The organism is Acinetobacter sp. YH12120 (genome assembly GCF_013418795.1).
Lineage (GTDB): Bacteria > Pseudomonadota > Gammaproteobacteria > Pseudomonadales > Moraxellaceae > Acinetobacter > Acinetobacter towneri.
This window is the reverse complement of sequence record NZ_VPBI01000002.1, coordinates 1-57671: the sequence shown is the minus strand read 5'-3', so window position 1 is coordinate 57671 and position 57671 is coordinate 1. Positions and strand designations below refer to the sequence as shown.

Below are 57671 nucleotides of genomic sequence, written 5' to 3'. Positions count from 1 at the left end.
AGCAACAAGCGGAACAAGAAGGCTTAGACAAAGTGTTTGTAGAAGCAGGCTTTGAATGGCGTGAACCAGGTTGTTCAATGTGCTTGGCAATGAACGCAGACAAATTGCAACCGGGTGAACACTGTGCATCGACTTCAAACCGTAACTTTGAAGGTCGTCAAGGTAACGGTGGTCGTACCCATTTGGTGAGTCCAGCAATGGCAGCTGCGGCAGCAATCGCAGGTCATTTTGTAGACGTACGTTCATTCTAAGTTATGCCTTCATCCCAGCCTTCTCTCAGAGAGATGGCGTTCCCTCTCGCTATAGCAGAGGGCAAGGGAGAGGTTACGGATTCAGTGAGAATTAAACATGAAAAAATATACCGTTGAACAAGGTATCGTTGCACCATTAGACCGTGCCAATGTCGATACAGACTTAATCATTCCAAAACAGTTTTTGAAATCTATCAAACGTACAGGTTTTGGCGATAACTTATTTGATGAATTGCGTTATTTAGATGAAGGTTATCCGGGTCAGGACAACTCAAAACGTCCGATTAATACTGAGTTTGTATTGAATCAGCCGCGTTATCAGGGTGCTTCAATCTTAATTTCACGTGCCAACTTTGGTTGTGGTTCAAGCCGTGAGCACGCACCTTGGGCATTGAATGAATATGGTTTCCGTACCGTTATTGCACCAAGCTTTGCCGATATTTTCTTCAATAACTGCTTTAAAAACGGCATGTTGCCTGTGATCTTGTCTGAAGAGCAGGTCGAGCAATTATTTAAAGAGTGTGCGGCGACTGAAGGCTATCAATTAACCATCGACTTGGACGCACAAGAAGTACGTACACCAAGCGGTACGGCATTTAAATTTGAAGTAGATCCATTCCGTAAACACTGTTTATTGAATGGTTTGGATGATATTGGCTTAACATTACAAGCAGCCGATGACATTCGTGCTTATGAAGAGAATACTAAGCAGTCGCGTCCATGGGTTTTTGCCGAAATTCAGGCATAAATTCGCTGAAATTTGTCATAGCATCGCTGCCTAACTCTTGCTAACATCGGCACATAATAATTTTTATATTTTGTATCTAACAGGTGAGGTTGGGCGCGAACAATGACTAAAATTTTCGGTCGGCTTGCTGTCATTGGATTATGTATCACCATGCTAAGCGCATGCCAAACGTGGAATACAGCACGCATTAAACAGGTGAAAGAAACTGAACAAAGCAAATCCAATGCACTGATTTACTGTGCGGGTACAGATGATTGTGAGTTTGAGCGTTTAAATACGGTCACAATTGTCGATGCAGAAAAACATCGTGTTACACGTGCTGCCATTCAGGAGGGTTTAGTGCGTTTACAGGAATCATCCTTAAATAAATCCAATGCCTTGTATTTATCTGTACCGCCTAAACAACATGAATTGGTGATTCGCTTTTATCCCATTTCTAAAGATCGTGCAGAAAAACTGCATGTAATTCATAAGTTTAATGCCAAGCAAAAATATACCTTTAGAATGTATCGTGATCGAAGTCGTACTAAAGGCAGCTTATTAAATGTGTCTGCGCCAGATCCTTTATGTGTAGATTTGGTGCAAAACAACAAAACCATTCGACGTTTTTGCAAACCCTACAATGTCTTAAATGGCTTGGGTGAGTTTGTAGAACAAAAAATTTAATCCCACAGTCTTTGACTGTCATGAACAATGGAAACTCTCATGTCAAAACATATTTTGATTTTAGCTGGTGACGGCATTGGTCCAGAAATTGTGAAAGCTGCTGAACAAGTGCTGACACGTGTCAATGAAAAATTCAATTTGGGTTTGACTTGGGAACAAGGTTTATTGGGTGGTTCTGCAATTGATGCACATGGCGAACCGTACCCAGCAATGACATCTGAGCAAGCGAAAAAAGCCGATGCAATTTTATTGGGTGCAGTTGGTGGTCCAAAATGGGACAACATTGAGCGTTCAATCCGTCCAGAGCGTGGCTTATTAAAATTGCGTTCAGAACTCAATTTATTTGCTAACTTACGTCCTGCAATTTTGTATCCACAATTGGCAGATGCTTCAAGCTTAAAACCTGAAATCGTATCAGGCTTAGATATCTTAATCGTGCGTGAATTGACAGGTGGTATCTATTTCGGTCAGCCACGTGGTATCCGTGAATTAGAAAATGGTGAAAAACAAGGTTTTAATACCGACGTATATGCTGAGTCAGAAATCAAACGCATTGCAAAAGTAGCGTTTGAAATGGCGAAATTGCGTGGCGGTAAAGTATGTTCGGTGGATAAAGCCAACGTACTGGAAGTGACTGAATTGTGGAAGCAAACCGTGACTCAGTTACATGCAGAACAGTACCCAGAAATCAACTTGTCGCACATGTATGTCGATAACGCAGCGATGCAATTGGTACGCGCGCCAAAACAATTTGACGTATTGGTGACAGGTAACTTGTTTGGTGACATCTTGTCTGATGAAGCGGCGATGTTGACAGGTTCTATTGGTATGTTGCCATCTGCATCTTTAGACGAAAATGGCAAAGGTATGTATGAGCCTTGCCATGGTTCAGCGCCAGATATCGCAGGTCAAAACTTGGCAAACCCATTGGCAACCATTCTTTCTGTGGCAATGATGTTACGTTACACCTTCCGCGAAGAAGCGGCAGCAAAAGCCATTGAAGATGCAGTAGGCAATGTATTAGATCAAGGTTTACGTACTGCCGATATTATGTCTGAAGGCATGAATAAAGTTGGTACTGTTGAAATGGGTCAAGCAGTCGTTACGGCACTCAACTAAAAATTTAAGCGATTTAACCTATCGCTTACAGCTCAAAATCAAATCATTAAACGCAGTCTTCGGGCTGCGTTTTTTTATTGGTTTTGTACTTTCAGAGTGTTTTAGCTAGGAGACTTAACAGCGTTGTCCCGAAACATACACTGCGGTAGCAATACCCTGCTGTAGGCGAAAATACAAATCACAAGTCAGTGCAACATCGTAACTTTCATGACTCGGGATACCGATATTTAACGGAACAGCACCAATACCTGTAGTGGGATGCTGCGCCATAGGGATCGGAACACGTACAGGACGAATAATGATACGGTAATGTAGCAATTGAGGGGTAGCTTGAGCTGTACCAAGCTGTTGATAGCCAATTTGGCTTAATTGCAAATGGGTCAGGATATATTGGCTAGATTGACCAATAAATTGCTGTAAATACGCATCGCGGTTTAAAGTGGAATGCGGTGGATTACTACTACACGCCACTAAACTGAGCGCAAAAAGACCTGTTATACAAGCAACGCAGGATCGAAATAACATGCTTTTTCTCCCTTGCTCAAAACTTTATTGTAGAAGGCAATGCAAGAAAAGAATGTGGTGATTCGATAAGCGGCGGGGACGAATTAAAGGCTAAACAGAATTTTTTTAAGTGAACGTAAAAAAGCCACTCCGAAAGTGGCTTTAGCTTACTCTAAAACTTAGCGTGCGCGATAAGTGATGCGACCCTTGGTTAAGTCGTAAGGTGTCATTTCAACTTTCACACTGTCGCCTGTTAAAATACGAATATAGTGTTTACGCATTTTACCAGAAATGTGAGCAATCACTTCATGACCGTTTTCTAAACGTACACGAAACATAGTATTAGGAAGCGTTTCGGTGACAACGCCTTCGAACTCGATGAGTTCCTCTTTATTGGCCATAGCCTACCTGAGTATCAAATTGGAAAGGCGCAAATTATAGGCAATTTTTCTGAAAAAAACAAGATGCTTTACCCTATACACAGCGCATCTGTTAGTAAAATAAGCGAATCATCGGTTTATACTTTTTCTGTAAAAATGGGCTTGGGTAGGTTGTCAGTTCGGTCAATCGCAGTTAATCTAATTTCAATCTTTTTAAGTATAAATGAAGTACATACAAGGAAGGTTTTTGCGTGGGTCAGCTAACTGATGCATCGGTTGTATTGCGTTTAGGCTACCAAGCGATTCGTCGTGCGGGGTTGCCAACCGAAGATATTTTAACAAAAGCAGGTGTGGCCTTAAATCAGGTCGAAGCCAATGAACGTACGCCTTTAAATGCACAATATGCGTTTTGGGTTGCGGCTGAGGAAGTCAGTAAAGACCCTGATATTGGTTTACATCTGGGGGAACATTTGCCACTTTATCGCGGGCAGGTGATTGAACATTTGTTTATTTCTTCAGAAAACTTTGGTGAAGGCCTAAAACGTGCTTTGGCTTATCAACGCCTGATTAGTGATGCTTTTGATGCCAAATTGGTGGTGGAAGATGGACGCTGCTATTTAACCAATGGCGTGCAGCCGTGGTCAGAAAATATCGTCAATCGTCATTTTTCTGAATGCGCCATGTCGGGTGTTTTACGCTTCTTTAAATTCATTACCGAAGGTCGTTTTCAGCCTATTTATATTGACTTTAACTTTAGTGATGGTGCTGCAGATGATGAATATTTCCGTGTCTTTGAATGTCCTGTGAGTTTGGGGCAGAAAGAAACGCGTTTGTATTTTGATCCGAGTATTTTGGATTATCCACTGTGGCAGGCAGAACCTGAGTTATTGCAATTACACGAACAGTTGGCATTGGAAAAACTGCAGGAACTGGCGCGTTATGATTTGGTTGGTGAAGTGCGCCGTGCCATTGGTTCGACCTTAGAAAGTGGAGAAACGACACTAGAAACAGTGGCGGCACAATTGAATATCACGCCACGTCGTTTGCGTACCCAATTGAGTGAAGCCAATACCAGTTTTCAGCAAATTCTGTCCGATTATCGATGTCGTTTGGCTAAACGATTATTATCGAATACCAATGAAAGCGTGGAGCGGATTGTGTACTTAACGGGTTTTTCAGAGCCAAGTACTTTTTATCGTGCTTTTAAACGCTGGACCAATGAAACTCCAGTGGAATATAGAAAACGTAAACAGCGTTAAGTTTGAAAATTTAAAACCTTTCCTAAACAGAATCCTCCCTAAATCCCCCTTTTTCAAAGGGGGGGACTTTCGTTTTTAACGCCTCGAAATGGAGCTCCTCTCTTTGGAAAAGGGAGGTCGGGAGGGATTAAATTATTCCGGCATGTTTAACCAATGTGGCCCTAAAGGAACTTTCGGTAAATCATACTGTTCAGGATAATGTGCCTGAATAAAATACAAGCCATCTGGCGGGGCAGTAATTCCTGCTGCTTTACGGTCTTGAGCTGCAAAAATTTGGTCAATATGTGCAATGTCATACAAACCTTGCCCGATCTCCAATAGACAACCCATGATATTGCGAACCATGTGATGCAAAAAACCATCGGCTTGAATATCTAACACTAAATAATTGCCGTGACGAATTAAGCGGCAATGGCTGACATGACGGACAGGCTGATTGGACTGACACGCTGCGGCACGAAAGCTTTCAAAATTATGTGTCCCTTCAAATTTCTGCGCAGCCGCAATCATTTTATCGACATCTAAGGGATAATAAGCGTGAGTGACTTGTTTGTGCAGCAAGGCAGGGCGTTGTGGATTGTTATACACGACATAGCGATAACGCCGTGCCTGAGCCTTAAAACGAGCATGGAAGTCCATATCCATCGTTTTAATCCATTGAATTGCAATGTCTTTGGGTAGTTGGCTGTTGGCACCCATCAACCAACCGCGTTCAGGGCGAATGGCATGCGTATCAAAATGTGCCACCATATTGGTTGCATGCACGCCTGCATCGGTACGTCCTGCACCATGTAAAATAATGGGTTCATCGGCAATTTTGCTCAGAACTTTTTCAATGGTTTCCTGCACACTAGGTACGCCTGCTTGCTGGGTTTGCCAACCCCGATACCGAATGCCACAAAACTCAATTCCGATTGCAAAACGCTGCATAATCACCTCAAATCACACTGAAGACTGCCAATGCGCATACCACTGTGCAAGGCTGTCGTATTGTAAATACATTTTTAAGGCTTTGGCATAAAGATCTGCGTGACTTTGGCAATCACTGATTAAAATTTTACTGTCCTGTAACCACTGGCTGATCGCATAGCGTTGTTGCATGTCACCAAAAGTGACTTGGGTGGTGAGAATCACGGCACATTGTTGAGCTTGTAAGGCCTGAATTAACTCAATCACTTCGGCATTGACGGCCATATTGCCTGTACCATAACTCTGTAAAATGAGGCAGTGTGGTGGCTGTTGCTGTAAGGCTTTTAAATTATCGACCAAAGCGGAAATGGCAATTGGCTGTAACATCCAGTTCAGGCAGTTAAAGTGCTGGGCTTTTTCAATATGTTGAGTGCTAATGTTGAATGCTGGCTCATTCTGCGATTTGTTCTCCGTGTAAACCAAAGCAGACTGACCTGTAAATGCATTTAACTCGGTGGTGTGTTGTTTCAGTGCCGTTGCGGCATGAATCAGTTGCTGATGGAAGGCCAGATATACTCCCTGAGTCACTTGATGAATCTGTTGTAAAGCAAAATTTAGGTTGTCCAAGGCATCACTAAATTCACGGGTATCTGTGCCTTGTGCATTGAGTAAGGGATATTGGCTACCCGTGAGAATGACATGGGTACTTTGCGCTAAAAAACGTGCCAAGACTGCGCTGGCATAGCTGAGGGTGTCGGTGCCATGTAAAATAACGAAATGTTGAAAATCATCGTGTTGTAATTTTTGAATATATTGAATGAGCTGTAACCAGTCTGCGGCTGTGCAGGCACTACTGTCTTTAATGACAGGGGCAACAAAGCATTCAATCTCTAAATTTAGGGGTAAGACCTGTGCCAAGCGTGGCAGAAATTGCTCCGCAGGCATTGGGCTTAGTGGTTCACCGACACAGCCAAAAGTGCCGCCCATATAGATTAACGCAATTTTTTTCATCATAAAAAAAGCAGCCAAGAATGACTGCTTTATCTTAATCTGATTTGAATTAAGAAGCGATTTGATTCAGTAACTGATCGGCACGTTGGCGTTGTTCAGCAGAATAATTTGCGCCTTGTTCGCTAAGTAAAGCTTTCGCAGCATCATAAGCGCCCAATTCCACATATTGGCTCGCCAAGTCTAAATTCAACTGAATTTCATCTACTTGAGATAAGTCTGGGAATGATTTCACCAATGGATCATTTAGATCAACATCTGTGCTGACAACGGTTGCAGCAGGTTCAAGTGCAATACTTGGTGCAGCAATGACTTCAGGTTCAATTGCAGGCTGAAGGTTGGTTTCCTCAGCAGGCGCACTGTCAAATGTGAAATTAAAATCAGGCGTTGCAGGTTCAGCTTTTGCTTCAACCGCAGATGCGCTTTCTGGTGTAGAAAAATTGAAGTCTAGACTTGGGGCTTTGACTGAAGAAGCTTCATTGACTGTTGATTCTGGGGCTGTTGTTTCAGCTGGACTTGGTGTTAAATCAAACGTGAAGTCGAGCGGTTTAACTTCCTCTGCAGGGCTTACACTTGGTTCAGCTGTAATTGCAGGCGCTTCAGTTTTTGCTTCTGCTGCTGTGGAATCGAGTGAGAAATTAAAATCCAGTGCAGCAGGTTCTGCTTTGACTTCAGGTTCGGCTGCTTTTTCTACAACAGGTGTAGCTGCAGGGCTGAAATTTAACGATGAGGTGTCAAATTCTAAAGCTGCTTCAGGTTCTGCAGTTTTATTTGAGGTCAGTTCGTGCTGTAACTGGTCAAAAGAAGCCGTTTGATTTGGCGTACTCACAGGTGCAGTAAAATCTAAGCTGCTTGGAGCTGCTGTCAGCGCTTCATTTGCTGATTTTTCAGCAATATCTTCATGTGCATGACTGGCTTTTTTCGCTTCAGCTTGTGACAGAATATCGTCAAGCTCTAAAGAACGTAAATGATTCAGCAATTGATCAATTGCAAATTCATCTTTTTGTTGTAAATGAATATCAAGCAATAACAAATACAAACCATGCAATGAGTTATCACGTTTTAATGCTTGGTTAATTTGTGCTTCTGCAGCAAAGAAATTACGTTCTTTGATCAGGTTTTCAATGTTGGTTTGGATTTTTACAGGAACAGGGGTAGAGTGTTGTGGTGTTGGAACAACCTCTTCAACCACCACCGATTTCTGGGCAACTTTTTTGGTAGTTGTGGTTTTCTTGGCACTGGTTTTGGCTGGCGCTGCTGTTTTCTTGTTGCTTGGTTCGGCTTCTTTACTTGCTTCACGCTTTTTCAAGAAAATTGCGATCACCAGTAATAAAATAAACGGAATCACATAAATCAGCATGTTTATACCCCTTGAGGATGTGGTCCCTGTTTGACCTTATCCCAAAAAAATCATTGTGTGTAACATTTAGTGTTTTGGCTTATTTGCGGCTTGTTGTTTTTGCAATTGTTGTTGCAGTTCAGCAAGGCGCGCGTTGAGTAATTGAATTCTGTGATCCTTCTGACGTAATGCCAATTCTAATTCTGTTACGTTTCTCTGTAATTTAACGGTTTTCTCACGGGATGTCATAACTTTTAATGACAAGTCACCCGAAGTTTGTGTGGATTGTGTGTTCTTCTTGGCAGAACCGTGGGTGGAGTCCTGTTGATTCTCTGCCACGAGGCTCATTTCTGCTTGATTTAAACGATATTTGGCTTTGCCTGATTGTGGTGTACTGGCCGTTTCTGGTTTTGGAATTGCGGCTTTTTTCTCTGTTTTAGAGTTAGCTTGTGCATGTAAATTTAAGGTCGCACCACGACGTAAACGATTGGCATCGCCTTGAATAAAAGCATGCTCATTATTGGCTTTAATTTGTTGCATCACTTCGGCAACAGGGCGATTGTTTTCGCCCGCAATGCGTGAGGCAATGGCCCATAATGATTCATTCGATTGCACTACATGTTGAGTATTGACCGTAGGTTTCGCTGTTACAGGGCTTGGTTTAGCTTGTGTAGCCGCTATTTGTGCAGGCTTTTTCGTTGCAGCAGCAGGCTGAGTTTGTGCTAGTTGCTTCGTACGTTGCTGTTCAGCAAATTTTTGTACCAATGGATCAGCCGATTGTTGTGCAGTGACTGACGTAGTCGCTGTAGATGCTGTCGGTGTTGGGTTGTTATTTGTTTTTGCTGGCGCTGCTTTTGGAGCAGCAACAGTCGTATTTTCACTCGCTGCGCTACGGCTTGGCGCAGTTTGAATCACTGTTACTGCTTGATGGTTTAACGCAGGCGGTGTATTGCGTTTAATGGTTAGCGGTGCTTCAAAAGCCTGTTGTTCAATTGCTTTGGGTGTTTCAACCTGATAGGCCGTACTTACAGGTAAATTTAAAGCAATATCTTGCTCATTGACAATCATAACAGGCATTAAAGCTTGTTCATTGCTACGTTGCATAGCGGCCAATGGCGCAGGTGCACTGCGTTTTAATGGGGTGCGAATATGTTGCAGGCGGGTTGCATTGCCTTCTTTAATTTTGACCACAATATTCAACTCAGACTCGGTTAACGGTCGAGATGAGGTAATGGTGATAACCCCTGTACCATTGCTGTTACGACGTGTAAAAAAGTTAAGATGACCAGGCGGACGGTGACTCGCACCAATCGACATCAGATCTTCTGCCGTAGCTAAACTGACATCAATCGCTTCATTCACATTCGATTGACGAAAGTTGATTTCGGCATAGAGCAATTCCCCAGTTGTTGACTGAATTTGAATCGGGTCAACATTCATTGCATACATTTGCTGTGAAGCCAAAATAGATAAAATGGCGATCTTTAATTTGTTATATACAGTCATCTTAATTGTTAGCTCGGTCATTTATCGCAAGGCGAAAAGGATAGAGTAGCGAGTTGTATGTCGATTGTAAAATATTAACACGTTGATTACATAAAAAAGCCAGTCAAATTTGACTGGCTTGTTGAGTTTGATCACAGAATCCAAAATGATTCAGTGCTCAAGACGAGGCTTAAGCATTTTTGTAATCAATTAAGATGCGTAACATGCGACGTAATGGCTCTGCTGCACCCCAAAGTAATTGGTCACCTACAGTGAATGCACCAAGGTACTCTTTACCCATGTTCATTTTGCGTAAACGACCAACAGGTACTGTTAAAGTCCCTGTAACTGCAACTGGGGTAAGATCGGTCATTGATGCTTCGCGTGTATTTGGTACCACTTTTGCCCATTGGCTTGATTGACGAATCATATCTTCAATTTCGTTCAATGGAACGTCTTTTTTCAGCTTCAATGTGATTGCCTGAGAGTGACAACGCATTGCACCAATACGTACACAGTGACCATCAATAGGAACAATCTGCTGATTGCCTAAAATTTTGTTGGTTTCAACCTGACCTTTCCATTCTTCTTTTGACTGACCGCTTTCAAGCTGTTTGTCGATATATGGAATGAGAGAACCCGCTAAAGGCACACCAAAGTTTGCCGATGGGAAACCTTCGCCGCGTTGTAATTCGGCAATTTTAGAGTCGATGTCTAAAATTGGTGAACGTGGGTCATCCAACAAGTCTTTGGTGTTGTTATACAAGTAGCCCATGCCTGTGATCAGCTCACGCATGTTTTGCGCACCTGCACCAGAAGCTGCTTGATAGGTCATTGAAGTTGCCCATTCCACCAAATTGTTTTGGAATAATGAACCCAAGCCCATCAACATGAGTGAAACAGTACAGTTACCGCCCACAAATGTTTTGGTGCCATTCACCAAGCCATCTTTAATGACATTCATGTTGACTGGATCAAGTACGATAATCGCTTCATCATCCATACGCAGGGTAGATGCAGCATCAATCCAGTAACCATTCCAACCTTCAGCTTTAAGCTTCGGGAAAACGGCAGAAGTGTAATCACCACCTTGACAGGTAATAATGACATCCATTTGCTTCAGACTTTCAATATCTGTTGCATCCATAAGTGCTGGAGCAGTCTTACCACCAAATGCTGGTGCTTCACCACCAGCATTACTGGTAGAGAAATAGAATGGTTCAAAATGAGCAAAATCATTTTCTTCAACCATACGTTGCATAAGGACGGAACCCACCATCCCGCGCCAACCGACCAGACCTACTTTCATGCCACTTTGCCTCGGTGCGTTAAAAAACAATAAAGGAATATAAGTCTATCAAAAGGGGGCGCAACTGCAAGCATTACATGAACAAAACATGAGTATTATTGAGTGAAATCTCTTGTTTGTGTTACATACAAAATTGATAACTTTGGTTTTCATGTAAAAACGACAAAAAATACAAAAGAGTAAAGCAAGATGATTTGGGTAAAAGGGCTTGCAATATTAGTCATTTGGTTAAGTTTTTGGTCACTGATTCCACGTGATGAATGGTGGATTCGGGGCGCAGATTTTCCACGTTTACAGATCTTGGTTTTAGGCATCATTGCCTTTGTTTTGCTACTGATTTGGGAGCAGACGTGGGATGTGTCTAGCCAAGTGATTTTAATTGGACTGATTGCGGCTTTGGCTTATCAGCTCAAAATGGTCTTGCCCTACACCTTGCTGTGGAAAAAACAGGTCAAACAAGTTCGTCCAGAACAGCTAAATCCTGAAAAACAAATTTCATTAATCGTGTCCAATGTTCTGACACCAAATCAGAAATATCATCTGTTGATTGAACATATTCAAGCCTTAAAACCAGACTTGGTATTGACTTTAGAAACTGATTTGGCATGGCAACAAGCCTTGTCTGTGATTGAAGCCGACTATCCTTATCGGGTCGCTGTGCCTTTAGATAATTTATATGGCATGCATTTGTATAGCCGTTTGCCATTAAAAGACAGTGAGATCAAATTTATTCTGAGTGATGAAATTCCATCTATTCATACCAGTGTGATTTTGCCTTCGGGGCAGCCTGTACAGTTGTATTGTTTGCATCCTAAACCACCAAGTCCTACCGAGGCCGAAGATTCAACTTTGCGTGATGCGGAGTTACTCATCGTGGGCGATCAAATTAAAGATTTAGATGAAAGCTGTATCGTAATGGGTGATTTAAACGATGTGGCGTGGTCGCGGACTACGCGCTTGTTTCAAAGAATCAGTGGCTTGCTCGACCCGCGCGTAGGGCGGCACTATATCAATACCTTTCATGCCGATTATCCTTTACTGCGTTGGTCATTAGACCATGTATTTCATAGTACAGATTTTGCATTGGTAGATATGCAGCGTTTAGCACATATTGGTTCAGATCATTTTCCTGTGTATGTGGTATTGCAAACTGGGCGGGTGTTTGATCGAATTCAGGAAGAACTGCCGCAAACCGATGCCGATGAGCAGGAAGCACAACAGGCGATTCAGGATGGGATTGAAAAAGCAGAGCAAGAAGAAAAACTGGTGACCGATGAAATTGCACAACCATATAAAGCGCAGAATAAATCAGTTTAGAAATTAAACGAAAAGTGTACGAAATGGCTTACACGGATTTAGGCGCATGACGCATGGTTTATTCTGACTGATCTGGTTAAGATTAATTCATCAGCACAAGGACTCGGGAACGGAATATCCCATTAAGGAAGACGACGCTGAGGGATAAACATCAAGGATATGATGTAGGTAAGGAACGCCACACAACAAAATAACAATAAGTTTTGAAAGCACAACCTCATGAGCCCGAGTTTTACAGGATGTAGAACTCGGGCGATGATTTTTTAGGGCTTATTTTTTCATTCTCATTGTTTTTAAACAAATTAAATTTCAATCAGCTCGATTCAGTTTTAAGGCTTTAGGTGTGTTTTGACTGCAAAACTTGCTGATATAAATCTAAGGTTTGATGACACATATCTGCCAAGCTGAACAATTCAACAGGGGTGACACTTTGCGGTATTTCCAGATGCAATTGCACTGCATTGAATAAAGCCACTTGGTCATCTGCTGCGATGAGCCCTTGCGGATACAGTTGTGACAAAATTTCAGCCACACCACCACGGTTCCAGCCAATCACAGGTGTTCCTACAGATAAAGCCTCAAGTGCAGTGCGTCCAAAGGTTTCCGCCTGATTGGAAAGTGAAAGTACAATATCGCTAAACGCAAGCCACTCGCGAATGTCAGAACGGTGTCCAACAAAGGTTATCGCTTCGGTCAGATGTTTATCCCGAATATTGCGTTCCAGTTCCTGTAAATAAGCTGCTTTTTTAACATCTGCACCGCCTACAACAACAGCATGAATCTGTGGATACTGGGTTTTTAATTTCGCAATTAGATCAATCAATGTTTCATGACCTTTTAAGCGGGTGATACGTCCCGGCAAACAAATTAAAAACTTATGTTCAAGTTCTGGGAAATCTTGATAGGTTTGTTGCATCCATTGTGCCGAAGGTTGATACCCGTGCGGAAATGCAGCAGGGTCAATTCCACGATAAATACGGACAATATCTTCAGGTGGACAGTTTTGATAATGATCACGAATGTATTTGACTACACTGTCAGAAACTGCGATCACTTTTTCCGCTTGGGTCATAATTTGGCTGTAACGGTTAACTGAATAAAAACCATGTACAGTTGAAATTAAGTGTGGACGTTTTTCGGCTGGAATACCTTTTAGGGAAAAATGAGTTAGCCATGCAGGTACGCGGGAACGTACATGCACAATATCAGGTTGATGTTGCATAATCAGTTGGCGTAAAGGACGGATTTGCCACAAGCTTGATAATGATTTTTTGTGGATGGCTAACTTTAAATGAGTGGAACCTTCAGCTTCGAGTTGGTTAACCATCCGTCCGCCATTCGACACCACCAATGACGTATGTCCTTGAGCGACCAAGGCTCGGGCGATTTCGAGCGTACCGCGTTCTACACCGCCACTGTTTAATTCGGGTAATAACTGCATGACTTTCATGAATCTTTCCTTCTGCCGTACAGATTAGTAAATACTGTCATAACCTTCGGGGCGGCTCTTAAACCGACGATGAAACCACATATATTGGGTAGGAGCGATCCGTAATTGCTGCTCAATAATGAAATTGGTGCGCGTTGCATCTGCAACTTCATCTGCGCTTGGGAAATCCAGCAGTTCAGGTTCAATCAAGACTTTATATTGAGGGTTGGAAAGCTCACCTGTACGGTAAAAATATAACGGAATTGCTGCGGCTTTGGTCATTTTAAGTAAACGACGATGCGCTGTAACTGTCGCAGCAGGCACGCCAAAAAATGGCGCCATAACACCTTGTTTTAAACCAAAGTCCTGATCTGGGCTATACCAAATGGCACGACCATTTTTTAAGTGACGGATTAAACCACGCATGTCATCGTGGTCAATTTGATGACCGTAAATGGTGGCGCGACAACGGTAAATCAGCATGTCCAGTAATGGATTGTTTTGTGGACGATAGACCACATCGGGGTCAAAATATTGCGCACAGACATAGCCGCCTGCATCTAGCAGAGTAGAATGTGTACCTAACAATAAAACCCCGCGACCATCTGCTTGGGCTTGCTGAATATGTTCTAAACCTTCAACCTGAGTACGTCCTTTAAACCACTGTGGACAGTACCACGCATTTAAGGTTTCAAATACGCCCAGCATTTGATCAACAAAGACTTGGCGAGCATTTTCTTGTACTTCAGCCTCGCTCCATTCAGGAAAACACACTTCCAAATTGCGTAACGTAGTTACGCGACGTGACTTCATGCTGTTAAAGGCAAGATTGCCTAAAAGCTGCGCCAAACGATACTGAATCGCCCACGGCAAAATGGCTAAAATCATCAGGAAGACAATGCCAATCCAGATGCCCCAATATTTTGGCAACAGGAAAGACCATTGAAATTCGCCTGGTTGATATTCAGTGTGTTGACTCATAATGACCGTGTAAAGTGTTGTATCGTTGCAGTTTAGCACGAACCGATTTTAAAATTTAAAAGCATCCGTCCAATGGGAAAGATGCTTAAAACGGTTTTGCGAAGTCTTTCAGGACAAGCGTAGACGAAGTGTCAATAGACCCTAGTTACCATTCGCCAAGTTTTCCAGTTCGTCCCAACGCTCCAGTTTTTCCAGCAGTTCTTCATCAATTTCAGCCAAACGCTGTGAGGCTTTGGTGGCTGCATTGGCATCTGTTACAAACCAAGAACCATCCGCCAGTTTTTCAGCCAATTCGGTTTGTTCCTGTTCCAGTGCTTCAATTTCACCTGGCAACTGCTCTAAAGCACGTTGATCTTTGTAGCTCAATTTTACTTTTTTAGCCGTTGGTGCTGCTGCAGCCGCTTCGGCTTTGGCAACGGCTTTTTTAACATCACTTTTTTGATCAACCACAGTTTGGTCTGGGCGTTGCTGCAAATAGTCCTGATAGCCGCCAATATATTCATCAATATTGCCTTTGCCATCAAATACCCAAGTTGAAGTCACCACGTTGTCCATAAAGGCACGGTCGTGTGAAATCAGCAATAAGGTGCCTTTATAGTCGCTGAGCATTTCCTCAAGCAATTCTAAAGTGACCATATCCAAGTCGTTGGTCGGCTCATCCATCACTATCAGGTTAGATGGTTTGAGTAATAATTTTGCCAGTAAAATACGGTTGCGTTCACCGCCAGACAAGGCTTTAACAGGCGTGCGCGCACGTTCTGGTGAGAATAAAAAGTCTTGTAAATAACTATAGATATGACGACGTTGTCCGTTCACATCAACAAAATCTGAACCTTCAGACACGTTATCTTTGACCGACTTTTCCAAATCCAAGACGTTACGCAATTGGTCAAAATAGGCAATTTCCAGTTGTGTTCCTGTTTTGACAGAGCCGCCATGCTCAATTTCACCTAAAATGGCTTTAATCAGAGTGGTTTTACCGACACCGTTATCACCAACTAAACCAATACGGTCGCCACGTAATACCAATGTTGAAAAGTCTTTGATAATTGGAGCTTGATTGCCAAAGGCCACTTGTAAATGTTCAATATCAAAGACCAGTTTACCTGAGCGATTGGCTTCCTGCGCTGCCATATTGACTTTGCCTTGTTGGAAGCGACGTGCTTTGGATTCTTCACGTAAAGCTTTTAAAGCACGCACACGTCCTTCGTTGCGGGTACGACGTGCTTTAATGCCCTGACGAATCCATGCTTCTTCTTCGGCCAGTTTTTTATCAAACAGCGCATTTTGTTTTTCTTCAGCTTCAAGTTGCTGTGCTTTTAAATCTAAATAACGTGAATAGTTGCCTTCGTAGCTGCGTAATACACCACGATCTAACTCAACAATGCGGGTGGCGATACTATCGACAAAAGCACGGTCATGCGAAATAAACAGCAGGGTTAAATTATTTTGATCGAGTAGGAATTTTTCTAACCATTCAATACTTTCCACATCTAAGTGGTTGGTTGGTTCATCTAGCAACAATACGTCAGGTTGGGTGAGTAGGGCACGTGCCAACAACACACGACGTTTACGTCCACCCGATAAATCGGCCAAGTCGGCATTTGGATCAAGTCCCATTTTACTTAAAATGGCATTGACCTTATTTTCTAGCGCCCAGCCATCAAGCTGATCTAGCTTGTGTTGCAAGTTCCCCATACGGTCACAGGCATCCATATCGCCCAATACACAGGCATCACTGGCTTCGTGATAGGCTTTTAATACTGCAGCAGCTTCGCCTGCACCATCAGCAACAATATCGGCGACTTTGCCTGAATCCATGGGCACATCTTGCGCCAACATGGCAATGGTGATGCCATTTTGAATAGACACTTCACCTGCATCGGGCAGTAAACTTCCTTCAATCAGTTTAAGTAGAGTAGACTTACCTTCTCCATTACGGCCAATCAAACACACTCGTTCGCCACGTTCTAGGTTAAAATTCGCGCCGTCGAGCAAGGCAGGTCCACCAAATGCGAGTTGGACATCCCTTAAAGTAATATAGGCCATAGTGTTTCCTAAAAAATCTCAAATGAGGATTTGAAATGACTAAACAAAGTATAGATGATCAGGCGTCATTTTCCGCACCCATTGAAGATTTGCAAGTGCGAATTGCATTTTTGGACGATTTAGTTGAGCAATTGAATGAACAAGTGGTTCATCAAAGTCTGGAAATTGCTGATTTAAAGAAACAAATGCAGTTGTTATATCAGCGGGTAGAGTCGGCAGATTTGTCGGATGGGATTGCACCATTTGACCCGATGACCAATCGCCCACCACACTATTAATCAATCGTACTTAATCAACGGTATTGGTTTCCGTGCTGATTTTAATTTGACCTTTGCTGTACTTCCCGCTGTAATGCTCGGCTGCTGTGCCTGAATCTTTTAAACCCTATTGTGTCCGCTAAAGTTTATGTCCTCTAAAGTTGTATTACTTGACCTTGAAAACAACCTGCCTACCGCGACTTTGTTGCGAGAAATTATTGAGCATCATCCGAGTGTGTATCTGTTTAATTGTGCAGGAAAATTTGAATATAACTTGCAGGATTTAACTGAACTCGCTGGCTGGATCAGTACGGGTCAACTTATGATTTTAGACAGCCCGCGCGCAGAGTTTAAAGAGTTTGAATATGCAGTGGTAGTTGGGCAACTGATGGCACTGCTAGAGCCAGAAACACAAGTTGAAGTGATTTCTGCGGCTGACAGTATTCAGATTTTAATGGAAATGTTGCAAGCATCTGAAATTGCCTGTCACCTGATTCATATTCAGCCTGAAATGCAGTCTGGGAAAAGCAAAAATCGTTTACCAAGCCCAATGGCAATTCGCAACAAACCTGAATTGCTGTTGGTAAAAAAGTATTGTGATGCGTTGGCAAAAATGTCAGGCAAGCCAACTAACGTAGAGGCTTTAAAAAACTCGATTGCCAATATTTTGCAACTTGAGGCAGACAAAGTGCAGCATGTGGTTGGTATGTTGATGAACCTGAAAATTGTAAAGCGGGTGGATGAGCAAATTAGCTTTCGTAAAAAAGTACTGAAGCAGTGGGTTCAACTTGACTTGGATGCTGTGGAAGAATCTACGCAAGAGGCGACAGTCACTTCTACAATCGTGGCGCAAACTGAAGCCGTAGAGCCACATCCTCAGCACAGTTTGTTTAAAAACTTTAGCCAAATTGACCCTGTGCAATGGGAAGTTGCCAAAAAGTTACGTGAGCTAAAAGGTGAAAAACCGAAAGATATTTATGAATTGCGTGATTTACTAGAGCGGTTGTTTCCAAAGTCTGATATTCGTTTATTGCTCAAAGAACTGATTGAAAAAGGCTATATTTATTGGAATGGACATGAAGTGCTATATAGTCATGAGATGTTTTTAAGCTAAGTTTTAGAATTTTTCGATTAATGGCATGAGTCGATTTAAAACCCATCTGCAAGATAGTTTTTTATCGATACGACTGATTTAAGTCATCATTTATCAACCATTTAAAGTTTTGAAAATGATGCCTTTTCACGTAAGACGATTTTAAGCTGTTTGTAGGCAGATAGACTAAAACACTTGAAATAAATAAATCACAGCTTATTTTAATCTTGCGTTTTATATTGTGCTTATGCAACTCTAATATAAGAATAGAAAGGTTGTACTATGGAAAATACTGGAATTTGGGTTGCCGTTGCCATCATTATATTTGTGATGGGCTCTATTTTTGGTCTGCGTGTCAGCCCAAGAGAAAAAGCTTTAGGATTGATGCGTGAAAAAGCCCGAAAAATGGGACTACACCCTCGTTTGGTGGTTGCACCTGATTGGACAAAAATCCCCAAAGCTACGGAATCACGTGCCAGTATGGTGGCGTATTACAGCGTACTCATTGCCGATGCACGTTTACCGTTAATGCGTGCTTTAGTGACAGATCAAAAGCTAGAGCTGTTGCATGGCGATGAGAAATTCCAAGGCTTACCCATTGCATTAAAGGGCATTTATGCTATTGATATGCAGGCAAACTGTGTAGGAATCTATTGGGATGAAGAAGCCGATCTTCGCGCAACTCAATTAGATGAGATGAAAGCCTTTTTACATAGCTTGGCTGAACGTTAATTTTTAAACCATTAAATAGGAAATACGGTTACTTATGGCGAACGCTCCTCGGTCCACATCCAAAAGCACTGCAGCCAAATCTGAAGCTGGTCACAAACGTGCTTTAGTGATTGTGGAGTCGCCTGCAAAAGCGAAAACAATCAATAAATATCTTGGTTCGGACTACATTGTGAAGTCTTCGGTCGGTCACGTGCGTGATTTGCCAACCAGTGGTGGCGCAAAAACCACAGAAAAGAAAACCACCACCCGAACCAAACTGACCGAGGCTCAGAAAGCTGAAAAAGCTCAACAAGCATTAGTCAACCGTATGGGGGTTGATCCTGAACATGACTGGAAAGCACACTATGAAGTGCTGCCAGGCAAAGAAAATGTAGTCGCTGAATTAAAAAAACTGGCATCGCAGGTCGATGAAGTCTATCTCGCAACGGACTTGGACCGTGAAGGGGAAGCGATTGCGTGGCACTTAAAAGAAGTCATTGGTGGAGATGACTCACGTTATCAACGTGTCGTGTTTAACGAAATTACCAAAAATGCGATTCAAGAAGCCTTTAAGCATCCTGCGCGTTTAGATACCAACAAAGTCAATGCCCAACAGGCACGTCGTTTCTTAGATCGCGTGGTGGGTTTTATGATTTCGCCACTGCTCTGGGAAAAAATTGCCCGTGGTTTATCGGCAGGACGGGTGCAGTCAGTTGCAGTTAAACTAGTAGTAGAACGTGAACGTGAAATTCGTGCCTTTGTACCTGAAGAATACTGGCAGGTCTTTGCAGATACTAAATCTGAAAAAGATGACATTCGCCTAGAAGCGGTTAAGCAAGCGGGTAAAACCCTCAAGTTACGCAACAAAGCTGAAACCGATGCTTTACTGAACTTGATTAAAGATGCGCAATACACCGTATCTGCACGTGAAGATAAGCCGACCAAAGTCAACCCAAGTGCGCCGTATATCACGTCAACGCTGCAACAGGCTGCGAGTACCCGTCTTGGTTTTTCAGTCAAGAAAACCATGATGCTAGCACAGCGTTTGTATGAGGCAGGTTTTATCACCTATATGCGTACAGACTCGACCTTCCTGAGTGATGACGCGGTCAATATGGTGCGTACGCATATTGAAGCGGAGTTTGGTCAAAAATATCTGCCTGCTAAACCAAATCGTTATGGCAATAAAGCAGGTGCACAAGAAGCGCACGAAGCGATTCGTCCATCTAATGTTGCGCTTAAAGGCGACAATTTAGTGGGTGTAGAACGCGATGCACAGCGTTTATATGATCTGATTTGGCGTCAGTTCGTCGCTTGCCAAATGACACCAGCCGAATATTTATCATCGACCATTTTAGTGGATGCCAATGGTGTCGAGTTAAAAGCCAAAGGTCGTACGCTGGTTTTTGATGGTTTTACTAAAGTGCGTGGGCAAAACAAATCGGATGATGATGTGTTACTGCCTGCAGTTAAAGTCGGTGAAATTCTTAAATTAGAGAAGCTTGATCCATCACAACACTTTACCAAACCACCTGCGCGTTTTACCGAAGCCTCTTTGGTGAAAGAGCTTGAGAAAAAAGGTATTGGACGTCCATCGACCTATGCTGCGATTATTTCAACTATTCAAGACCGTGGTTATGTCAAACTGGAAAACCGTCGTCTTTATGCCGAAAAAATGGGTGAGATTGTTACAGACCGCCTGGATGAAAGTTTTAATAATCTGATGAACTACGACTTTACAGCAGACTTGGAAGGTCAGCTAGATAAGGTTGCAGATGGTGAACGTGACTGGAAAGACTTACTCAACAGTTTTTATGGTGACTTCAAACAGCGTTTGACCAATGCACAGGGCGAACAAGGCATGCGCCGTAACTTGCCTGTAGAGGTCGATGCAGTACATTGTAAAGAATGCTCACGACCAATGCAGATTCGTACAGGTACGACAGGCGTATTCTTAGGCTGCTCAGGCTATAACTTGCCGCCAAAAGAGCGTTGTAAGGGAACGCTGAACCTGACACCTGTAGAATCACTTGCCGCCTTATCCGATGATGATGCCGCTGAAACCGCAGATTTGATGTCTAAAAAGCGCTGTCCAATTTGTGAAACAGCCATGGACAGTTATGTAATTGATGGCGGTCGTAAACTGCACATTTGTGGGAATAACCCAGACTGTTCAGGTTTTGAGCTTGAAGAAGGCGAGTTCAAAATTAAAGGCTATGATGGTCCAACCATTCCTTGTGACAAGTGTGATGGCGAAATGCAGCTGAAAACAGGTCGTTTTGGCCCTTATTTTGCCTGCACCAGTTGTGAAAACACGCGTAAAGTGCTCAAGAATGGTCAACCTGCGCCACCGCGCGTTGATCCAATTAAAATGGAGCATTTACGCTCGACCAAACACGATGACTTTTTTGTACTACGTGATGGTGCAGCAGGTTTATTCTTGGCAGCTAGCAAGTTCCCGAAAGTGCGTGAAACCCGTGCCCCGAAAGTGGCTGAGTTGCGTACGGTGGCAGAACAGCTTGATCCAAAATATCAGTTTATTTTGCAAGCACCTGATGCAGACCCAGAAGGTAATCCAACCTTGGTGAAATTCAGCCGTAAGAATCAAGCGCAATATATTGGTTCGGAAACGCCTGAAGGCAAACAAACCAAATGGTCATTGGTTTACCAAGATGGTAAGTGGGTTGAGGCTTAACACGATCTGTTATGGAGTTGAAGCCAAAAAAATTCGCCATTTTAATCGATGCAGATAACTCATCGGTCAACTCGATTGAGTCTGTATTGGAAGAAGTGGCGAAGTATGGCATCGCCAGTGTAAAGCGCGTGTATGGTGACTGGAGCAGCGAAAGTCTAAAAAATTGGCGTGATGTACTTTTACCGCACGCCATTACGCCTGTACAGCAATTTGCTTATACCAAAAGCAAAGATGCCACCGATATGATTTTAATTATCGATGCCATGGATTTGTTGTATAGCGGTGCTTTAGATGGTTTTTGTATTGTATCTAGCGACAGTGATTTCACGCCTTTAGCCTCTCGCATTCGTGAAAGTGGTTTAATCGTTTATGGTTTTGGGCGTAGTAATACGCCTGAAGCTTTTCGTAAAGCCTGCGATAAATTTATTTATGTAGAAAACTTGGTGTCCGAAGCTGAAAAAGCTGCGGTAGCAGAAGAATCTGATCAGAAAGGGAAAAATAATAAAGTTACCGATGTTGCACTCAGCATAGATAAATACACCTTGAACCTGATTTATAAAGCGGTCAAAGAAAATGCCGATGATAGTGGTTGGGCTTATTTAGGGGCAATTGGTACGTATATCAGCTCGGTCAAGCCCGACTTTGACACCCGAAACTATGGTTACGATAAACTCTCTGGTTTAATTAAAGCCTTGGGTTTATTTGAAACCAAATTACAGGGCAGTCAGATGTATTTGAGAAAGCGTAGTTTTAGTACGTTTGTCAAACTTGTCCAAAAAACCATTCAGCAACTTGCAGATCAGGCAGGTTGGGCAAAAATTTCCGAGATTATTCAACATATCGAACAAAATGATCCCTACTTTAATATTCAAAATCAGGGATTTGAAAATACACAGTCAGCTATACTTTCAATACACAGTGGTTGGTTGGAATTTTCCAGTGATCACAATCGTGTTAAAGTCGGCAAGCTGATGTCTTAATGTTGTCCTAATTCATGTGGAAAAAAATCCGAATTTTATGCTTATTGCTGGTTTTGCTGGTCGTTGCAGTCAATGCTTGGCGTGATCAGAGCCAAGACTGGAATAAGCCCATCATCGTATTGTTACACCCAATCAATGCCGATGGACGATCAAACACCCAAAACTATATCAATACATTAAATATCAATAATTTAAATTCTGCTCAAGACTATCTAAAACAAGCTTCTTTGCAGTATCGTGGGCAACCCATTGCGCTTTATTTCAAACAGGGGCGAGAATTAAAGGAGTTGCCACCAAAAGTGCCTGAGCAGGCATCACTACTTAATACTGTACTTTGGAGTTTAAAGTTCCGTTTTTACGCTTGGCAGCAACGACAAAGCAGTGATGGTACGGCAACCGTGACGCTGTACCTGAATTATTATGATCCGAGTCAAACTCAAATTTTGAAACATTCCACCGCTTTACAAAAAGGTAAAATTGGCTCGGTGAATTTATTTGCTTCTGCTGCACACAGTGAGCGCAATACCATGGTGATGGTGCATGAATTACTGCATACCTTTGGTGCCACAGATAAATATGATTTGAGCACAGGTCAACCGATTTATCCGATTGGTTATGCAGACCCAAATCAGCAACCATTGTACCCACAACGACAGGCTGAACTGATGGCGGGTTATGTGCCACTTTCGCAAAGCAAAAGTAAAATGCCTGAATCTCTACAACAGACACGTATTAACGAAATTACTGCCATAGAGTTGGGTTGGAAATAATGTGGATAAGCATGCACTTATCCATATCTCTACAATAAAACCTGTGTAAAAGTATGTGCTTGAGCATGACTTGAGTATGAATTGAGCCATTTATATTCATGGGTTTATTCCTAAACCGATCTGTTAAACTATTCATCCACCCAGTACGATGAGTCACTATGAGTTTAGCCAGCCTAATTGATGAATTGAATCCCCAGCAAAAACAAGCAGCCACGACAGCACATCAACATAGTCTGGTCTTGGCTGGCGCAGGCTGTGGCAAAACCAAAACCATTGTGGCGCGTGCAGCGTACTTAATTGATCAAGGTATTCCAGCCAATCAAATTCAAATTTTGACTTTTACTCGTCGTGCGGCGAGTGAAATTGTCGCGCGGGTGGAGTTGGCACTGGGTGAGCAAGCCAAAGGCTTACGTGCTTCGACCTTTCATACTTTTTGTATGTACCTGTTACGACGTATTCCTAAAGCTTTTGGCTTAGAGCAGTTTTCTATTATTGATCGTGATGATCAATTGATGATGTTTCGCCTCATTCGCGGAAAAGATGATAAGAAAAATCCAAGTCAGTTGCCTAAGCCTCAAGAATTATGTGATTTGTATTCTTTTGCGCGGAATACTCGTCAAAAACTAAGTGTGGCTTTAGAAAAACAGCAGCCTGAATATTTGGCCTTAAAAGATCCAATTGCTGAAATTATGCAGGAATATGAAAGCCGTAAACGCGCACGAGGCTTTCTCGATTATGACGATATTTTGGCTGTGGTGGCATCGGCATTGGCGCAGTCGGAAGGTCTGGTCGATTATGTCGCGTCAATTTGTCAGCATCTTCTGGTTGATGAAATGCAGGACACCAATCCTTTGCAATGGGCTTTGCTTGAGCCTTTAAAAGATCTGGTCAGTTTGTTTTGTGTGGGCGATGATGCACAATCGATTTATGGTTTCCGTGGTGCAGATTTTGAAAATATTCATCATTTCACAGAGCGCGTACCCAATGCTCAAATTTTCAAATTAGAGCAAAATTACCGTTCTACGCAGGAAATTTTAGACCTGTCCAATTGGTTGTTAGATCAAAGTGAGATTCGCTATAACAAACGGTTGCAGGCGCATCGTGGTGATGGCATCAAACCCAAAATGCATATTTTCCCGAATGAATTTGATGAAGCCAAATGGATTGCGATTGATATTAAAGAGCGACATTTCTTGCAAGGCGCGCCGTGGTCAGATCACATGGTCTTGGTGCGTTCGAGTTTTGCAGCGCGACATATTGAAGCCGCCTGTATTGCGGCAAGTGTGCCGTATCGTTTTATTGGCGGCATGAAGCTCTTGGAAACTGCGCATGTGAAAGACTTACTTAGTTTATTGCGCGTTATTGCCAATCCTTTAGATGATATTGCATGGATGCGTTTTCTCACTTTATGGAATGGCGTGGGTGATGTCGGTGCGAGTAAGTTGGCGCAGCAATTGTTACTTGAACCCACAATGGATAAGGTGATTGAAAAGCTGGAAAAATTTGGACGCTTGCCAGAAAAAACTTTATTGATCATGAAGCAAATGGATGTCTTACGCCATGAAGTTGCAGCTTGCGTCGGTTTAGGCATTGAAGCGATTCAGGAACAATTGGCTGATAACTATAAAAAAGACTGGAATCGTCGTCAGGGTGATTTTCAGTTGGTGCAACAACTGGCGGGTAAGCATGCGCAGTTAAGTGAGTTTTTAGAAGAATATGTGCTCGATCCTGTGTCTATTTCTGAAATTGAACGCCAGTCCGATACCGATGTGGTCACTTTAATCACCATCCATTCTGCCAAAGGTACGGAGCAAAAAGTCTGTTATGTGGCGAATGTGACTGCAGGGCAGTACCCGCATGCACGGGCGCAGGGCAGTTTTGATGATATTGAAGAAGAACGTCGAGTGCTGTACGTGGCTTTGACCCGTGCCCAAAATGAACTGATTTTAACCAAGCAAAATTTTAATTTATGGGCGCGTGATACGGTAGATGAACAAGGGCGCAAACTGGACAGTTATTTTTTGAATGATCTGACACGGCAGTTGTGTACGATGGAAACTCATCACCGTACCCGTCAGCAAACTGTGAAAAGTGCCTTGGTGGAACGCCAAGCGATTAATTTAGATTTTGGCATTGATCTCGATTAAACTATGCCACAAGGTTTCCTGCAAAAAGTAGAGTAGGCGAGTGCTTTTTGATGTTTTTTGCCTATTTTAAGGTTGTAAGATGAAAATTTTAGTTCGTAGTTTAGAGCGTACAGTGACTGAAGAAGAATTGTTAAAGCTTTTTCAGGAATATGGCACTGTAGAATCTTGTAATTTGGTGTTGGATGCTGCAACAGGAAAATCTAAAGGTTTTGCATTTGTAGAAATGCCACATGCACGTGAGGCAGTAAAAGCCATTAAAGCGCTGAATACTTTGCGTCTGCATGGTCATGGAATACGTGTCAAAGCAGCAGAAGATAAACCTGCATCAAAATAGTTCAAAGGGAGCAAAAAATGCTCCTTTTTTATGCGTGATTTTTAGTAAAAATACGAGATTGGCACTGCATTGGTGCGCGATTTTATCGCAGTAAAAATAGTGTATTTTTTATTGGGTGTTGCAGGAAAATCGGTTTAATCTAAGCTTCTTAGAACGCTAAATTGAGGAAATGCTCATGTCCCGTGTTGCTCGTTTTCATGCAGATCGTACCAATCAGAAATTATATTTCGCCCGTCTTTCATGTCAGCAGGCCGAGCAAACCGAGCATGTTCAGCAAGCGCAGGCACATCGTGAAGCTGCGGTGTTTCATTTAAATGGCGCGGTGCTGGCTTTTTTGCAGGAATTGGTGCGGTATTATCGTTTAAATGACAGTAATCCAACCCTTAAATCAATTGAAGAATTGATGGCAGCCAAAGGGCAGATTTCCCCTGAAGTGGCAATTTTGGAGCAACTGAGCAAATCGGGTTTTATTGCAGAGTTAAAGCGCGCTTATCGTTTATGTCAGTACACGCCCGAGCCAAGTGCACCAGAACCTGAACAGGAAACGTCATCCAATTTGATTATTAAAGTCACGCAATCTCCGCAAGCATGGCTACCAGATACGAAAATTTTGCGCGAATGGCATCGTGACTTAACCCAGTTGATTGATGGTTTTCGTAATGAAATGGTGGAATTTTAAGCCGACCAAACGCCCTTGAAAAAAATCTGATCAGCCCGATATAAATATTCTGAACGATGCAAAGTGCAAGCGCCTTTGCCGCCATGTCGAGCATGGAGGATATATGTCTATAGAGCAATTGAAAGAATTATTTGGTAATCAGGAAGCAATTTTAGAGCTGGTTCAGCTTGAAGGTGGCGAGTTGGCATTGCGTAATGCAGGCTCAGAGAAAGAGCCATTGGTCAAAATCCAGTTCAATGACGAAGTCAAAGCCATATTGGGCGATCAGACGGCTGTTGTGGCACAGCACATGATTCAGGCGGCATTATTTGGCTTGTTGGAAAAGCAGGTCAATGAATGGCATGCCGAAATTGTGGATGAACAGCCGCAATTTATGAGTTAATCCCAAAAGGTCTTTCGGTGATGAGCTATCTTTAATGAATAGATTGTCTATCTGCTTTGGTTAAAATCATGGACATTATTAGATAGTTTTTCATCAACACAATGAAAGCCAATCTATACGTCAACAAAAAAAGCGCAGCTTAAACGGTGCGCTTTTTGTGATTTTGGCTATGGGTTTTAGATGAATGATGCTCAATGCGTTGGTGGCTGATGATGGGCAATTTCAATTTGATTTAAAATATAATTGCTCATATTTTTCGCCATTTCTTCTTTGGCAAAATACACTTCACCAATGTTGTCTTTACGAATTACTTCCGCTTCGGCTTTGCTTTCTGCACACACCAAAACCTGAATTTCAGGGTTTAGGGTTTTGGCAATATCCACAATTTTATGAATATCCAAAATGTCCATAGGCGAGAGAACGAGTAGTCGTGCATGTTGAATATGTGCCTGAATCAGTACACCCGTTTCTGTGGCAATGCCGCTGACTGCAGCAATGCCTTTTTCGCGTAAGTCTTCGACAATTTCACGGTTTTCTTCCGCAATCACGACCTTAATATTTTCAGCCATTAAATTTTGAGTAATGCGGCGTCCGACTTCACCATGTCCAACAATCACCACCTGATCACGTAAATAATCTTGAGAAACTTCATCGGGCAGCATGGCTAAAGGGTCATTGCTGCGTTCAAGCAAACGCGCCAAATAAGAGCGTTCCCGAATCCAGTTTTGCACAGGCTCAATCGCAGAAAAAACAAAGGAATTGAGGGTAATTGAAATGAGTGCGCCTGCTAAAATCAGGTTTTGTCCTTCTAGTGACAGCAGTTGTAAAGATACACCTAGCGTTGCCAAAATAAAGGAAAACTCACCAATTTGTGCCAAGCTCGCGCCTACGGTCAAGGCTGTATTGAGTGGATAGCGGAAGAACAAGACCAATGCCATGGCTGCAATGGTTTTACCCACCATGATAATGCCGACGACCGCTAAAACGTGCAGTGGTTCTTCTATCAGAATACGCGGGTCAAACAGCATGCCCACAGCAACGAAAAATAGAATGGAGAAAATTTCACGTAAGGGTAAAGTTTCTTCTTCGGCGCGATGACTGAAATCAGATTCTTTGACCACCATCCCCGCAAAGAACGCCCCAAGTGCCATCGACACGCCAAAGATTTTATAAGCACCAAAGGCAATTGATACCGCAGCAGCGACCACAGTCAGGGTAAACAGTTCCCGCGAGCCTAAGCGAGCCACAATTTGCATAATGAAGGGCACAAGGCGTTTGCCAACAATCAGCATAAAGGCAATAAAGCCTGAAACTTTTAATAAAGTCAGTCCGAGTGTTAGCCAAATATTTTCATCACTGGCATTGTCGATAGCTTGTCCACCCAGTAATACAGCTGTGGCAGGCAAAAGCACCAATGCTAAGACCATCACTAAGTCTTCAACTAACAACCAGCCTACGGCAATTTTACCGTTCACGGAGTCGAGCAGGCCACGATCACCCAATGCTTTTAAGAGCACAACGGTACTGGCACAAGACAGACTTAAGCCAAAAATTAAGGCAGAACCAAAACTCCAACCCCACATCATCGACACGCCTACACCGAGCAGGGTCGCCACGGCGATCTGCAATACTGCACCAGGCAAAGCAATGCGTCGTACCTGCATTAAATCATTTAGCGAGAAATGCATGCCAACACCGAACATGAGGAACATGACCCCAAGTTCTGCCAATTGGTTGGCAAGATGAATATCTGCCACAATGCCCGGTGTGTTGGGACTAATGATGACACCTGCAATCAGATAGCCCATAAGTGGTGGAAGGCGTAAGCGCGCAGCGATATAGCCAAATACCAGTGCCAAGCTAAAACCAACGGCAAGTAAGATGATGAGTTCTACATCATGAGGCACGAGAAACTCCTAAGCCATGGTGAAGGTGCGGTCAAAAGACTGAAATAAGACAAGCACAAATAGTGCCAAAAAAGAAAACGAGGAAATTTTAACAAGTTAGGCAAAAAAAGTGCAAAAAAAAACGACCTGAATAAGGTCGTTTTTTAAAAAAGCTAAAATTATTTGATTTTAGCTTCTTTGAAAACTACGTGTTGACGGATTTTTGGATCAAATTTTTTGATTTCCATTTTTTCCGGCATAGTACGTTTGTTTTTAGTAGTGGTATAGAAATAACCTGTACCAGCTGTAGAAACTAAGCGAATCTTATCACGCATTGTCCTGACTCCTTACTTAGATCTTTTGACCTTGAGCACGAAGGTCAGCAACAACCTTTTCAATGCCCAATTTGTCGATAATACGCATACCTTTAGTGGTTAAACGAAGACGTACGAAACGTTTTTCGCTTTCTAACCAGAAACGGTGGTTGTGCAGGTTCGGCTCGAACCGGCGCTTAGTTTTGTTGTTGGCGTGTGAGACGTTGTTACCAACGACTGGACGCTTGCCGGTAACTTGGCAAACCTTAGACATGGTGTAACTCCATTGATTTAGCCAACAGCAAATCTGTATGGCCAGTCAAAAATAAACGGATGAATTCATTCAAGGGGCGTTTTATATCAAAAATACGCTTAAAAGACAAGCGATTTTCTTCAAAAACAGCATGAGCGTGTTTGATAGCTCATGCCTTGATCAGTTAACGAAGAAGCGTCTTCGAAATCAATCGATGAATCGGCTTATCAAATGGGGGGAGAATGAACTTCAAGCTGTAAAGCTTCGGATTAGACATTACCGACCGTTCATGTGACAAGCTGAAAAAACCTTCTGGACCGTGATATTTCCCCATGCCCGATGCACCAACACCACCAAATGGTAAGTCATCTTGTGCAACGTGGGTCAATACAGTATTGAGTCCGAAATGCCCTGAATGGGTTCGCTGTGCGACATAGTCGGCACGCGCCTGATCAAAGTCGAAATAGTATAAAGCAAGAGGACGCGGTCGGCTATTAATAAACTCGATTACATCATCAATTTGTTCATATTCTAAGATTGGCAGGACTGGACCAAAGATCTCATTTTGCATAATTTGCATGTCTGGACTGACATTGGTCAGTACCGTTGGTGCCATTTTACGGGTTGCAGCCACATTTTCACTTTGCGGATTAATTTCAATAATATTTGCACCTCGCTCACGTGCATCTTCTAAATAGCCCTGTAAGCGACGATATTGTTTGTCATTAATAATAGAAGTGTAGTCTTGGTTATCACGAATATGCGGATACATTTCGGTCACAAATTGCTCGAAATGCTCCATAAATTCGGCAGTTTTGCCTTTAGGCAAGAACATATAGTCGGGTGCAACACAGGTTTGTCCAGCATTCCAGAGTTTACCTACCGCAATACGCTGCGCTACATCGACCATATCGCTAGATGGATGCACCAAAACAGGGGATTTTCCACCTAGTTCTAAAATGACAGGCACAATGTTTTGTGACGCGGCAGCCATTACAGTTTTGCCGACTTCGGTAGAGCCTGTGAAAATAATTTTGTCAAAAGGCAAATGACAGAACGCATCGGAAATAATACCGCCGCCATTAATTACTGCCACCAATTCCTGTGGAAATGCTTCGCTCATGGCGTTTTCCAGTACTTTACCAAAATGCGCAGAAGCACTGGAAATTTTGATCATGGCATGGTTGCCTGCAGCCAAAGCACAGATCAGTGGGCCTAAAGACAACAGCAGCGGATAGTTCCAAGGTGCAATAATGCCAATTACCCCTAAAGGTTGATACTGTACCCATGCTTTTGCAGGTTGGTGGATAATACCAACCTGACGTTTAGATGGCTTCATCCAGTCGGTCAGGTTTTTGCTGTAATATTTGATATGTTCCAAGCAGGTAAGTAATTCACCAATTTTGGTTTCTGCAATGGCGCGGTTGCCATAGTCACGGTTAATGGCTTCGGCAAATTGATCCTGATATTTCACAATCACACGTTTTAAGCGGGCTAAGCGTTCAATGCGTTCTTTGGCACTTGGGACAGGATGACGCTGATAGGCATATTTCTGCAATGCCAAAATATCATCCAGACGTTGTAAATCGGGTGAATGTGGGGTCATTGAAGTTGTTTTTGTTTGACTGTTCATGGCATGTTACCATTCAATAAAAGCAATATAAGTTAATTTTTAGAGTATTTACTCTAATCAGTCAAGTGACTTTATGTTTTCATGCCCCTCAAATTTTAAAGAATGGTTGTTTTTAGGATGTCTCAAACCAAAACGTTGAAAACCAAAGAACGTATTTTGCAATTGAGTTTGCAATTGTTTAACGAGCGTGGTGAGCGTTCGGTAACAACCAATCATATTGCGGCAGAACTGGGCATGAGTCCAGGAAACTTGTATTACCACTTCCGCAATAAGAACGAAATTATTAAAGAGCTGATGGAACAATATCAGCAAGAAACTTTAGAAATGCTGGCTTTGCCTGAAAATCGTGGCTTAGATGCCAATGACAAAATTCGTTATTTTCAGGTTCTCAGTAGTCAGCTGTGGGCTTATCGTTTTTTGCATCGTGATGTCTATCATTTGGTCGAAACCAATGAAGATTTCCGCAAAATGTATCCACGTTTTGCAGGACAGGTCATGCAGCAGGGACAAAAAATTTATCAGGCCTTTGTGGATGCGGGTCTGATGCAAATGACTGAGTCAGAAATTGAAGCCTTGATTATCAATATTTGGATTGTGCTGACCAACTGGACGAACTTCTTATATATGTCGGGTCACATTACCGATTCAAACCATTTGGAAGAAAAATGGATTTGGCAGGCTTTACGTCAAATGCTGTTCCTTGAAGGGGCATATTTACGGGGTGAAAGTCGTGCAACCTATGAGCGTTTACTAGAAACACTAGGCACATCTGAACTGTTTGAGAGTTTATCATCCAGTAAAAATACTCAAGCCGACTAAGAGACTGAGAATGGCTATTTAGAATGTCTGAGAAACGCGCTAGAATACTCGGCTTGTTTTTCAATTTAACCAAGTAGTGACTAAAAACAACATGAATATGACGACTGCGAATACTGCACGTTTACTGATTACCTGTGAAGATAAGCCAGGTATTGTGCAGGCTGTATCGAGCTTTTTGTATCATCAAGGAGCCAACATTACCGCGCTTGATCAATACGCAACAGAAGCTCAGGGCGGGCGTTATTTCATGCGGGTTGAGTTTGAACTGGATCACTTGCAAAGCCGTAAAGAAAGCTTATTGCAAACCTTTGCTTCTAACGTGGCAGAGCGTTATGAAATGCAATGGCGTTTGGCTTTGGTCAGCGATGTGAAAAAAGTCGGCATTTTGGTGTCTAAAGTTGATCATGCTTTGCTCGAACTATTATGGCGTCATTCACGTGGTGGTTTACCATGTGAAATTACCAAAGTGGTGTCGAACCATGACACCTTGCGTGAAGCGGTAGAAAACTTTGGTATTCCGTTTGAAGTAGTGCCTGTTAATAAAGAAAATAAACGTGAAGCTTACGCTAAAATTGATGAATTGATGCAAGGCAATGATTTGTTGGTATTGGCGCGTTATATGCAAATTTTGGATGAAGAGTTTGTCTCTAAGTGGGAAATGAAAGTGATCAATATTCACCATTCATTCCTGCCTGCTTTCGTGGGCGCAAATCCATATAAACAAGCTTATGAAAAAGGCGTAAAACTGATTGGTGCAACTGCACACTATGTAACAGCAGACCTAGATCAAGGTCCGATCATTGAGCAAGATGTAGAGCGTGTAAACCACGACTTTACGGTAGATCAACTGCGTGAATTGGGTCAGGATGTGGAACGTAATGTACTGGCACGTGCAGTTAAATGGCATTTGGAAGACCGTATTATTGTAGATGGCAACAAAACTGTTGTATTTCAATAGGGTAAAAGCTATCTAAAAATCGAATTAAAACATGCCGACATGGCATGTTTTTTTATGCTAAAATTGTAATGTTATAACATTTATTTAAACTGTTTTTAAAATAGCAAATTTATTGGATGATTCACGTTTGTTATTAAAAAATAGTTGCAAATGAAAACACTTCTCATTTATTATTGCGTTACTTTAATTGTGCTAACCGATCAGTTTGATCGTTCGGAATTGTGATGGTTTGGCAATTGCTTTTGAAGGTCGCTGACTTTAATGAACCAATCTCCCAACGCTATGCTACAAATGCCCAATGCCATGAAAAAGAAAGTTGTGACGGCTTTAGCTGTTGTTGCATTAGGTCATGTCGGTGTGTTGTGGGCATTGGGGCAAATGCAAACTCCGACCTTAAAGCCCATAGAAAAAGAACCTTTAAAAGTACGCTTTGTAAAAATTCAAGAACAGCCTAAACCGTTGCCACCGCAACCTAAGGCTGAACCACAGCCTGAAAAACCCAAGCCTCAGCCTGTAAAAGAAGTGCCTGTGGTAGAAAAACCGTTGCCACCGCCACCGAAAAAAGTAGAAAAAGTACAGCAAGTTAAAAAAGCAGAAGCCCCTAAACCCGTGGCGAAGCCCGTAGAAAAACCAGTCGAACGTGTGGTGCAACCTGCACCTGTAGCAACGGTGACTGAAACTAAAGTGGTACAGCCTGCACCGAAACCGACAGTTGCACCTGTTGCGCCAGCACCTGCTCCTGTCGCACCTTCTGCTCCAAAAACAGTGTCGATTGGCGGCTCAGGCGTGCAATGGAGTCGTTCTCCAAAACCTTCTTATACCAATCGTGATTTACAGGGAGAAACCCGTAACGTGGTGGTTCGGATTGAAGCCAATGAAAAAGGCGTGATCACCGATGCTCAAATTACGCGTTCTAGTGGTGTACCTGCTTTAGATCAAAAGATTTTACGCGCAGTGCGTAGTGCAAAATTCAAACCGTACAAAGAAAATGGCGTGGCTTATCCAATTCGTGCTGAGCAGCCTTTTGAATTGACATTGAACCCTAACGGCTAACCTTCAACAGGAGTTCGAGTATGAACTTTTCCGTCTATTGGCAACACGCAGATGCAGTCAGCAAAACGCTGTATTTCGTGTTATTGGCGATGTCGATTGCGACATGGACCATCTTCGCATTACGTTTGATAGGCACGCGCCAATTGAAGCAACAAGCTTATGCTCAACTGTCACAGGCTTTAAATCAGCTTAAAGCAAAACTGGTGCCCTTAAATTTTGAGCAGCGTAAAGCGGTTGCTGAGCAAGCCTTATTGCGTCAAATTTCGGTAGAAAAAGCATCGGCAGAAAAAGGCGTATCGGTACTGGGTACAATTGCGTCATTAGCACCGTTTGTGGGTTTGTTTGGTACAGTTTGGGGTATTTTCCATGCACTCGTTGCGGTTGGAAAAAGCGGTCAGGCGGGATTGGCTCAAGTGGCAACGCCTGTTGGTGAAGCGTTGATTATGACGGGCTTCGGTTTGGCGGTGGCGATTCCTGCCGTGATTGCTTACAACATTTGTTCGCGTGTGAACCGTACCTTATCTACAAATTTGCAAGATCATGCACATAGTTTGTTGATTGACACCATGTTGCAACAAGATTCTTCTATTCAAAGAACTGAAGTGAATGCAACACAACAAAGTTTAGTGGGAGGTCAGGTTTAATGGCTTTTCAATTGGGTGAAGACAACGATTCAGGCATGAATGAGATGAACCTTATTCCCCTGATCGACATTATGTTGGTATTGATGATCATCTTTTTGGTGACAGCGACCGTTGCCAACCCATCTATACCATTAACCTTACCACAAACCAGCGCAGAAATTGTTGATTTACCGCCTGAGCAAATTCAGGTCAGTATCAATGCCAATGGTGAAGTGGCGTGGGATGATCAAATCATTAGTTTAGATGAGTTGCAAACCCGCTTTAATGATGCTAGTCAGCAAGCTCAACAGCCAACCGTGGTGTTAAGAGCAGATAAAGATGCGCGTTATGATACTGTGGCGCAAGTGATGTCACGTGCGAGTGAAGCCGGACTCAGTGATATTGCTTTCGCAACAGATGATTAAGTTAATCCTTAAAAATTAGCGATCTATTTAGGTCGCTTTTTTTATGCAAAGTCGCGCATAATGCCAAAACTCCTCAAGTACTCAATGATGTTGAATATCCAAAAGATTTAGGTTGAGTCCGCTGCTTACTTTAAAGTCTATTTTTTATCTCAGATCAGGTTCAGCCATGAGTTCACGCCAAGCACTTGATGCAAAAGCCAGCAGTATGATGCTAATTTTGTGTGTTTTTTGGGGTCTGCAACAAGTGGTGCTAAAAGTTGCTGCGGCAGATATTTCACCCTTGATGCAATTGGCACTGCGTTCAGGCTTGTCTGCTGTGATGGTGTTGCCTTTGTTATTGCTTGCAAGAAATACACAATGGGCTTCGACTGAATATCTGCCTGCAGGCATATTGGTGGGTATTTTATTTGCCGCAAAATTTTTTATGTTAGGGCAGGCGATTCAATATACTTCTGCGTCGCATGTGGTGGTTTTACTATATACCGCGCCTATTTTTGTGGCTTTAGCGTTGCATTGGAAACTACCTGCAGAGCGTTTATCTCGCTTGCAATGGGGCGGGATTCTGTTGTCTTTTGCTGGCATAGCGGTGACTTTTTTATGGCGTGATACTGTGCAACAAGAGAGCCACCAAAACTTCAGCCAGATGCTTTTTGGCGATTTACTTGCGCTGAGTGCAGGCATACTTTGGGCAGCCACAACTGTTGCGGTACGTCTAAGTCGTTTATCGGAAGCCCCTGCAACACAAACTTTGTTTTACCAATTGATGGGTGGTTTTTTGATTTTACTGCCGATGGCATGGTGGATGGGACAGGCTGAAATTTATTGGACAGCCTTAGCCATAGGCAGTTTGATTTTTCATGCGGTATTGATTTCGTTTATTAGCTATCTCGCTTGGTTTTGGTTGCTGAAACAATATTTAGCATCCAGTTTAGGCGTGTTTTCATTTTTAACGCCATTATTTGGCGTATTGTTTGGTGTATGGTTGTTGAATGAAAGCTTGAGCCAAAGTTTTATGATTGGGGCTGTTTTGGTCATGCTGGGGGTGTTGATGGTGAATGCTCAATGTTGGTTTAAACATAAAACCCAAGTACTAAAAAGAAAATAAGTATTTGCAGCTTTTCCATGAACTTGAGCAAGACTCAACATCAGCAATGTTGTCTTGTAAAAATCATCTTCAAATAACCTAGTAGCTCAATACGGGTTTAAATTTGAAGATGGGTGATATTTAAAATCTAGCGAGCGCGTACAAGATTATTTTTCTTCAAAAATCTTAGAGAGCGGAATCGACAATTTGGCAGCCAAATAGTCATCGGTTTCACTGAGTACGGGGCCAAGTTTTTGCATCCATTCATCATCAGGATAGACATTGGCCAAGTCCTGACGACGTGGCAATGAATACGGTAGCTGTGAATAAAAACTCCAAAAATCTACCTGAGATAAATTGCGCACCAAAACAAATTCATCATTTTCAGTACGTTTAATTAAATTTTGTTGTTCTAGCATCAGCACATAAGACGGCCAGCGCCCAATTTCATTACGTCCCAATACATCTAAGGCTTCAGCTTCAGTGACACTTTCTCCGCGCATTTGTTTTTTGTAAAACAATTCCAGTAAGTCCAATAGCATGAGCAGCGGATGGCATTTTTTTTCGCGACTGGCTTCAAAAGCGGTCAAGGCATAACTAATTTCAACACCTAACAGCACAATATTCCAAGACAGGAAAATCCACAGTAAGAAAATAGGTACGGCAGCAAAAGCACCATAAATAATTTCATAACTGGTGAAGTTGGACATAATAAAACCAAACAGGTTTTTCAAAAATTCAAATACAACAGCACTGAACCCCCCCGCAATTAATGCGGCTTTAATAGGTACACTGCGGTTGGGAATGGTCCAATTCAGAATAAAAAAACCTAAAATGGTTAGGGCAAATGAAATCAGCCATAAAATAAATGCTCCATTGAGCTCATAACCTGCAAAGTTATTACTCAGCACATTCATAGAAGCCAAAGTTGAGGAAATGACAAAAGCACTGCCCAGTAAAATAGGGCCTAATGAGATAATGGTCCAGTAACGCATAAAACCCATAATACCGCCACGGGTTTCCTTAACCCGCCAAATTCGATTAAACACAGTTTCAATACTGGTCAGCATCATCACCGTGGTCACGAATAAAAACAAAATCCCGATGACGGTTAAGTTGCTAGATTTGTCGGTAAAGGCATTTAAGGCTTTATCAAAGGCGATGGTGGTTTTAGGTAAAAAGTTGCTGTAAATCAGTTGTTGTAATTGTTGCCGTGCAGGTTCGAGTGCCTTAATGGATGAGATGATCACCAAAAATACGGTGAGCATAGGTACAACGGCAAACAGGGTAGTGTAGGTTAAAGAGCCTGCTTGTTCACGGCAGCGATCTGCTTCAAAGCGACGCAGCACAAATAAGACAAATTGAAACCATTGTTTGTCATAAAAAGGCAGTTTCTTTAAATACTCAACGATCATACAGTGGCTGTCTCAACTTTTTTAATCATCTTTATCTGTTTTCATGGTTAAGCTTAACCAAAAAAGCAGCAAAATACCGTATAGTTTTCATTTTTAGTCTGATTTCTTAGCATGATGCAAGCATATATTCTGGTTTTGTACTTTAGTAAATATGGTTCTACCAAAGAAATGGCACATTTAATTGCCAACGGGGTAGAGGCTAATGGCATGCCCGTTAAAATTAGAACTGTGCCAAATATCTCGACCGTGGTGCAACAAGCAGAGCCAAGTATTCCTGCCGAAGGTGATATTTATTGTACTTTGGATGACTTGGCCAATTGTGCAGGTTTGGCTTTAGGTTCACCTACACGTTTTGGCAATATGGCATCTGAAATGAAATATTTCTGGGATCAAACCACTAGTCTGTGGCTGAATGGCGCATTGCACAATAAACCTGCCTGCGTTTTTACCTCATCGGGTTCGATGCATGGTGGACAGGAAAGTACCTTATTGACCATGTTGCCGCCATTGTTTCACCACGGAATGATGATTATGGGATTGCATAATGCGCATCCTGCTTTATCAAATACCAAAACGGGCGGTACGCCGTATGGTGCAACGCATGTGAGCGGCCCGCGCCACGATCAGGCTTTGAGTCAGGATGAAAAAATCCTTTGTGAAGCGCAAGGACAACGCCTAGGTGAAATGGTAAAAAAATTACAGGGCATGTGAGATTCTTTCTTTAATTAAGATGAAGCGTAAAATGTGGATATCGTTTTACGCTTTTATCTTTTGTACTTGAATTCGATGGCTTATGTAGCATTGAGCGTGCTAAAAAATAAGTTCACTTTTCACCTAAAATCACCATTTGCAGTGATATTCAGTTTTTCTCTTTTCACGTCTAATAACCGCTTTAAAAGCAGAGTTTTCTGTCACGGTTCACGCAGCATTTTTTTGCAGGCTAGGGTCTGTTGACATTTCATAAATGGCTTGCGCTGTAGGCTAAAACTGAGCAGATCAGGCATGAAACGCAAGGAATAGCGAGATTATTGCTAAGTTTCATAACGCAATCTGAGAAAGTTTTAGCCACAGCCTTTCGGGGCGAGCATATTTTTTGCTGCTATTGCGTTATGTGCCAGTCATTTAGAATGACTAAATTTCCTGTCCCATGCCTTATATCAGCTAAAAAACCTTGCGAGATATATCTCTCATGCCGCAAACATAGACGAATTGTCAACAGACCCTAATGTATTGAGCACAACGGACTGCTGTAAAAATGAGAGATTGAGGAAAGTGAAAATGAATAAGTGGATGCTGATTGGGTTAGGTCTAATGAGTTTAGGGTGTTCATGGTCGAGTGTTGCAGCGACTGAAATTGTACATAGTCTGAGTTTTCCAGAAGAACAACGTATTGAAAAACAACCTGCGGAAGCACAGTATTTAGCGGCACAAAAAACTGTGATGACTTCTGCAAGCAGCACTGCAAAATAAAAAGATACAATCAAAAAGTGTTGCCATGTGCAGCATTTTTTTGAAATTGATTTAGGGCTATTTAGAGTTGCTTGGCTGTTTGAATTTTTTCTTTAAAGCGGTGTTTGCACTTGAGGCATTGAAAATCCAGAAAAATATTCTGATCGACAATTACACCTGCTTTTTTACCAAAGCGATGCCCAAGAAAACCGCCTGTGATTCCCACACTAATTGCCCCGACAAACGTGCCAATCGTGCCGCCCATAATTACGCCCAAAGGTCCTGCGGCAGTACCCATTGCCGCACCAATAGAAGCTCCTGAAGCTGCGCCGCCTACTGTACCTGCTGCCGTACCTGCAGAGCCTAATAACACGCCACCAATTTTTTGTAAGTTTTGTTGATGGTTGCGTTTTTCAACTTGAGTTGAACCACATTTCGGACAGACGATACTGTGTTCCATCAACGGATTGTCTTGTGTCATGACTGTAAATTGCCTTATGCTCATGCCGCATGCATCAATGCACGCAGACGATCTAAAAAGTGCTGTCTAGAGCTGCAATCAGAAAAACTAGACTGCTGAATCACTGTTATTTCAAGTGCAGAATGGCGTAGCGCGGCTATTTTGTAAATTCAATATATGTAAATGAGTTGTTTAAGTTTAAAAAAAGCATAAAAAAAAAGAGCGCCTAAGCACTCTTTGATCATCGGGTTTAAATGATGAACCAACATCAGTTTTAATCGACCTTAATCGCGTACAAATTCAACTGTACCGTTTGCCAAAGACTTTACTCGTGCCAATGATTCAACGCGATAGCCTTTTTCAAGCAATAATTCACGACCCGGCTGGAATGACTTTTCAATCACAATCCCAATACCCACGACTTCTGCATTGGCTTGATGGATTAAATCTGCTAAACCGAGTGCAGCTTGACCATTTGCCAAAAAGTCATCAATCACCAAGACTTTGTCGCTAGCGCTAATATGTTTGTTTGAAATGGCAATCGTGCTTTCAGTTTGCTTGGTAAATGAAAATACTTTAGAGCGGTATAAATCATCTTTTAAGGTTAAAGATTGATATTTACGTGCAAAAATTACAGGTACACCAAGCTCTAAACCTGCCATCACAGCTGGTGCAATGCCAGAAGCTTCGATGGTAATAATTTTGGTGATGCCTGCATCTTTAAACAAACGCGCAAATTCTTGACCAATTTGCTGCATCATCACAGGGTCAATTTGATGGTTTAAGAAAGAGTCGACTTTTAGAACCGCTTCAGATAGAACGATACCTTCGGCTAAAATTTTCTGTTCTAGTGCATGCACGGGAGAATCCTCAAGAGCAGGTGCTTTTCAAAGCAAAAGCGTATTTTAAAAAGCACCTGAAAAAATGCAAGAACAATTTACCAAATGGTGAATAACTGCCAAGCTTTGCTCAGTAGTTATATTCTAAATTAGTTGGTCGGGCCTTTATAGCCTGTGAGTAATAATCCATAAGACTTGTCTTTGTCTTGGTGGGTAACTTTGACAGGCAAGTAGTCAAGTTTTGGTGCCAACCAGAAAATCGTATCACGGTTTGGTTTGTTGTGTTTCAGCACCACTTTAATGGTATCAAAAGTACCATAACTGGTTTTGATTTTTTCTGAACCTTGCTTAATAAAGCGACGTGATTCCACCTCTTTATTATCGGCAATATAGTAGCTCGATTTTAAACCGCCACTTTTTAAGTCTTCACGGATTTGCAGTTCCGCATTCAACTCATCCAACACGCCCGCTTTCCACGCAAAAGAACGGGTGTCGCTGTCCTTTTTGGTGTTAATGGTTTTCGCCGAAGGATTGAAGTTAATACTCATGGTGTTGTTATGCACCAAAATCTTACTGCTGCGGCTAAAGCTAGATGAGCCAATTTTGCCATTATTAAAACTAAAACGGCTAGTTTCTGTAGCAGAGGCAATCACGCCTGCTTTGGCAGCAAACACATAACTCCATTGGTTACCTGTTTGGCTTAAAGTACGTGTTGCAGAACCTAAGTTTTTACCATTGTAGTTAAATTGATAACTGGCTTGGAAAGGACTCATGGCAAATGTTTGGCTAGAGAAACCAGCCAAAAACAGTGCTGTAGACACACCGGCTGCCATACCCATTTTTTTCAATACATGATTTGCCATTGCTGAGATATTTCCTCTGTATGTAGGGAGATGCAATTTACTTGCTTGTTGCCATTATACGCGTTGAATATGAAGAGAAAATTAGGAATTATGCGGCTTGTGTAGTTTTCCTGTATGTATTCTCTTCTAAAGTTTCAGCTTAGCTTTATTTTTGTTTCAGCGGTGTGACTTGCGTATCTGCAAGAGATTCTTCCACATCTTCTAGTCTTTCTTCAGACATTTTGCGGAACAACGCCGTTAAATTGACGTTGCCAGTGAGCACCAATTCCGCTTCACGTAATACCGCATGATTCACATGAACTTTGCTGAGTGTGTCAATGATAGAGCGGCTTTTGCCCAACCAGCGATTTAAATCTAAATGCAGCAAATCATCTTTGACTTTAATGACTTTGAGTTTTTCTAAAATCATGCCTAAAGGGTCATCATTGCGTATTTTTTGATAGTAAAATAAAGCGCACTTCACAGCGATTTTATGCAAAAAACTTGGATAACTTGCTTCAATCACCTGCGTGTCACTAATTTGTTCAAACACAATCAGCTGAGTATCTTTATTCAATTCCATCTGTACTAATTTTAAATCGACAGACAGAGTGATGTTCAAGCCGTTGTAATCTAGGGTTGCATAAAGACGTAACCAGTCGTCGTGTAAGTCTGCGTGCAGATCTTGCAACATTTTCACATTATCGGTCACAAAGCGCTGAAAAGTCGCATTTAAGAAGACCTGAGATAATGGAAATTCACGTTCATCCTCAATAAATCCTTCCGCTTTTTGGTACACTTGACGGATACGTTGAGAGATATTGGTGATCAGGGTTTGCATACGGCCGTCCAAGTCGTTCATTCATTCTTTACAGATACAAATATTTTGTCGAATTGTATTAAAAATACAGGCATAGAAGCTTGCAGTTTAGCAAAATAAGTTGCACCATTTTTAAGATTTTAAGGCTCAGTAGTCAGCTTTTTGATGAACTTCGCAGTTTTGCAGAAAAGCAAAAACTGAGCAAAGTAATATGCTCTTTAGTTTATACCGCATTTGGCGGCTTGGGGAATCAGACGTTTTGTCGGATTAATGTGATGCTAAAAAAAATTCAATTGATGCCTTCTACGCAAGATTGGTGGAAAGATCCTATTTTTGCTGCAGCGTTGCTGGTGGCTGCTGTATTGCACGCATTAATTTTGGCCGTGCAGTTTGCTGCACCGCAACAAAATGCTGCGGTCAAAGAGATTGCGGTATCGGTACGCATGAGCGATGCAAAAGTTGAAGATGCAGATTTCTTAGCCCAAGCCGATCAGCAAGGTTCAGGTACGTTTCGTGAAGAACATCGCATGTCGAGTGATATGCCTGCACCCATGACTGAACAAAGTGCAGGGGAGCAGCAATTGGAAAGTTTAGAGCGTATGCAGCAACAGCGTGAATTAAACTTTGAAGAAAAAGTATTGATGACCACGCTCAGTTGGCAAAAACAGGCTGCAGAAAATCAGCGCAAAAAAGCCATGCAGGAGTTGAATAGCCAATTCCAAGCTAAGGCTGCCATGGTCGCCAGTATTGAAGCGCAATATTTACAACGCCAACAAAATTTTAGCCGTCAGCAAAAAATTAAAACCATCGATGGGATTCAGGCCAAGCAAGACAACACCGCTGGTTATATGGAAAAATTCCGTCAAAAAGTCGAATTTTATGGTAACCGTTATTATCCAGAACAAGCCAAAGCACAGAATTTGGCAGGCGAAGTACGTTTAATGGTGATTTTGAACAACAATGGTGGGATTCGTGCCATTCGTTTAATTGAAAGTTCAGGACATGCCATGCTAGATGAAGCAGCCAAAGCTTCGGTGCGTAAAGCCGCACCTTTTGGTGCATTTGATGCCAAAATGAAAGATATTTCTGAATTGCGGATTGTACGGACGTGGCGTTTTGACCCTGCTGAAGCTGAGTTTGAGGTGCGCTAGTTTTTCCCTCTCTCTGGCTCTCTCCCAAAGGGAGAGAGGACTTTGTGGACAAGTAACAAGAATCTACTCTCTGCTTTACGCAGCAATGTTCTTCTGGTATTTAGCAATCATGGGACTCTAATGAATGTTCTCCCTCCCATTGGGAGGGAGTAGTTTTAAACAAAAAAGCGAGCCTTAGCCCGCTATTTTTATGATTTTCTAAAACTTAAAATTCAATCTCTTTCCATGTATGGATTATCCAAACCCAACTTGGCAAGAATCTCAACTTCTAAAGCTTCCATTTCTTCGGCATCCTCATCTGAGGTTTCATGATCATAGCCCATAAGGTGCAGCGTGCCATGTACTAGCATGTGAGTGAAATGCGCTAATGGTGTTTTGGCTTGTTCTGCAGCTTCCTGTAAAACCACAGGAATACAAATTACCAAATCCCCAATAGGGAAGCTCGGCAAAACTTGTGCCATTTCATCGGGTAAATCGCTTGGGAAAGACAAGACGTTGGTAGATTTGTCTTTTTTGCGATATTCCAGATTGAGCTTGTGACTTTCGGCATGATCGACACAGGCAATTCCAATTTCACAATCACTTTGGGTGTCTATATGTCTTAAAGTGGTTTCGACTACTTTTTTCAGATAGGCACGTTTTAACACCAGCTCAGGCGCTTGAATATCCTGTTGCAGGCTGAGACTTAATTTCAAAATGAATCCTTAATACTTCAGTAGGTTGCAGAGCGCACAGCGATTAGTGCTGTGCATCTGCTGCGGCATCATTTTCCGCAATTAATGCTTCCTGGCGCGCTTTACGTTCTGCACGCGCTTCGGCACTTAAACGCTGTTGCTCACTGTCCCAGCCTTCATAGGCTTCAACAATTTTCTGAACCAGCTGGTGACGCACGACATCACGAGAATGGAAACGAGTAATATGAATTTCAGGGATTTTATCAATCACACGTAAGGCATGTGCCAGACCAGACTGCTGACCACGTGGTAAATCCACCTGAGTCACATCACCGGTAATCACTGCACGTGAACCAAACCCTAAACGGGTCAGGAACATCTTCATCTGTTCAGGCGTGGTGTTCTGGGCTTCATCCAAAATCACAAAAGAGTGGTTGAGGGTACGACCACGCATATACGCCAGTGGTGCAACTTCAATCACTTGACGTTCAATCAGCTTAGCAACTTTTTCAAAGCCGAGCATTTCATACAGGGCATCATAAAGGGGACGCAAATACGGGTCAATTTTCTGGGTTAAATCACCCGGTAAGAAGCCCAGTTTTTCACCCGCTTCAACCGCAGGGCGCACCAATAGAATCCGCTGGATTTCATTGCGTTCCAACATATCTACGGCAGCGGCAACAGCCAAATAGGTTTTACCCGTACCTGCAGGGCCAATACCAAATGAAATATCACTTTGCAAAATACGTTGCACATAACGCTTTTGGTTGGCACCGCGTGGATTAATGCGCCCTTTGCGGGTTTGCAACCAAACAGCATCCAATCCAGTATGCTCTTGCCCATCATCCGATTGTAATTCACGGTCAGTCTGACTGCCCTGAATCATCATGTGGAGCGTGTCTGCACTAATTTGTGCAGAGCTTTCCGCTTCTTCATGCAGGCGTTGCAAGAGCGTTTCGGCTCGTTCAACTGCATCAATTTCCCCATCTATAAAAAAGGCGTCACCACGATGAGAAATTTGGACGTCTAGGCGTTGTTCGATTTGTTTCAAATGTCCGTTATAAGCACCGAGCATGCTTTTTAGACGTTCCATTGAAATGCCAGGAAAAGTTACTGTACGTCGAATCGCTGCAGTCAAGAGAATTCCTTAATCTGTTATTGGACTTTAGCTCCTACATTACGCCACGTCAGGCTCAAGATTCAAGAGTTCACCGTAAACTAAATTCAAAGTTTTAATCTCGGTAATCTCAATCTCCGCAAAGCGTCCGACCCAAGCAGGGTCACCAATAAATGTTACTAAACGTGTATTGTCGGCCGTACCCACTAAAATGTTCGGGTCTTTGTCGGAAACATTTTCAATTAGGACACGTTGTACCGTCCCAAGCATGGCATCGGTCTTATCAATACTCGATTGTTTGATCCATTGCTGAACTTTGGCCAAACGCTCTTTTTTAACATCTTCAGGGGTGGTGTCTTCGAGTTCCGATGCAGGTGTTCCCGGACGTTTTGAGTAGATGAAACTATAAGAATGGTCAAAATCCATATCTTGAATAAACTGATAAGTTTCTTCAAAGTTTTGATCGGTTTCACCCGGGAAGCCAATAATAAAGTCGCTAGATAAGTGCATGTCTGGGCGTACTTTACGTAACTTGGCAATCTTGTCGATATACACATCAATGGTGTGGTTACGTTTCATGGCTTGTAGCACATCATTCGAACCACTTTGCACAGGCAAGTGTAAATGCGACACCATTTGCGGTAAATCACGGTAGCATTGAATCAAATCATCATTAAATTCAAGCGGGTGTGATGTGGTGTAGCGAATTCGTCCAATGCCAGGTACTTCGGCAACCAAACGCAGTAAATCGGCAAAAGTACAAATTTTACCGTCAAAAGTTTCACCGCGATAGCCATTTACGTTTTGACCGAGCAAGCTAATTTCACGCACGCCTTTTTCGGCCAAAGTCGCAATTTCAGCTAAGACATCATCTAAAGGACGTGAAACTTCTTCACCGCGCGTGTAAGGCACTACGCAGAAAGAACAGTATTTTGAACAGCCTTCCATAATCGACACAAAAGCTTTAAACCCTTCAACACGCGGTTCAGGTAAAAAGTCGAATTTTTCGATGTCTGGGAAAGAAATATCCACCAGTTTGATTTTTTCTTTCTTTGGTTTTTCAACTTGATCGTGGTGCTGATCAAGCATTTGTGGCAAACGGTGCAAGGTTTGTGGGCCAAAAATCATATCCACATACGGTGCGCGTTTTTGAATGTTGTCGCCTTCTTGAGAAGCCACGCAACCGCCTACACCAATGACCAAATCAGGATTTTTTTCTTTAAGCTTGCGCCAACGTCCTAATTCAGAAAATACTTTTTCTTGGGCTTTTTCACGAATTGAACAGGTGTTCATGAGCAAAATATCGGCATCGGCAGGGTTGCTGGTCAGCACATAGCCGTGCGAGTCGCCCAAAAGGTCTGCCATACGGTGACTGTCATACTCATTCATCTGACACCCTTGCGTTTCGATATACAGTTTTTTAACTGAACCGTCGGCTGGGGTGTGCTGTGGCTGGGTAACAGTGTTTTCTGAGGCAGCTTGGGCACCATTCGGGATGAAGGTTTGAACCGTCATGTAGGCTCCTAAGAGATAATTCACGAGTTCGTTTATAAAAATAAACGGAATAGATAAAACAGAGGGGCGTATTTTAGCAGGAATTCAAGATAAACTGACAGCCTTTAATCCGTGCATCACATACTTGAAATGTGAAGCAAAATTGTTGGAAGATTGATTTCAAGATTAATAGTGTCTAATCATAAGGTTACATAACAGAACACAACTTGGGTTCTAGACTAATTAAACTAAGCTGAATGATTGGATGCGGATCTCGAGGCAGAAGTAAATGACTGAAGGCAAGCGAATGCTGCAAATGATGAAACAAAATAATAAATTAACGAAAAAGCTTGTGCTAAGTCTGGTTTCGCTTGCCGTGATGACGGGTACGCATGCCGCAAATGAACAGTTTAATGATGCACTGCGTGCAGCCAATTCAGGTGATGTCGATTTATTGCAGCAGTATCAATATGCCATGCAAAATGATGTTTTGGGCTACTATCCTGAATACTGGGCATTGAACACCAATTTGGGCATGCAACCTGCCAGTGCAATTGTTCAGTTTGCACAGCGCCATCCACAATCAGCGATGGCAGAAAAACTCGCAGCCGATTACATCGAAGAAAAAGTGAAACAGGCCGATTTTAGCAGTGCACAACCTGTGCTTGCCTATGTGAGTAATGCTGATCAGGCCGAAAGCTGTGCCATGGCACAAGTTCGTACCCGTTCGGGTGATCCTTTGGTGGTCGCGGAATTTAAAGATGTTTGGTTGACCACGAACTCACAACCTGAATCTTGTACAGGTCTAGGTCGAATGATGCTCTCTAGTCCAATTATGACTCAGCAAGATAAACAGCAACGCTTATGGGCACAATTGCGTGCAGGGCAGTCAGGGCTCGCTTTAGCGACTGCGCAAAGTTTAGGTATGAATATCAGTTTGGCACAATTGAACAGCATTCAAGCCAATCCACTGAATTATTTGTGGTCTGCGCCTAAAGCAAGCAACGAAGACCATGCCTATCTTATTTATGCGATCGGACGTTTAGCCGATAGCGATTTAGACTCGGCACTTTCTTCACTAAAACGCAGTGCAGAAGGTGCGCCAGAATCGGTACAAAAAGCCTTGTATCGTGCTGTGGGATATATTGGCGGCACTACAGTCATGAAAAACAATTTTAAGCGTGAAGTGTTAAGTGCCTTAGACGCCAGTTATGGCTTACCTTTTAGTCCCGAAGAAGCAGAAATTTATGCCCGTCAGGCGATTCGTTTTGGCGCATGGGAAAGTGTGATTCGTGCTGTAGACAGCATGAGTGTGACTCAAAAACAGGAAGATCGTTGGCAATATTGGTTGGCACGTGCCTCAGAACAACGTGGTGATGCAGCATCGAAACGCAGCGCGCAAAATATTTATAAACAGTTGGCACAGGGCGATGATTATCACAACTTATTAGCAAAAGATCGTCTTGGGCAGCGTTACAATGCCATTCCAGTAAATAGCCAGCCGACAACCAATGATTTACAGCGTTTAAATCAGGATATTCACTTTAACCGTGCCTTTGCCTTGCGTGAAATTAATGCACCTGCCAATTATATCAACCGTGAATGGAACTGGGCGGTACGTCAGGCGTATTTAAGACAGGATGATGGTTTGATTTTAGCAGCGGCTAAGCGTGCGACCGATATGGGTTGGTATGATCGTGCCATTTATGCAGCAGATCGTACTGTGAATAAGCACAACTATAGTTACCGTTATGCTATGCCACATCGTAATTATGTGGTGAGCCACAGTCAAAATGCAGGTATCGATCCTGCTTGGGCTTATGGACTGATGCGTCAGGAAAGCCGTTTTAATACCACTGCGCGTTCGCATGTCGGCGCAGGTGGGCTCATGCAAATCATGCCCGATACAGCGCGTCTGGTTGCACGACAAATGGGTGAAACTTATAATCCTGCCGCGTTAAGTGATATGAATACCAATATTCGTTATGGCACATTTTATTTGTCGACCATTCACAGACAATTAAGCAATAGTCCAGTACTCGCTACAGCGGGTTATAACGCAGGCCCGAACCGTGCACGCCGTTGGCAGCCCGAGTTTCAGCAAATTGCGGCAGACCAATATACTGAAAGCATTCCTTTGTTGGAAACACGTGACTATGTGAAACATGTCATGACCAACGCTACACATTATGGATTGATGTTAGGTCAAGGTGGTCAATCTATGAGTAGTCGTATGCAAAGTATTCCATCACGCAATACACCATAGCTCGTGGAATACTCAAGCATGCTATTTGTCATCGAATCACTGTTAAGGGGGCAGAATCATTGAAAATGAGGATGGGTACCATTTTGCAGCCAATTCATTTTGCATTGCTCAGTTTGGGTGGTGCAGCTTGGGTCATGTGTACACAAAACGCATTTTCAGCTCCTGTGCAAGGCTATGTGATGTCGGTTCAAATGACTCCAGCCGTATGTTTGATTGATTCTACCAAAAGCAAAAAGCGTAAATGTTTAGAAGGTTACTCACTGAATATTGAGGGTTTATATCCCGAAGTAGCCACGCGTGAATGTAGCACCCATTCATCGGCAAAGTTACCGCCGCTACAAGCGAAGGTAGTGGCGCGAGTCATGCCCGATGATGCTGCGCGAGTACAGCTTTGGCAGGGTATAGGTGGGTGTGTGCCTATGAATGCTAGTCAGTATTTCCGAATGATCATTAACAATGCAGATCGGATTAATGTGCCTGCGGTATTGACGAGCCAAGACACTCAAACCGTACAACTGGGTCAGTTGCGTAGTCTGTTCTTAAAATCCAACTCGGGTATGTCATCCAAAAGCATTCATTTTCAATGCTCGAATCATCAGGGCAGCAGTTATTTAACCGAAATCAAAATTTGCTATAACAGTGCAGGGCGCTATAAGCAATGTGCTGCCAACATTGGGTCAAATTGCCCAAGTCAGTTTGTGATTAAAGGTTCTTACTAGGTTTTTGAGCGCATTAAATTTGTGGTTTTGAGTCTTTTGGAAATATTTTATTTATATTTTCTATCAGACTTTTGTGGAATTTGATGCGCTTTTGCATGCATCCGCTGAATGATTGGAGTACAATCTTTCGCGTTTATGATTATTAAGATTAGATAGAACAGCTATTTAATCGCATTGACTATCCTCTCAATTGGAGATAATTACATGAAGCAACCTGTTCGCGTTGCCGTTACTGGCGCTGCTGGTCAAATTGGTTACAGCCTATTATTCCGTATCGCTAGCGGTGAAATGTTGGGTAAAGACCAACCAGTTATCCTTCAATTATTAGAAGTTCCTTTTGAGAAAGCTCAAGCTGCGCTTAAAGGCGTAATGATGGAACTTGACGACTGTGCTTTCCCATTATTGGCTGGCATGATCGGTACTGATGATCCTAAAGTGGCATTTAAAGATGCTGACTACGCGTTATTGGTTGGTTCTCGTCCACGTGGTCCTGGTATGGAGCGTGCTGACCTTCTTAAAGTAAACGGTGAAATCTTTATTGGTCAAGGTCAAGCACTTAACGAAGTTGCTAGCCGTGATGTTAAAGTTCTAGTTGTTGGTAACCCAGCGAACACGAATGCTTACATCGCAATGAAATCTGCTCCAGATCTTCCAGCGAAAAACTTCACAGCAATGTTACGTCTTGACCACAACCGCGCGTTAACTCAACTTGCTCAAAAAGCTGGCGTTGCTGTTTCTGACATCAAAACAATGACAGTTTGGGGTAACCACTCTCCAACAATGTATGCTGACTACCGTTTTGCAACTGCAAATGGAGAAAGCTTAAAAGACAAAATCAACGATGCTGAATGGAACAAAGACGTATTCCTTCCTACAGTTGGTAAGCGTGGCGCTGCGATCATCGAAGCACGTGGTTTATCTTCTGCTGCATCTGCTGCAAACGCTGCAATTGACCACATGCGTGATTGGGCGCTTGGCACAAACGGCGAATGGGTAACTATGGGTATTCCTTCTGACGGTTCTTACGGTATTCCTGAAGGCGTAATGTTCGGTTTCCCTGTAACTTGCGAAAATGGCGAATACAAAATCGTTCAAGGTCTTGAAATCGACGAGTTCAGCCGTGAGCGTATCAACTTCACGTTAAACGAACTTGAAGAAGAACGCGCAGCAATTGCTGACATGATTAAATAATTTAATCTGCTAGATTAAGTTAAAACTCCTTCGGGAGTGATGCCAGTCAACCTAAAAGTTGACTGGCATTTTTTTTGCGCTTGATTTTATCTTTGCAATTAAAAGCCTATCATCAGCTAAGCTCATATTGCTTATCAAATATCAGAATGGATAAGCGACTATAAAATAGGTCGATTGACCTGCACGGTAGGGGAAATTGCTTAGAATACGCGGGTTTCCTTTTTCAAATCTTCTCTCTGTCATGTCAGTTATTGTTGCAAGTGCCCATAGATCGAATGTTTCGGTTTGGGTGGCTTTTATCTTACTTGTTGTCGGTACTATCGGCGCCTATCAAATCGTGGGTCTAAATCAAGCACTGTTATTTTTAATTGGTGGTGCTTTGGGGATGACGTTGTATCACGCCTCTTTTGGTTTTACTTCTAGCTGGCGTGTGTTTATTAAAGAACGTCGTGGTCGTGGTTTGCGGGCTCAAATGATTATGCTGGGCTTGGCGGTGTTGTTGTTCTTTCCTGCTTTAGGTGCAGGTGAGTTGTTTGGCAATCCCGTCAAGGGCAATGTCAATCCTGTGTCGATGTCGGTCATGATTGGTGCTTTTATTTTTGGTATTGGCATGCAGTTGGGGGGTGGCTGTGCATCGGGTACGCTATACACGGTAGGCGGTGGCAGTGCGCGTATGTTGGTTACGCTATTTTTCTTCTGCTTAGGTTCACTGATTGCCACTTCGCATTTAGATTGGTGGTTTAATCTGCCGCATTTGGCGCCAATCTCGATTGTCGAAAGTTTTGGGGTGATTCCTGCACTTATTCTAAGCTTTGTTATTTTTGCTGTGATTGCTGCCGCAACCGTGTTTTTTGAAAAGAAACGTCATGGCAGTTTAGAAGTCGAGCCGCAAAGTCAGTACCATGGTTGGAAGCGTTTCCTCAAAGGTCCTTGGCCGTTAATTTGGGGTGGGCTTATTTTAACGCTGCTGAATTTTGCTACCTTGGTATTGGCTGGTCGTCCGTGGGGCGTGACTTCTGCGCTTGCAGTTTGGGCTGCAAAAGTTGCTGTTTTTGCGGGTGTAGATGTAAGCGCTTGGGATTATTGGCAGCAGTCAGGCAATGCTAAAGCATTGGCAAATTCATTGTGGCATGACATCACCTCTATGATGAATTTTGGCATTATGTTGGGTGCATTGCTTGCTGCAAGTTTGGCTGGAAAATTTGCCCCGAACTTTAATATTCCACGCCGTTCACTGGTTGCGGCTGTTATAGGTGGCTTATTACTTGGTTATGGTGCACGTTTGGCCTACGGTTGTAACATTGGCGCATACTTTAGCGGAATTGCTTCGGGCAGTGTGCATGGTTGGTTATGGCTAGTATTTGCATTTATGGGGAATGCCATTGGTGTGAAATTGCGCCCAATCTTCTTTCCAAATGAAAAGCCACAGCCTGAAAAACTAACAGGTTGCTAACTTTTAATTTAAGTAGATGAAAGCCAGTCGGTTTACATTGACTGGCTTTTTTGTTGCCTGTCATCGTGTTAAGAATATTGAGTGGGATGCTTTAGGTATATCGCATCGTACAAAAAATAACATGCTGCAACTCGGCTGCTGCTGAATTGCGGCTCGAAGCAGGTTAAGGTCATTAAAAGTACAAGACGAATCAAAGGAGGATGCCATGTTTGACCAACAACCGACTTTAGAACTGTTATTTCAACAATTGGGTCTAGATGCTGACGATGCAGCAATTGATCAATTTATTCGTGAGCATCAATTACCTGCAGAAACCAAATTACACTGTGCCGAGTTTTGGACGGAAGGGCAGCGCCAATTTTTGCAAAGCCATTGGAAAAAAGATGATGATTGGGCCATTGTGATTGAAACCTTAAATGAGCAATTACATAGTGATCAACATCCGAGTGTTTAATCGGTATTTAAGTTAAAAGTTTTTAAGTTAAATCAAATACTTTTCATCTAAAAAGCGCCAGTAAACTGCGTGCTCACAAAAAGATACAACAAACCCAGTCGGAAGACTGGGTTTTTTATACAAAGTGTTATAAGTTGGTTGAATAAGGAATTACAACGAAACTAATAAAAGGGGGCAAGGTGCTCATGCAAAATACTCCATCATTAGCCATGTTATTCAGCCAACTCGGTTTAGCCAGTAGCCCTGCAGCCATTGAATTGTATGTACGTACGCATCAATTACCTGCACATATTAATTTACATGAAGCGCCGTTTTGGAATAAATCACAACGTGAATTTTTAATCAGTCATTTGGTACAAGATGATGATTGGGCTATTTGGATTGATGAACTCAATCAACAATTACATTTAGATGCTTATCGTTTACAAGCTGTTTAGGTCTAAGTAATCGTTAACTTAATATATGTTCAGTATAAAAAACGCCTCAGATCAGACGAGGCGTTTTTTTAATGCATTCTGCTTTTAAGAATTTGTTTAAACCAGGCTTCAGTTTGATAGGCATTAAATGCAGGGTGAATTTGTAAGAGTTCCAAATCAAATTCGGCAGTTTTACTGTATTTGCCTAACCAGTGACGACACAGAGCGCTTTCATTTTTACTGGCGCTCGCATAAGCTAAGAAAAAGAAAATATCCCCATGCGCATAATGAGTCATGGCTTTTAAAATTTGTTGGGTAATTAAGGCGTATTTCGCATCACGGGTCAGTTCAAAATACATCATATAGGCTTTGGCCAAATGCAAAGACAAGTTGATATATAACGTCACTGGCATTTCTTCAAATTCAACCCGACCTTGTTCTAACAGCACAATGGCTTCTTGCAAAAAGTAAATCTGTTCTTGGCGTAACTCGCTCAAACTCACCAATTGTAAGCGTAAATCGGCACGTTCTAATGCCAATTCAGGCGTATTGCCTTGTAAAAAAAGTTGGTCGGTTTCCCCAATACGTTGAATAAGCTGTTGAGTCGAGTTGCGCATGGGTGAATTCCTGATAGCAATATTTGCTCTACATCGGGGCAAATTTACAGTTTTAAAGCCAATAGTCTGAAAAATGCGGTCTGTTTTTACCAAAGTTGATTGCCGCTGCGTAGCCATGCGGTAATGGAAAGACGTTGCTGTGTCGCAGGCAAAACCTCATGTAATAAATCACTTTGGAAAATCGCAATCCGATTTGGGCGTGGTTCTATAATCTGCCATGCTCCATGTTTGTCTTGTAAGCGTAGTTGTCCTCCCCAATCTGTCTGCCACTCAGGATGTAAATAATAGACTGCAGAAATCACCCGATCATTTTTTTGTTGTGGGTTATCGCGGTGCAAGGCATAAAAAGAACCTGCTTGGTAGCTGGCAAAATGCGCTTCGACCTCACGAATCCCTAAATAAAATGCCTGATTGAATTGTTCGGCCAAAGTCAAAAGGGTTTGGGTATGTTGTTGTGCAATGCTTAAATTTTCGTGAATCCATAAAATATGATCACTGCGAATTTTGCTGATCACACCATTTTGTATGGCTGCTTCACGAAATTGATCTAAATTTTGACTACACTCTGCTAGAACCTGTTGTTGATATTCAGGTGAATAGGCATCATCCAGCATAGCAAAACCATGCAAATCTAAATCTTCAAGAATTTGATCAATATTCCAAGATTTTGGAAGCAGTGTGGCGTCCATAAAATAGATACTCAGACAAAATGCAAGACAAGCTGATTATTTTAGAGGAATACAAGCTCCTGAATGAAACTTTTTTTCATGCTAAAATGTCGGTTGATTTTAGGAATGAACCAAACATGAATTATCGTCACCATTTCCATGCGGGCAACTTTGCCGATGTCATGAAGCATGTTTTATTGCTGCAAATTCTGACACGTTTAAATGCCAAAGATAAACCTTATCGCTATGTCGATACACATGGCGGTGCGGGTAAATATGACTTATCTTTAGCACCTGCACAAAAATCGGGCGAATTTTTAAATGGTATTCATCGTTTAGTGAAACTAGATGATTCAATCAAACGTCAGGCACCAGAAGGCGTACAGCAGTATTTAAAACTGGTTGAAGCAATGCGTGAAACGGATGGGCAAGGTGCATATCCCGGTTCGCCATGGTTTGCTTTACAAGGTATGCGTGACATCGACAAAGCAACTATTTTTGAAATGCAGCGCGATGTATTCCAGCAATTGCGTCATAACATTCGTGACAAACGCGCAGGTTTACATGAGCGTGATGCTTACGAAGGTTTATTGGGCGTCATTCCACCAAAAGAAAAACGCGGTTTGGTGATGATTGATCCACCGTATGAATTGGAACGTAAAGATTTCCCTCAGTTGGTTGAATTATTGGCAGCTGCACATAAAAAATGGCCAACAGGCGTATTTGCGGTGTGGTATCCAATTAAAGACCGCGCCATGATTGAACGTTTTGAAAAGAAAATGTTTAAAACAGGTATTCGCCGTCAACTCATTTGTGAAATTTGTGTGTGGCCTGACGATACTCCTGTGGGCTTAAACGGTTGTGGTTTATTGGTGATTAATCCACCATGGAAATTCTCTGAAGATGCAGATGAAGCCCTGCAATGGTTGTTCCCGCACTTGCGTATGCAAGAACATGGTGGACATGCTGCAGTGCGTTGGTTAGTTGGCGAATAAAAAATTTAAATAGACGTTCAGGTTACAGTTAGGACACAAAATAATGACAAACACATCCAAACCCGAAGGAGAATATAGTTCCCGTGATCTTGAGCATGACGGAATTACATTTGAAGTGGTGGAAGAAGAACATACCCGTGAAGGGCAAAAGGTGAAACGTCGTGGTATCTATCTGTGGCCAAACCTGATTACCACGGCAGCCTTGCTGTCGGGTTTTTACTCCATTATTGCCAGTATGAATGGCGAATTTAGCCAAGCGATTTATGCCATTTTTCTAGCAGCATTGTTTGATGGTTTAGATGGTCGTGTGGCACGTGCGATTGGTGCGCAAAGTCCATTTGGCGAACAGTTTGATTCATTATCCGATATGCTCGCCTTTGGTGTTGCACCTGCGATTTTGATGTATAGCTGGAGTTTGCATGATTTAGGTCGTATCGGCTTGGCGGCTTGCTTTGTTTATACGGCTTGTGCCGCATTCCGTTTGGCGCGTTTTAATGTGCAAATTGGTGTGGTCGATAAACGCTACTTTATTGGTGTTGCAAGTCCTTTGGCTGCGCTGATTATCGTGTCGCTGGTTTGGGTAGGACGGGATTTTCCTGAACTGTATGATATTCGTGAAATTGGTCTACAAATCCTCAATGCTGTGATTATTATTGCAGTAGGATTGTTGATGATTTCCAATATTAAATATTATTCATTTAAAACCTTTGATCGTAAGCGTGTGCCGTTTTTTGTATTGCCAATCGCAGTATTTATCCTTGCAGCCATGACTTATAATATTCCTGTTGGAATTTTAGTGATTTCAATTATTTATGCACTTTCAGGTTTTGTGACCACTTTTATGGCAAGAAAAAATGCAGTGAGTTAATTAAGCTTTCATAAAAGCATCAACTCACAAGGAGTTTGATATGCAGCTGTTTCAAGATTTTCTCGATCGTTCCAAACAACTCAATCAAACTCCTGCGGCAACCGCCAAACTGCCTTATCACGCCCCAAAACATCATTATAAATTTATCTATCAGGGCTTAATTCTTCCTCATTTGCCTGCACCCTTACATTATCTCAACTTTATTGGTTTATTGGGCAGCCTAAATACCGCAATGCTGCGCCCTGAAAATGTGATTACAACCTCAGCTTTAGACACAGCCAGTATTCTTTGTAGTAGCAGCCCACACATGGTGGGGCAGTCCAATCATTATTCAATACAACATGATTGCGTATTTACTGCAGAGTATTTTCAGTTTGCCAATAAAGAGCGCATTACTGGACACTTTCCGCAATTTCATATTCAACGTGAAGATAGCGAACTTAGCTTTGATTTAAAGATCACCACAAGCTCTACAATTTCATATTTCACTAAATTGCGAATGAATTTGGCAGAACATTGGTCTTTGTTGTGTCAGTGTCAGGGTAGTGTGCGCTATAAAGATCAGCATTTTCAGATTGAGCAATTGGGTAGTTTTGAGTTTGCCCGCTCAATCCAGTTTCCTTATTTCGCTGTGGCATTTTTTTGCTATCAAGTGATTAATCTGAATCATCAGCAACAAATGATATTGCTACAAAGTCGTGATGTGTTGAATCGAATTTTGCAATCTCGAATCTATCTGCGAAATGCGAACACGGAGCAAACTCGGGTATTTGATGGGCAAGTACAATTTAATATTCAACGGGTTTATCCAAAAGTAAAAACGCCAACAGGTCAGTGTATGTATTTGCCACGTGAGTTTGAATGGCGTTATCAAGATGAAGATGGCACCTCAATTCATTTACAGGCGCAGAGTCGTGGTGATTTTAAATTTGGGGCTGCAGCAGGTTATGTCGGAAGTTTTCAATATCAGTTGTCTATAAATGGCGATCAACAACAAGGTGAAGGCGGCTATTGTGAATATATCGACTGCCGCGCACTGAAATGGCAAGAACATGATCAGCCAGAAAAAATGCCAGATGCCGTTATGAATCCTGAACCTTTTATGATTAAGAAAAAGAAATAAACAGTATTTTGTGGAAAAGTAAAGTAATTTGTTGAATAAATAACCGTTTGGATTAAAAAACTGATAAAACTTAAAAAGAGGGGTTGCAAGGCGAAATATTTCACCTATAATGCACATCCATTGGCGGTGATGAAGATTAAAACTTCTGATAAAACAATGACTTGGTTAAGAATGATTGAGTTGGGTTTTAGAAAGAAAGTTTAAAATAATTTAAATTACCAGTTGACACTTTAGAAATAAAGCGTAATATAGCCGACCTAGCTTGATGCTGACGAAGCATCGAGAAGATCATTAAGAGATTATGAAGAACAACTTGTGTGGATTTTTACTGATTGATTGATCGAAAATATTTCATTGATTGATTGGTTTAAATTACTCGAAGTTTATTTGAGCGAAATTTAAGTCAGAAAATTGATGAGCCAGATTTGGAAGTTTAGATTAAAGCTTCAAAATGATTTTAACTGAAGAGTTTGATCATGGCTCAGATTGAACGCTGGCGGCAGGCTTAACACATGCAAGTCGAGCGGGCGAGGTTGCTTCGGTAACTGAGCTAGCGGCGGACGGGTGAGTAATGCTTAGGAATCTGCCTATTAGTGGGGGACAACATTCCGAAAGGGATGCTAATACCGCATACGTCCTACGGGAGAAAGCAGGGGATCACTTGTGACCTTGCGCTAATAGATGAGCCTAAGTCGGATTAGCTAGTTGGTGGGGTAAAGGCCTACCAAGGCGACGATCTGTAGCGGGTCTGAGAGGATGATCCGCCACACTGGGACTGAGACACGGCCCAG

58 protein-coding genes and 1 rRNA gene (1 of these 59 running past the window's edge) are annotated in these 57671 nt (G+C 42.4%); 35 read left to right on the top strand and 24 right to left on the bottom strand.

All coding sequences use genetic code 11. The annotated features are described in order from the left end of the window. The 4 genes from leuC to leuB all read left to right on the top strand — a co-directional run. A protein-coding gene (leuC, locus tag FTU58_RS02455) for a 3-isopropylmalate dehydratase large subunit (RefSeq protein WP_004976092.1) crosses the window boundary here: on the top strand, positions 1–251 show its final stretch. 1198 nt of this gene lie to the left of the window's left edge; 251 of the gene's 1449 nt are visible here — the last part of the coding sequence; its start codon lies off the left edge, out of view; it ends in the stop codon at positions 249–251. Positions 252–348: 97 nt separating this feature from the next. Next, positions 349–999, top strand: coding sequence for a 3-isopropylmalate dehydratase small subunit (leuD, locus tag FTU58_RS02450; protein WP_180009180.1), 651 nt, complete (start codon positions 349–351; stop codon positions 997–999). Positions 1000–1101: 102 nt separating this feature from the next. Then, on the top strand, positions 1102–1665 hold the full coding sequence (locus tag FTU58_RS02445; RefSeq protein WP_154321072.1) for a hypothetical protein: 564 nt from the start codon (positions 1102–1104) through the stop codon (positions 1663–1665). A 39-nt stretch (positions 1666–1704) separates the two neighbouring features. After that, on the top strand, positions 1705–2784 hold the full coding sequence (leuB, locus tag FTU58_RS02440; protein WP_180061990.1) for a 3-isopropylmalate dehydrogenase: 1080 nt from the start codon (positions 1705–1707) through the stop codon (positions 2782–2784). A 114-nt stretch (positions 2785–2898) separates the two neighbouring features. On the opposite strand, the gene FTU58_RS02435 is transcribed toward leuB, so the two are convergent. Next, positions 2899–3309, bottom strand: coding sequence for a hypothetical protein (locus tag FTU58_RS02435; protein WP_167845758.1), 411 nt, complete (start codon positions 3307–3309; stop codon positions 2899–2901). 158 nt (positions 3310–3467) lie between these two features. Beyond that, the gene (infA, locus tag FTU58_RS02430; protein WP_001284370.1) at positions 3468–3689 is read right to left on the bottom strand and encodes a translation initiation factor IF-1; all 222 of its coding nucleotides are present in this window, start codon (positions 3687–3689) and stop codon (positions 3468–3470) included. A gap of 230 nt (positions 3690–3919) precedes the next feature. On the opposite strand from infA, the gene FTU58_RS02425 reads away from it, so the two are divergent. After that, positions 3920–4927 (top strand): AraC family transcriptional regulator, encoded by a 1008-nt coding sequence (locus FTU58_RS02425; protein WP_004976104.1) that lies wholly within the window; start codon positions 3920–3922, stop codon positions 4925–4927. A gap of 132 nt (positions 4928–5059) precedes the next feature. Here FTU58_RS02425 and truA read toward each other — a convergent pair whose 3' ends face one another. The 5 genes from truA to asd all read right to left on the bottom strand — a co-directional run bounded on the left by truA (position 5060) and on the right by asd (position 10977). Next, positions 5060–5857 (bottom strand): tRNA pseudouridine(38-40) synthase TruA, encoded by a 798-nt coding sequence (gene truA / locus FTU58_RS02420; protein ID WP_154321070.1) that lies wholly within the window; start codon positions 5855–5857, stop codon positions 5060–5062. A 12-nt stretch (positions 5858–5869) separates the two neighbouring features. Next, complete coding sequence (locus FTU58_RS02415; RefSeq protein ID WP_180061989.1) at positions 5870–6850, bottom strand: asparaginase; 981 nt, start codon at positions 6848–6850, stop codon at positions 5870–5872. A 46-nt stretch (positions 6851–6896) separates the two neighbouring features. Next, complete coding sequence (locus FTU58_RS02410) at positions 6897–8204, bottom strand: fimbrial protein FimV (RefSeq protein ID WP_180061988.1); 1308 nt, start codon at positions 8202–8204, stop codon at positions 6897–6899. Positions 8205–8270: 66 nt separating this feature from the next. Beyond that, positions 8271–9689, bottom strand: coding sequence for a FimV family protein (locus tag FTU58_RS02405; protein WP_242757254.1), 1419 nt, complete (start codon positions 9687–9689; stop codon positions 8271–8273). Positions 9690–9858: 169 nt separating this feature from the next. Continuing rightward, complete coding sequence (gene asd / locus FTU58_RS02400; RefSeq protein ID WP_004976115.1) at positions 9859–10977, bottom strand: aspartate-semialdehyde dehydrogenase; 1119 nt, start codon at positions 10975–10977, stop codon at positions 9859–9861. Positions 10978–11166: 189 nt separating this feature from the next. Between asd and FTU58_RS02395 the strand changes: the two genes are divergently transcribed. Further along, positions 11167–12294: an endonuclease/exonuclease/phosphatase family protein gene (locus tag FTU58_RS02395; RefSeq protein ID WP_180061987.1), complete on the top strand. Its 1128-nt coding sequence runs from the start codon at positions 11167–11169 to the stop codon at positions 12292–12294. Positions 12295–12631: 337 nt separating this feature from the next. Here the strand turns inward: FTU58_RS02395 and FTU58_RS02390 are convergent, their stop codons facing one another. From FTU58_RS02390 to FTU58_RS02380, 3 genes are all read right to left on the bottom strand, one after another. Beyond that, positions 12632–13744 carry a glycosyltransferase family 4 protein gene (locus FTU58_RS02390; protein ID WP_004976117.1) on the bottom strand — a complete coding sequence of 371 codons (1113 nt, stop codon included), beginning with the start codon at positions 13742–13744 and terminating at the stop codon, positions 12632–12634. Between the two features lie 24 nt (positions 13745–13768). Next, positions 13769–14704, bottom strand: coding sequence for a lauroyl acyltransferase (locus FTU58_RS02385; protein ID WP_154321067.1), 936 nt, complete (start codon positions 14702–14704; stop codon positions 13769–13771). A 141-nt stretch (positions 14705–14845) separates the two neighbouring features. After that, positions 14846–16753: an ATP-binding cassette domain-containing protein gene (locus FTU58_RS02380; RefSeq protein ID WP_004976119.1), complete on the bottom strand. Its 1908-nt coding sequence runs from the start codon at positions 16751–16753 to the stop codon at positions 14846–14848. A gap of 35 nt (positions 16754–16788) precedes the next feature. On the opposite strand from FTU58_RS02380, the gene FTU58_RS02375 reads away from it, so the two are divergent. From FTU58_RS02375 to FTU58_RS02330, 10 genes are all read left to right on the top strand, one after another. Further along, positions 16789–17031 carry a SlyX family protein gene (locus FTU58_RS02375; RefSeq protein ID WP_004976120.1) on the top strand — a complete coding sequence of 81 codons (243 nt, stop codon included), beginning with the start codon at positions 16789–16791 and terminating at the stop codon, positions 17029–17031. 127 nt (positions 17032–17158) lie between these two features. Next, a complete protein-coding gene (locus tag FTU58_RS02370) occupies positions 17159–18124 on the top strand; it encodes a hypothetical protein (RefSeq protein WP_180061986.1) in 966 nt (321 codons plus the stop codon). A gap of 261 nt (positions 18125–18385) precedes the next feature. After that, positions 18386–18835 carry an ammonium transporter gene (locus tag FTU58_RS02365; RefSeq protein WP_004976129.1) on the top strand — a complete coding sequence of 150 codons (450 nt, stop codon included), beginning with the start codon at positions 18386–18388 and terminating at the stop codon, positions 18833–18835. Positions 18836–18869: 34 nt separating this feature from the next. Further along, complete coding sequence (gene topA, locus FTU58_RS02360) at positions 18870–21509, top strand: type I DNA topoisomerase (RefSeq protein WP_179989442.1); 2640 nt, start codon at positions 18870–18872, stop codon at positions 21507–21509. 11 nt (positions 21510–21520) lie between these two features. Further along, positions 21521–22489, top strand: a complete 969-nt coding sequence (locus FTU58_RS02355; RefSeq protein WP_154321061.1) for an NYN domain-containing protein — start codon at positions 21521–21523, stop codon at positions 22487–22489. A 14-nt stretch (positions 22490–22503) separates the two neighbouring features. Continuing rightward, positions 22504–23259, top strand: coding sequence for a hypothetical protein (locus FTU58_RS02350; protein WP_179989440.1), 756 nt, complete (start codon positions 22504–22506; stop codon positions 23257–23259). Positions 23260–23417: 158 nt separating this feature from the next. Then, a complete protein-coding gene (locus tag FTU58_RS02345; RefSeq protein ID WP_180061985.1) occupies positions 23418–25406 on the top strand; it encodes an ATP-dependent helicase in 1989 nt (662 codons plus the stop codon). 79 nt (positions 25407–25485) lie between these two features. Continuing rightward, positions 25486–25740 carry an RNA-binding protein gene (locus FTU58_RS02340; protein WP_004976139.1) on the top strand — a complete coding sequence of 85 codons (255 nt, stop codon included), beginning with the start codon at positions 25486–25488 and terminating at the stop codon, positions 25738–25740. A gap of 175 nt (positions 25741–25915) precedes the next feature. Further along, positions 25916–26419 (top strand): DUF6586 family protein, encoded by a 504-nt coding sequence (locus tag FTU58_RS02335; protein WP_179988458.1) that lies wholly within the window; start codon positions 25916–25918, stop codon positions 26417–26419. A 103-nt stretch (positions 26420–26522) separates the two neighbouring features. After that, entirely contained in the window at positions 26523–26801 is a 279-nt protein-coding gene (locus FTU58_RS02330) for a hypothetical protein (RefSeq protein ID WP_131261040.1), read from the top strand. A 191-nt stretch (positions 26802–26992) separates the two neighbouring features. Here the strand turns inward: FTU58_RS02330 and FTU58_RS02325 are convergent, their stop codons facing one another. The 4 genes from FTU58_RS02325 to FTU58_RS02310 form a co-directional block, all read right to left on the bottom strand. Then, complete coding sequence (locus tag FTU58_RS02325) at positions 26993–28708, bottom strand: cation:proton antiporter (protein ID WP_179996528.1); 1716 nt, start codon at positions 28706–28708, stop codon at positions 26993–26995. Between the two features lie 158 nt (positions 28709–28866). Then, on the bottom strand, positions 28867–29022 hold the full coding sequence (gene rpmG / locus FTU58_RS02320; RefSeq protein WP_004976146.1) for a 50S ribosomal protein L33: 156 nt from the start codon (positions 29020–29022) through the stop codon (positions 28867–28869). Between the two features lie 16 nt (positions 29023–29038). Next, positions 29039–29275 carry a 50S ribosomal protein L28 gene (gene rpmB, locus FTU58_RS02315; protein ID WP_004976147.1) on the bottom strand — a complete coding sequence of 79 codons (237 nt, stop codon included), beginning with the start codon at positions 29273–29275 and terminating at the stop codon, positions 29039–29041. A gap of 163 nt (positions 29276–29438) precedes the next feature. After that, positions 29439–30887, bottom strand: coding sequence for a coniferyl aldehyde dehydrogenase (locus FTU58_RS02310; protein WP_180061984.1), 1449 nt, complete (start codon positions 30885–30887; stop codon positions 29439–29441). Between the two features lie 117 nt (positions 30888–31004). On the opposite strand from FTU58_RS02310, the gene FTU58_RS02305 reads away from it, so the two are divergent. The 6 genes from FTU58_RS02305 to FTU58_RS02280 all read left to right on the top strand — a co-directional run bounded on the left by FTU58_RS02305 (position 31005) and on the right by FTU58_RS02280 (position 35870). Further along, positions 31005–31706, top strand: a complete 702-nt coding sequence (locus FTU58_RS02305; protein ID WP_004976150.1) for a TetR/AcrR family transcriptional regulator — start codon at positions 31005–31007, stop codon at positions 31704–31706. 91 nt (positions 31707–31797) lie between these two features. Then, complete coding sequence (purU, locus tag FTU58_RS02300) at positions 31798–32664, top strand: formyltetrahydrofolate deformylase (RefSeq protein ID WP_004976151.1); 867 nt, start codon at positions 31798–31800, stop codon at positions 32662–32664. Between the two features lie 261 nt (positions 32665–32925). Further along, a complete protein-coding gene (locus tag FTU58_RS02295; RefSeq protein WP_104853035.1) occupies positions 32926–33717 on the top strand; it encodes an energy transducer TonB in 792 nt (263 codons plus the stop codon). A gap of 20 nt (positions 33718–33737) precedes the next feature. Then, a complete protein-coding gene (locus tag FTU58_RS02290; protein WP_180061983.1) occupies positions 33738–34361 on the top strand; it encodes a MotA/TolQ/ExbB proton channel family protein in 624 nt (207 codons plus the stop codon). Then, positions 34361–34765 (top strand): biopolymer transporter ExbD, encoded by a 405-nt coding sequence (locus tag FTU58_RS02285; RefSeq protein ID WP_004976158.1) that lies wholly within the window; start codon positions 34361–34363, stop codon positions 34763–34765. Before FTU58_RS02290 ends, FTU58_RS02285 begins: the two co-directional genes overlap by 1 nt. Positions 34766–34931: 166 nt before the next feature. Continuing rightward, entirely contained in the window at positions 34932–35870 is a 939-nt protein-coding gene (locus tag FTU58_RS02280; RefSeq protein WP_180061982.1) for a DMT family transporter, read from the top strand. A gap of 146 nt (positions 35871–36016) precedes the next feature. Here the strand turns inward: FTU58_RS02280 and FTU58_RS02275 are convergent, their stop codons facing one another. After that, positions 36017–37264, bottom strand: coding sequence for a YihY family inner membrane protein (locus FTU58_RS02275; RefSeq protein WP_178866098.1), 1248 nt, complete (start codon positions 37262–37264; stop codon positions 36017–36019). Positions 37265–37378: 114 nt separating this feature from the next. Between FTU58_RS02275 and wrbA the strand changes: the two genes are divergently transcribed. Beyond that, positions 37379–37975, top strand: coding sequence for an NAD(P)H:quinone oxidoreductase (gene wrbA / locus FTU58_RS02270; protein ID WP_180062020.1), 597 nt, complete (start codon positions 37379–37381; stop codon positions 37973–37975). Positions 37976–38542: 567 nt separating this feature from the next. Next, positions 38543–38734 (top strand): hypothetical protein, encoded by a 192-nt coding sequence (locus FTU58_RS02265; protein ID WP_004976167.1) that lies wholly within the window; start codon positions 38543–38545, stop codon positions 38732–38734. Positions 38735–38795: 61 nt separating this feature from the next. On the opposite strand, the gene FTU58_RS02260 is transcribed toward FTU58_RS02265, so the two are convergent. The 4 genes from FTU58_RS02260 to FTU58_RS02245 all read right to left on the bottom strand — a co-directional run bounded on the left by FTU58_RS02260 (position 38796) and on the right by FTU58_RS02245 (position 41695). Further along, complete coding sequence (locus FTU58_RS02260) at positions 38796–39194, bottom strand: hypothetical protein (RefSeq protein WP_180061981.1); 399 nt, start codon at positions 39192–39194, stop codon at positions 38796–38798. 263 nt (positions 39195–39457) lie between these two features. Beyond that, positions 39458–40033: a xanthine phosphoribosyltransferase gene (locus FTU58_RS02255; protein ID WP_004976172.1), complete on the bottom strand. Its 576-nt coding sequence runs from the start codon at positions 40031–40033 to the stop codon at positions 39458–39460. A 128-nt stretch (positions 40034–40161) separates the two neighbouring features. Continuing rightward, a complete protein-coding gene (locus FTU58_RS02250) occupies positions 40162–40875 on the bottom strand; it encodes a DUF3108 domain-containing protein (RefSeq protein WP_004976176.1) in 714 nt (237 codons plus the stop codon). 145 nt (positions 40876–41020) lie between these two features. Further along, entirely contained in the window at positions 41021–41695 is a 675-nt protein-coding gene (locus FTU58_RS02245; protein WP_004976182.1) for a hypothetical protein, read from the bottom strand. Between the two features lie 275 nt (positions 41696–41970). Between FTU58_RS02245 and FTU58_RS02240 the strand changes: the two genes are divergently transcribed. Continuing rightward, entirely contained in the window at positions 41971–42825 is an 855-nt protein-coding gene (locus FTU58_RS02240; RefSeq protein ID WP_218948214.1) for an energy transducer TonB, read from the top strand. A 212-nt stretch (positions 42826–43037) separates the two neighbouring features. Here the strand turns inward: FTU58_RS02240 and ybeY are convergent, their stop codons facing one another. Genes ybeY through miaB form a run of 3 tightly spaced genes read right to left on the bottom strand, consistent with a single transcriptional unit; the run spans position 43038 to position 46131 of the window. Continuing rightward, positions 43038–43520 carry an rRNA maturation RNase YbeY gene (gene ybeY / locus FTU58_RS02235; RefSeq protein ID WP_004976192.1) on the bottom strand — a complete coding sequence of 161 codons (483 nt, stop codon included), beginning with the start codon at positions 43518–43520 and terminating at the stop codon, positions 43038–43040. A gap of 43 nt (positions 43521–43563) precedes the next feature. Next, on the bottom strand, positions 43564–44637 hold the full coding sequence (locus FTU58_RS02230; protein ID WP_004976193.1) for a PhoH family protein: 1074 nt from the start codon (positions 44635–44637) through the stop codon (positions 43564–43566). A 39-nt stretch (positions 44638–44676) separates the two neighbouring features. Then, entirely contained in the window at positions 44677–46131 is a 1455-nt protein-coding gene (gene miaB, locus FTU58_RS02225) for a tRNA (N6-isopentenyl adenosine(37)-C2)-methylthiotransferase MiaB (RefSeq protein ID WP_004976194.1), read from the bottom strand. 358 nt (positions 46132–46489) lie between these two features. On the opposite strand from miaB, the gene FTU58_RS02220 reads away from it, so the two are divergent. The 6 genes from FTU58_RS02220 (at position 46490) to FTU58_RS02195 (ending at position 52630) form a co-directional block, all read left to right on the top strand. Continuing rightward, on the top strand, positions 46490–48376 hold the full coding sequence (locus FTU58_RS02220; RefSeq protein ID WP_180062019.1) for a lytic transglycosylase domain-containing protein: 1887 nt from the start codon (positions 46490–46492) through the stop codon (positions 48374–48376). 71 nt (positions 48377–48447) lie between these two features. Next, positions 48448–49095 (top strand): ribonuclease I, encoded by a 648-nt coding sequence (locus FTU58_RS02215; protein ID WP_180061979.1) that lies wholly within the window; start codon positions 48448–48450, stop codon positions 49093–49095. Positions 49096–49299: 204 nt separating this feature from the next. Next, entirely contained in the window at positions 49300–50286 is a 987-nt protein-coding gene (locus FTU58_RS02210) for a malate dehydrogenase (protein WP_019836931.1), read from the top strand. Between the two features lie 241 nt (positions 50287–50527). Then, the gene (locus FTU58_RS02205; RefSeq protein ID WP_131261021.1) at positions 50528–51739 is read left to right on the top strand and encodes a YeeE/YedE family protein; all 1212 of its coding nucleotides are present in this window, start codon (positions 50528–50530) and stop codon (positions 51737–51739) included. A 205-nt stretch (positions 51740–51944) separates the two neighbouring features. After that, complete coding sequence (locus FTU58_RS02200) at positions 51945–52193, top strand: DUF2789 family protein (protein WP_096901745.1); 249 nt, start codon at positions 51945–51947, stop codon at positions 52191–52193. Positions 52194–52372: 179 nt separating this feature from the next. Continuing rightward, the gene (locus FTU58_RS02195) at positions 52373–52630 is read left to right on the top strand and encodes a DUF2789 family protein (RefSeq protein ID WP_026438086.1); all 258 of its coding nucleotides are present in this window, start codon (positions 52373–52375) and stop codon (positions 52628–52630) included. Between the two features lie 68 nt (positions 52631–52698). Here the strand turns inward: FTU58_RS02195 and FTU58_RS02190 are convergent, their stop codons facing one another. Both FTU58_RS02190 and FTU58_RS02185 read right to left on the bottom strand, forming a co-directional pair. Beyond that, complete coding sequence (locus FTU58_RS02190) at positions 52699–53226, bottom strand: hypothetical protein (RefSeq protein ID WP_180061978.1); 528 nt, start codon at positions 53224–53226, stop codon at positions 52699–52701. A gap of 86 nt (positions 53227–53312) precedes the next feature. Next, positions 53313–53915 carry a 2OG-Fe(II) oxygenase gene (locus FTU58_RS02185; protein ID WP_180061977.1) on the bottom strand — a complete coding sequence of 201 codons (603 nt, stop codon included), beginning with the start codon at positions 53913–53915 and terminating at the stop codon, positions 53313–53315. 116 nt (positions 53916–54031) lie between these two features. Between FTU58_RS02185 and FTU58_RS02180 the strand changes: the two genes are divergently transcribed. The 4 genes from FTU58_RS02180 to FTU58_RS02165 form a co-directional block, all read left to right on the top strand. Continuing rightward, the gene (locus FTU58_RS02180; protein ID WP_026438537.1) at positions 54032–54889 is read left to right on the top strand and encodes a 23S rRNA (adenine(2030)-N(6))-methyltransferase RlmJ; all 858 of its coding nucleotides are present in this window, start codon (positions 54032–54034) and stop codon (positions 54887–54889) included. A gap of 43 nt (positions 54890–54932) precedes the next feature. After that, the gene (pssA, locus tag FTU58_RS02175) at positions 54933–55757 is read left to right on the top strand and encodes a CDP-diacylglycerol--serine O-phosphatidyltransferase (protein ID WP_004976213.1); all 825 of its coding nucleotides are present in this window, start codon (positions 54933–54935) and stop codon (positions 55755–55757) included. 40 nt (positions 55758–55797) lie between these two features. After that, complete coding sequence (locus FTU58_RS02170; RefSeq protein WP_180061976.1) at positions 55798–56880, top strand: DUF6670 family protein; 1083 nt, start codon at positions 55798–55800, stop codon at positions 56878–56880. Positions 56881–57338: 458 nt separating this feature from the next. Then, a 16S ribosomal RNA gene (locus FTU58_RS02165) occupies positions 57339–57671 on the top strand; the annotation flags it as partial.

Excerpts from the sequence above, each read along its gene's own strand:
- FTU58_RS02240 (WP_218948214.1), top strand. The coding sequence starts at position 41,971 with ATGCCTTCTACGCAAGATTGGTGGAAAGATCCTATTTTTGCTGCAGCG.
- FTU58_RS02330 (WP_131261040.1), top strand. The coding sequence starts at position 26,523 with ATGTCTATAGAGCAATTGAAAGAATTATTTGGTAATCAGGAAGCAATT.
- FTU58_RS02340 (WP_004976139.1), top strand. The coding sequence starts at position 25,486 with ATGAAAATTTTAGTTCGTAGTTTAGAGCGTACAGTGACTGAAGAAGAA.
- FTU58_RS02295 (WP_104853035.1), top strand. The coding sequence starts at position 32,926 with ATGAACCAATCTCCCAACGCTATGCTACAAATGCCCAATGCCATGAAA.
- FTU58_RS02285 (WP_004976158.1), top strand. The coding sequence starts at position 34,361 with ATGGCTTTTCAATTGGGTGAAGACAACGATTCAGGCATGAATGAGATG.
- FTU58_RS02260 (WP_180061981.1), bottom strand. The coding sequence starts at position 39,194 with ATGACACAAGACAATCCGTTGATGGAACACAGTATCGTCTGTCCGAAA.
- FTU58_RS02375 (WP_004976120.1), top strand. The coding sequence starts at position 16,789 with ATGACTAAACAAAGTATAGATGATCAGGCGTCATTTTCCGCACCCATT.
- wrbA (WP_180062020.1), top strand. The coding sequence starts at position 37,379 with ATGCAAGCATATATTCTGGTTTTGTACTTTAGTAAATATGGTTCTACC.
- leuD (WP_180009180.1), top strand. The coding sequence starts at position 349 with ATGAAAAAATATACCGTTGAACAAGGTATCGTTGCACCATTAGACCGT.
- FTU58_RS02345 (WP_180061985.1), top strand. The coding sequence starts at position 23,418 with ATGAGTTTAGCCAGCCTAATTGATGAATTGAATCCCCAGCAAAAACAA.
- FTU58_RS02335 (WP_179988458.1), top strand. The coding sequence starts at position 25,916 with ATGTCCCGTGTTGCTCGTTTTCATGCAGATCGTACCAATCAGAAATTA.
- FTU58_RS02215 (WP_180061979.1), top strand. The coding sequence starts at position 48,448 with ATGGGTACCATTTTGCAGCCAATTCATTTTGCATTGCTCAGTTTGGGT.
- FTU58_RS02395 (WP_180061987.1), top strand. The coding sequence starts at position 11,167 with ATGATTTGGGTAAAAGGGCTTGCAATATTAGTCATTTGGTTAAGTTTT.
- FTU58_RS02180 (WP_026438537.1), top strand. The coding sequence starts at position 54,032 with ATGAATTATCGTCACCATTTCCATGCGGGCAACTTTGCCGATGTCATG.
- FTU58_RS02280 (WP_180061982.1), top strand. The coding sequence starts at position 34,932 with ATGAGTTCACGCCAAGCACTTGATGCAAAAGCCAGCAGTATGATGCTA.
- FTU58_RS02350 (WP_179989440.1), top strand. The coding sequence starts at position 22,504 with ATGTGGAAAAAAATCCGAATTTTATGCTTATTGCTGGTTTTGCTGGTC.
- FTU58_RS02405 (WP_242757254.1), bottom strand. The coding sequence starts at position 9,689 with ATGACTGTATATAACAAATTAAAGATCGCCATTTTATCTATTTTGGCT.
- FTU58_RS02415 (WP_180061989.1), bottom strand. The coding sequence starts at position 6,850 with ATGATGAAAAAAATTGCGTTAATCTATATGGGCGGCACTTTTGGCTGT.
- miaB (WP_004976194.1), bottom strand. The coding sequence starts at position 46,131 with ATGACGGTTCAAACCTTCATCCCGAATGGTGCCCAAGCTGCCTCAGAA.
- rpmG (WP_004976146.1), bottom strand. The coding sequence starts at position 29,022 with ATGCGTGATAAGATTCGCTTAGTTTCTACAGCTGGTACAGGTTATTTC.
- FTU58_RS02190 (WP_180061978.1), bottom strand. The coding sequence starts at position 53,226 with ATGCGCAACTCGACTCAACAGCTTATTCAACGTATTGGGGAAACCGAC.
- FTU58_RS02390 (WP_004976117.1), bottom strand. The coding sequence starts at position 13,744 with ATGAAAGTCATGCAGTTATTACCCGAATTAAACAGTGGCGGTGTAGAA.
- FTU58_RS02435 (WP_167845758.1), bottom strand. The coding sequence starts at position 3,309 with ATGTTATTTCGATCCTGCGTTGCTTGTATAACAGGTCTTTTTGCGCTC.
- FTU58_RS02310 (WP_180061984.1), bottom strand. The coding sequence starts at position 30,887 with ATGAACAGTCAAACAAAAACAACTTCAATGACCCCACATTCACCCGAT.
- FTU58_RS02410 (WP_180061988.1), bottom strand. The coding sequence starts at position 8,204 with ATGCTGATTTATGTGATTCCGTTTATTTTATTACTGGTGATCGCAATT.
- FTU58_RS02385 (WP_154321067.1), bottom strand. The coding sequence starts at position 14,704 with ATGAGTCAACACACTGAATATCAACCAGGCGAATTTCAATGGTCTTTC.
- FTU58_RS02210 (WP_019836931.1), top strand. The coding sequence starts at position 49,300 with ATGAAGCAACCTGTTCGCGTTGCCGTTACTGGCGCTGCTGGTCAAATT.
- FTU58_RS02200 (WP_096901745.1), top strand. The coding sequence starts at position 51,945 with ATGTTTGACCAACAACCGACTTTAGAACTGTTATTTCAACAATTGGGT.
- FTU58_RS02220 (WP_180062019.1), top strand. The coding sequence starts at position 46,490 with ATGACGGGTACGCATGCCGCAAATGAACAGTTTAATGATGCACTGCGT.
- FTU58_RS02290 (WP_180061983.1), top strand. The coding sequence starts at position 33,738 with ATGAACTTTTCCGTCTATTGGCAACACGCAGATGCAGTCAGCAAAACG.
- infA (WP_001284370.1), bottom strand. The coding sequence starts at position 3,689 with ATGGCCAATAAAGAGGAACTCATCGAGTTCGAAGGCGTTGTCACCGAA.
- FTU58_RS02305 (WP_004976150.1), top strand. The coding sequence starts at position 31,005 with ATGTCTCAAACCAAAACGTTGAAAACCAAAGAACGTATTTTGCAATTG.
- FTU58_RS02185 (WP_180061977.1), bottom strand. The coding sequence starts at position 53,915 with ATGGACGCCACACTGCTTCCAAAATCTTGGAATATTGATCAAATTCTT.
- FTU58_RS02170 (WP_180061976.1), top strand. The coding sequence starts at position 55,798 with ATGCAGCTGTTTCAAGATTTTCTCGATCGTTCCAAACAACTCAATCAA.
- FTU58_RS02250 (WP_004976176.1), bottom strand. The coding sequence starts at position 40,875 with ATGGCAAATCATGTATTGAAAAAAATGGGTATGGCAGCCGGTGTGTCT.
- FTU58_RS02245 (WP_004976182.1), bottom strand. The coding sequence starts at position 41,695 with ATGCAAACCCTGATCACCAATATCTCTCAACGTATCCGTCAAGTGTAC.
- FTU58_RS02365 (WP_004976129.1), top strand. The coding sequence starts at position 18,386 with ATGGAAAATACTGGAATTTGGGTTGCCGTTGCCATCATTATATTTGTG.
- leuB (WP_180061990.1), top strand. The coding sequence starts at position 1,705 with ATGTCAAAACATATTTTGATTTTAGCTGGTGACGGCATTGGTCCAGAA.
- FTU58_RS02265 (WP_004976167.1), top strand. The coding sequence starts at position 38,543 with ATGAATAAGTGGATGCTGATTGGGTTAGGTCTAATGAGTTTAGGGTGT.
- FTU58_RS02205 (WP_131261021.1), top strand. The coding sequence starts at position 50,528 with ATGTCAGTTATTGTTGCAAGTGCCCATAGATCGAATGTTTCGGTTTGG.
- pssA (WP_004976213.1), top strand. The coding sequence starts at position 54,933 with ATGACAAACACATCCAAACCCGAAGGAGAATATAGTTCCCGTGATCTT.
- topA (WP_179989442.1), top strand. The coding sequence starts at position 18,870 with ATGGCGAACGCTCCTCGGTCCACATCCAAAAGCACTGCAGCCAAATCT.
- FTU58_RS02380 (WP_004976119.1), bottom strand. The coding sequence starts at position 16,753 with ATGGCCTATATTACTTTAAGGGATGTCCAACTCGCATTTGGTGGACCT.
- purU (WP_004976151.1), top strand. The coding sequence starts at position 31,798 with ATGAATATGACGACTGCGAATACTGCACGTTTACTGATTACCTGTGAA.
- asd (WP_004976115.1), bottom strand. The coding sequence starts at position 10,977 with ATGAAAGTAGGTCTGGTCGGTTGGCGCGGGATGGTGGGTTCCGTCCTT.
- truA (WP_154321070.1), bottom strand. The coding sequence starts at position 5,857 with ATGCAGCGTTTTGCAATCGGAATTGAGTTTTGTGGCATTCGGTATCGG.
- FTU58_RS02275 (WP_178866098.1), bottom strand. The coding sequence starts at position 37,264 with ATGATCGTTGAGTATTTAAAGAAACTGCCTTTTTATGACAAACAATGG.
- FTU58_RS02370 (WP_180061986.1), top strand. The coding sequence starts at position 17,159 with ATGTCCTCTAAAGTTGTATTACTTGACCTTGAAAACAACCTGCCTACC.
- rpmB (WP_004976147.1), bottom strand. The coding sequence starts at position 29,275 with ATGTCTAAGGTTTGCCAAGTTACCGGCAAGCGTCCAGTCGTTGGTAAC.
- FTU58_RS02445 (WP_154321072.1), top strand. The coding sequence starts at position 1,102 with ATGACTAAAATTTTCGGTCGGCTTGCTGTCATTGGATTATGTATCACC.
- FTU58_RS02355 (WP_154321061.1), top strand. The coding sequence starts at position 21,521 with ATGGAGTTGAAGCCAAAAAAATTCGCCATTTTAATCGATGCAGATAAC.